At 61.7% G+C, this 56523-nt stretch carries 52 protein-coding genes, 1 tRNA gene and 1 pseudogene (2 of these 54 only partly in view); 32 read left to right on the top strand and 22 right to left on the bottom strand.

Annotated elements, in window-relative coordinates; all coding sequences use genetic code 11:
- The 4 genes in view from N5D20_RS05900 to N5D20_RS05885 are tightly spaced (at most 10 nt apart) and all read left to right on the top strand, a layout consistent with a single transcriptional unit that may run on beyond the window.
- Positions 1-307, top strand: partial view of an efflux transporter outer membrane subunit gene (locus N5D20_RS05900; RefSeq protein WP_197578864.1) — the 3' end only. The gene continues 1157 nt to the left of window position 1, outside the view; 307 of the gene's 1464 nt are visible here — the last part of the coding sequence; its start codon lies off the left edge, out of view; its stop codon occupies positions 305-307.
- Positions 304-1443 (top strand): ABC transporter permease, encoded by a 1140-nt coding sequence (locus N5D20_RS05895; RefSeq protein WP_197578865.1) that lies wholly within the window; start codon positions 304-306, stop codon positions 1441-1443. The genes N5D20_RS05900 and N5D20_RS05895 overlap by 4 nt, the downstream gene beginning before the upstream one ends.
- A 10-nt stretch (positions 1444-1453) precedes the next feature.
- Positions 1454-2182, top strand: coding sequence for an ABC transporter ATP-binding protein (locus N5D20_RS05890; RefSeq protein WP_197578866.1), 729 nt, complete (start codon positions 1454-1456; stop codon positions 2180-2182).
- Positions 2179-3099, top strand: a complete 921-nt coding sequence (locus N5D20_RS05885) for an HlyD family efflux transporter periplasmic adaptor subunit (protein ID WP_159359979.1) — start codon at positions 2179-2181, stop codon at positions 3097-3099. Before N5D20_RS05890 ends, N5D20_RS05885 begins: the two co-directional genes overlap by 4 nt.
- A 21-nt stretch (positions 3100-3120) precedes the next feature.
- Here the strand turns inward: N5D20_RS05885 and N5D20_RS05880 are convergent, their stop codons facing one another.
- A complete protein-coding gene (locus N5D20_RS05880; RefSeq protein ID WP_043402948.1) occupies positions 3121-3549 on the bottom strand; it encodes a hypothetical protein in 429 nt (142 codons plus the stop codon).
- On the bottom strand, positions 3542-3943 hold the full coding sequence (locus N5D20_RS05875) for a hypothetical protein (RefSeq protein WP_197578867.1): 402 nt from the start codon (positions 3941-3943) through the stop codon (positions 3542-3544). The genes N5D20_RS05880 and N5D20_RS05875 overlap by 8 nt, the downstream gene beginning before the upstream one ends.
- A 130-nt stretch (positions 3944-4073) precedes the next feature.
- Here N5D20_RS05875 and N5D20_RS05870 point away from each other — a divergent pair.
- Positions 4074-4149 (top strand) — tRNA-Gly (locus N5D20_RS05870).
- A 226-nt stretch (positions 4150-4375) separates the two neighbouring features.
- On the top strand, positions 4376-6319 hold the full coding sequence (locus tag N5D20_RS05865; protein ID WP_012614046.1) for an integrase arm-type DNA-binding domain-containing protein: 1944 nt from the start codon (positions 4376-4378) through the stop codon (positions 6317-6319).
- A 66-nt stretch (positions 6320-6385) separates the two neighbouring features.
- Here N5D20_RS05865 and N5D20_RS05860 read toward each other — a convergent pair whose 3' ends face one another.
- On the bottom strand, positions 6386-7027 hold the full coding sequence (locus N5D20_RS05860) for a LysR substrate-binding domain-containing protein (protein WP_012614047.1): 642 nt from the start codon (positions 7025-7027) through the stop codon (positions 6386-6388).
- A gap of 104 nt (positions 7028-7131) precedes the next feature.
- On the opposite strand from N5D20_RS05860, the gene N5D20_RS05855 reads away from it, so the two are divergent.
- Entirely contained in the window at positions 7132-7425 is a 294-nt protein-coding gene (locus N5D20_RS05855; protein WP_024082527.1) for a helix-turn-helix transcriptional regulator, read from the top strand.
- A 26-nt stretch (positions 7426-7451) separates the two neighbouring features.
- Here N5D20_RS05855 and N5D20_RS05850 read toward each other — a convergent pair whose 3' ends face one another.
- Together N5D20_RS05850 and N5D20_RS05845 are read right to left on the bottom strand one after the other, a co-directional pair.
- Positions 7452-8345 (bottom strand): LysR family transcriptional regulator, encoded by an 894-nt coding sequence (locus N5D20_RS05850; protein WP_012614048.1) that lies wholly within the window; start codon positions 8343-8345, stop codon positions 7452-7454.
- A gap of 320 nt (positions 8346-8665) precedes the next feature.
- Positions 8666-9262 carry a VOC family protein gene (locus N5D20_RS05845; RefSeq protein ID WP_017511445.1) on the bottom strand — a complete coding sequence of 199 codons (597 nt, stop codon included), beginning with the start codon at positions 9260-9262 and terminating at the stop codon, positions 8666-8668.
- Here N5D20_RS05845 and N5D20_RS05840 point away from each other — a divergent pair.
- The gene (locus N5D20_RS05840; RefSeq protein WP_017511446.1) at positions 9261-9479 is read left to right on the top strand and encodes an Lrp/AsnC ligand binding domain-containing protein; all 219 of its coding nucleotides are present in this window, start codon (positions 9261-9263) and stop codon (positions 9477-9479) included. The two genes, N5D20_RS05845 and N5D20_RS05840, sit on opposite strands and share 2 nt — an antisense overlap.
- A gap of 100 nt (positions 9480-9579) precedes the next feature.
- Positions 9580-9774 carry a heavy-metal-associated domain-containing protein gene (locus tag N5D20_RS05835; protein WP_012614049.1) on the top strand — a complete coding sequence of 65 codons (195 nt, stop codon included), beginning with the start codon at positions 9580-9582 and terminating at the stop codon, positions 9772-9774.
- Between the two features lie 74 nt (positions 9775-9848).
- On the opposite strand, the gene N5D20_RS05830 is transcribed toward N5D20_RS05835, so the two are convergent.
- From N5D20_RS05830 to N5D20_RS05810, 5 genes are all read right to left on the bottom strand, one after another.
- Complete coding sequence (locus tag N5D20_RS05830; protein ID WP_223656233.1) at positions 9849-10217, bottom strand: MauE/DoxX family redox-associated membrane protein; 369 nt, start codon at positions 10215-10217, stop codon at positions 9849-9851.
- A gap of 95 nt (positions 10218-10312) precedes the next feature.
- Complete coding sequence (locus N5D20_RS05825; RefSeq protein ID WP_012614050.1) at positions 10313-10585, bottom strand: glutaredoxin; 273 nt, start codon at positions 10583-10585, stop codon at positions 10313-10315.
- A 223-nt stretch (positions 10586-10808) separates the two neighbouring features.
- Positions 10809-11147: an ISC system 2Fe-2S type ferredoxin gene (gene fdx / locus N5D20_RS05820; protein WP_012614051.1), complete on the bottom strand. Its 339-nt coding sequence runs from the start codon at positions 11145-11147 to the stop codon at positions 10809-10811.
- A gap of 15 nt (positions 11148-11162) precedes the next feature.
- Positions 11163-11642 carry a Cu(I)-responsive transcriptional regulator gene (gene cueR, locus N5D20_RS05815; protein WP_012614052.1) on the bottom strand — a complete coding sequence of 160 codons (480 nt, stop codon included), beginning with the start codon at positions 11640-11642 and terminating at the stop codon, positions 11163-11165.
- 15 nt (positions 11643-11657) lie between these two features.
- On the bottom strand, positions 11658-14153 hold the full coding sequence (locus N5D20_RS05810) for a heavy metal translocating P-type ATPase (protein WP_017511447.1): 2496 nt from the start codon (positions 14151-14153) through the stop codon (positions 11658-11660).
- Positions 14154-14388: 235 nt separating this feature from the next.
- On the opposite strand from N5D20_RS05810, the gene N5D20_RS05805 reads away from it, so the two are divergent.
- The gene (locus N5D20_RS05805; RefSeq protein ID WP_015912826.1) at positions 14389-14745 is read left to right on the top strand and encodes a metalloregulator ArsR/SmtB family transcription factor; all 357 of its coding nucleotides are present in this window, start codon (positions 14389-14391) and stop codon (positions 14743-14745) included.
- 109 nt (positions 14746-14854) lie between these two features.
- Here N5D20_RS05805 and lpdA read toward each other — a convergent pair whose 3' ends face one another.
- The 6 genes from lpdA to N5D20_RS05775 all read right to left on the bottom strand — a co-directional run bounded on the left by lpdA (position 14855) and on the right by N5D20_RS05775 (position 22909).
- Positions 14855-16282 (bottom strand): dihydrolipoyl dehydrogenase, encoded by a 1428-nt coding sequence (lpdA, locus tag N5D20_RS05800; RefSeq protein WP_015912827.1) that lies wholly within the window; start codon positions 16280-16282, stop codon positions 14855-14857.
- Positions 16283-16387: 105 nt separating this feature from the next.
- Positions 16388-16786, bottom strand: coding sequence for a hypothetical protein (locus tag N5D20_RS05795; protein ID WP_015912828.1), 399 nt, complete (start codon positions 16784-16786; stop codon positions 16388-16390).
- A 53-nt stretch (positions 16787-16839) separates the two neighbouring features.
- Complete coding sequence (locus N5D20_RS05790) at positions 16840-19986, bottom strand: efflux RND transporter permease subunit (protein WP_012614056.1); 3147 nt, start codon at positions 19984-19986, stop codon at positions 16840-16842.
- Between the two features lie 13 nt (positions 19987-19999).
- Positions 20000-21115: an HlyD family efflux transporter periplasmic adaptor subunit gene (locus tag N5D20_RS05785; RefSeq protein ID WP_003821159.1), complete on the bottom strand. Its 1116-nt coding sequence runs from the start codon at positions 21113-21115 to the stop codon at positions 20000-20002.
- Positions 21112-21663: a hypothetical protein gene (locus N5D20_RS05780; protein ID WP_015912829.1), complete on the bottom strand. Its 552-nt coding sequence runs from the start codon at positions 21661-21663 to the stop codon at positions 21112-21114. Before N5D20_RS05780 ends, N5D20_RS05785 begins: the two co-directional genes overlap by 4 nt.
- 34 nt (positions 21664-21697) lie before the next feature.
- Positions 21698-22909 carry a TolC family protein gene (locus tag N5D20_RS05775; RefSeq protein WP_223656232.1) on the bottom strand — a complete coding sequence of 404 codons (1212 nt, stop codon included), beginning with the start codon at positions 22907-22909 and terminating at the stop codon, positions 21698-21700.
- A 399-nt stretch (positions 22910-23308) separates the two neighbouring features.
- On the opposite strand from N5D20_RS05775, the gene N5D20_RS05770 reads away from it, so the two are divergent.
- The 12 genes from N5D20_RS05770 to N5D20_RS05715 all read left to right on the top strand — a co-directional run bounded on the left by N5D20_RS05770 (position 23309) and on the right by N5D20_RS05715 (position 41362).
- A complete protein-coding gene (locus N5D20_RS05770; RefSeq protein ID WP_003821156.1) occupies positions 23309-23566 on the top strand; it encodes a metal-sensing transcriptional repressor in 258 nt (85 codons plus the stop codon).
- Positions 23567-23575: 9 nt separating this feature from the next.
- Entirely contained in the window at positions 23576-24886 is a 1311-nt protein-coding gene (locus tag N5D20_RS05765; protein ID WP_003821155.1) for an MFS transporter, read from the top strand.
- Between the two features lie 133 nt (positions 24887-25019).
- Positions 25020-26042 carry a cation diffusion facilitator family transporter gene (locus N5D20_RS05760; RefSeq protein WP_003821153.1) on the top strand — a complete coding sequence of 341 codons (1023 nt, stop codon included), beginning with the start codon at positions 25020-25022 and terminating at the stop codon, positions 26040-26042.
- Positions 26043-26085: 43 nt separating this feature from the next.
- Positions 26086-26463, top strand: coding sequence for a metalloregulator ArsR/SmtB family transcription factor (locus tag N5D20_RS05755; RefSeq protein ID WP_003821152.1), 378 nt, complete (start codon positions 26086-26088; stop codon positions 26461-26463).
- Positions 26464-26692: 229 nt separating this feature from the next.
- A complete protein-coding gene (locus N5D20_RS05750) occupies positions 26693-27262 on the top strand; it encodes a DUF4148 domain-containing protein (protein WP_034018378.1) in 570 nt (189 codons plus the stop codon).
- Positions 27263-27428: 166 nt separating this feature from the next.
- Positions 27429-30143, top strand: coding sequence for a heavy metal translocating P-type ATPase (locus tag N5D20_RS05745; protein ID WP_012614060.1), 2715 nt, complete (start codon positions 27429-27431; stop codon positions 30141-30143).
- A 111-nt stretch (positions 30144-30254) separates the two neighbouring features.
- Positions 30255-31562 (top strand): efflux RND transporter periplasmic adaptor subunit, encoded by a 1308-nt coding sequence (locus tag N5D20_RS05740; protein WP_003821145.1) that lies wholly within the window; start codon positions 30255-30257, stop codon positions 31560-31562.
- Positions 31559-34735 (top strand): efflux RND transporter permease subunit, encoded by a 3177-nt coding sequence (locus N5D20_RS05735; protein WP_279914232.1) that lies wholly within the window; start codon positions 31559-31561, stop codon positions 34733-34735. The genes N5D20_RS05740 and N5D20_RS05735 overlap by 4 nt, the downstream gene beginning before the upstream one ends.
- A 20-nt stretch (positions 34736-34755) precedes the next feature.
- Positions 34756-36261, top strand: coding sequence for an efflux transporter outer membrane subunit (locus N5D20_RS05730; protein WP_003821143.1), 1506 nt, complete (start codon positions 34756-34758; stop codon positions 36259-36261).
- A gap of 49 nt (positions 36262-36310) precedes the next feature.
- Positions 36311-36697, top strand: a complete 387-nt coding sequence (locus N5D20_RS05725) for a MerR family transcriptional regulator (protein WP_015912830.1) — start codon at positions 36311-36313, stop codon at positions 36695-36697.
- A gap of 79 nt (positions 36698-36776) precedes the next feature.
- Complete coding sequence (locus N5D20_RS05720) at positions 36777-37907, top strand: MFS transporter (protein ID WP_049285238.1); 1131 nt, start codon at positions 36777-36779, stop codon at positions 37905-37907.
- Between the two features lie 14 nt (positions 37908-37921).
- Complete coding sequence (locus N5D20_RS05715) at positions 37922-41362, top strand: molybdopterin-dependent oxidoreductase (protein ID WP_073661981.1); 3441 nt, start codon at positions 37922-37924, stop codon at positions 41360-41362.
- Positions 41363-41592: 230 nt separating this feature from the next.
- On the opposite strand, the gene N5D20_RS05710 is transcribed toward N5D20_RS05715, so the two are convergent.
- Positions 41593-42622 (bottom strand): IS630 family transposase gene (locus tag N5D20_RS05710; protein WP_161789755.1). Its coding sequence is split into 2 segments (ribosomal slippage): positions 41593-42169 and positions 42168-42622, totalling 1032 coding nucleotides; the frame shifts between segments, so codons are not numbered across the junction.
- Positions 42623-42741: 119 nt separating this feature from the next.
- Between N5D20_RS05710 and N5D20_RS05705 the strand changes: the two genes are divergently transcribed.
- The 4 genes and pseudogenes from N5D20_RS05705 to N5D20_RS05690 all read left to right on the top strand — a co-directional run bounded on the left by N5D20_RS05705 (position 42742) and on the right by N5D20_RS05690 (position 46505).
- Positions 42742-43410 carry an efflux RND transporter periplasmic adaptor subunit gene (locus N5D20_RS05705; RefSeq protein ID WP_279914231.1) on the top strand — a complete coding sequence of 223 codons (669 nt, stop codon included), beginning with the start codon at positions 42742-42744 and terminating at the stop codon, positions 43408-43410.
- Positions 43367-43975: an efflux RND transporter periplasmic adaptor subunit gene (locus N5D20_RS05700; RefSeq protein ID WP_253947671.1), complete on the top strand. Its 609-nt coding sequence runs from the start codon at positions 43367-43369 to the stop codon at positions 43973-43975. The genes N5D20_RS05705 and N5D20_RS05700 overlap by 44 nt, the downstream gene beginning before the upstream one ends.
- A pseudogene (locus tag N5D20_RS05695) lies at positions 43972-45708 on the top strand (efflux RND transporter permease subunit); the annotation flags it as partial. The gene N5D20_RS05700 and the pseudogene N5D20_RS05695, both read left to right, overlap by 4 nt.
- Before the next feature lie 101 nt (positions 45709-45809).
- Positions 45810-46505, top strand: coding sequence for a FadR/GntR family transcriptional regulator (locus tag N5D20_RS05690; RefSeq protein WP_003821135.1), 696 nt, complete (start codon positions 45810-45812; stop codon positions 46503-46505).
- Positions 46506-46660: 155 nt separating this feature from the next.
- Here the strand turns inward: N5D20_RS05690 and N5D20_RS05685 are convergent, their stop codons facing one another.
- Positions 46661-47071 (bottom strand): hypothetical protein, encoded by a 411-nt coding sequence (locus N5D20_RS05685; protein WP_012614065.1) that lies wholly within the window; start codon positions 47069-47071, stop codon positions 46661-46663.
- Positions 47072-47251: 180 nt separating this feature from the next.
- On the opposite strand from N5D20_RS05685, the gene N5D20_RS05680 reads away from it, so the two are divergent.
- From N5D20_RS05680 to kdsA, 3 genes are all read left to right on the top strand, one after another.
- Entirely contained in the window at positions 47252-47953 is a 702-nt protein-coding gene (locus tag N5D20_RS05680) for a DUF305 domain-containing protein (RefSeq protein WP_003821133.1), read from the top strand.
- Positions 47954-47963: 10 nt separating this feature from the next.
- A complete protein-coding gene (locus tag N5D20_RS05675) occupies positions 47964-48221 on the top strand; it encodes a glutaredoxin family protein (protein ID WP_003821132.1) in 258 nt (85 codons plus the stop codon).
- Between the two features lie 174 nt (positions 48222-48395).
- Positions 48396-49268: a 3-deoxy-8-phosphooctulonate synthase gene (gene kdsA, locus N5D20_RS05670; protein ID WP_003821131.1), complete on the top strand. Its 873-nt coding sequence runs from the start codon at positions 48396-48398 to the stop codon at positions 49266-49268.
- Positions 49269-49318: 50 nt separating this feature from the next.
- Here kdsA and mobH read toward each other — a convergent pair whose 3' ends face one another.
- Positions 49319-51190 carry a MobH family relaxase gene (mobH, locus tag N5D20_RS05665; RefSeq protein ID WP_003821130.1) on the bottom strand — a complete coding sequence of 624 codons (1872 nt, stop codon included), beginning with the start codon at positions 51188-51190 and terminating at the stop codon, positions 49319-49321.
- A gap of 316 nt (positions 51191-51506) precedes the next feature.
- Here mobH and N5D20_RS05660 point away from each other — a divergent pair, with 316 nt between their 5' ends.
- From N5D20_RS05660 to N5D20_RS05650, 3 genes are all read left to right on the top strand, one after another.
- A complete protein-coding gene (locus N5D20_RS05660; RefSeq protein ID WP_003821129.1) occupies positions 51507-52133 on the top strand; it encodes an integrase in 627 nt (208 codons plus the stop codon).
- A gap of 12 nt (positions 52134-52145) precedes the next feature.
- Positions 52146-52778, top strand: coding sequence for an RES family NAD+ phosphorylase (locus N5D20_RS05655; protein WP_012614066.1), 633 nt, complete (start codon positions 52146-52148; stop codon positions 52776-52778).
- A gap of 84 nt (positions 52779-52862) precedes the next feature.
- Positions 52863-53228, top strand: a complete 366-nt coding sequence (locus N5D20_RS05650; RefSeq protein ID WP_003821127.1) for a DUF3742 family protein — start codon at positions 52863-52865, stop codon at positions 53226-53228.
- Between the two features lie 11 nt (positions 53229-53239).
- Here the strand turns inward: N5D20_RS05650 and N5D20_RS05645 are convergent, their stop codons facing one another.
- The 3 genes in view from N5D20_RS05645 to N5D20_RS05635 are tightly spaced (at most 15 nt apart) and all read right to left on the bottom strand, a layout consistent with a single transcriptional unit that may run on beyond the window.
- Entirely contained in the window at positions 53240-54760 is a 1521-nt protein-coding gene (locus N5D20_RS05645) for a conjugal transfer protein TraG N-terminal domain-containing protein (protein ID WP_003821126.1), read from the bottom strand.
- A gap of 15 nt (positions 54761-54775) precedes the next feature.
- Entirely contained in the window at positions 54776-55147 is a 372-nt protein-coding gene (locus N5D20_RS05640) for a hypothetical protein (RefSeq protein WP_003821125.1), read from the bottom strand.
- A protein-coding gene (locus N5D20_RS05635; protein WP_003821123.1) for an integrating conjugative element protein crosses the window boundary here: on the bottom strand, positions 55144-56523 show its 3' portion. It continues 18 nt past the right edge of the window; only the last 1380 of its 1398 coding nucleotides appear in the window; its start codon lies beyond the right edge, outside the window; its stop codon occupies positions 55144-55146. The genes N5D20_RS05640 and N5D20_RS05635 overlap by 4 nt, the downstream gene beginning before the upstream one ends.

The raw sequence follows: 56523 nt of genomic DNA, 5'->3' as shown, positions 1-56523 counted from the left end.
CAAGGCGGTGCTGGAAGGCGTGAGCGAAGTGGAAGGTGCGCTGGGCAGCCTGGCGCGCCAGGACAGCAGCATCCAGTCGCTGCGTGTGGCCAATGATGCCGCTGGCCAGCAGGTCAAGCGCCAGGCGCGGCAGGTGCAGCTGGGCCTGTCCAGCGAGTTCGATGGGCTGGACACGCAACGTGCGGCGCTCGCCTCGCAGGCCGACCTGATCGGCGCGCAGGGTGCGCGCGTGCTGGCCTTCGCGTCGTTGTACCGTGCCCTCGGCGGAGCCCCGCTGCCGGCTGAGGGTGAGGGCGAACAGCAATGATCGCGCTGGCCCGCAAGACCCTGGCCTATGAATGGCGCCGGTTCCTGCCGGTGGTGCTGGCGATGTGCTTTGCCGGAGTGCTGCTGATCGTGCAGGCGGCACTGGTGCTGGGCATCTTCGGTACCGCCGCGATCTACGTGAAGGCGTCCTCGGCCGATATCTGGGCCGGGTTCCCTGGCACCCAGAGCGTCAACTACGGGCATGCGATCAGCGCGGATGTGGAAAGCCACCTGCGCATGGACCCGGATGTCACCCGCGTCGAACCCTACGAGTGGGTGGATGGCGAGTGGCGCTCCAGTGCGCAGGGCACCGGTAACGTGTCGGTGTACCTGTCCGGCATCTCCACCCGCGACGACGCGATGATGTTCGCGCGCATCCTGCCCGCCGACCTGCGCGCGCAGCTGCGCGAACCGGGTGCCGTGATCGTCGACAGCGCCGACCTGGATACGCTGGGCGTGGACCTGCAGAACAACCGCGCCTGGATCAACGGCAAGGCCGTGCGTGTGGTTGCCGCGCAGCCGGGACTGCGTGGCCTGGGTGGCGTCAACGTGCTGGCCTCGCTGGATACCGCGCGCGCCATCGCCGGTACTGATCCGCACGAGGGCAGCACCTATTTCGTGGCCGGCCTGCGCTCGCCGGAGCTGGCCGACCGCGTGCGTGACCGCCTTGCAGCGTCGATGGGCCAGGCCACACCGGTCGAGTTCTGGACCGCGTCGGAGTTCGCCAGCCGCTCGCAACAGTACTGGCTGTTCGATACCGGCGCGGGTATCGCGGTGTTGTTCATGGCGGTCATTGTCTGCTTCGTCGGCGCGGTGATCACCAACCAGTCGTTCGCCTCTGTGGTGGCCGGCTCGGTGCGCGAGTACGCCACGCTCAATGCACTCGGTGCCGGCCGCTATGCGCTGGCACGGGTGGTGTTCGAGCAGGCCTTGCTGATCGGCGGCGTGGGCATGTTGTTGGCGGCGGCGTTCAGCACCGTCGTTCTGTTGATCGCGCAGTCCCAGCGCGTGCCGGTACAGCTGACACCAATGGTGATCCTCGGCTGCGTGGCGCTGGTTGCGGTGATGGCCATGCTCTCCAGCATCATGGCGGTACGCAGTGTCGTCCGCTCCGATCCATCGTTGCTGCTGCGTTGAGGGCCGGTCGATGACTTCCTTACGCGCCGTCGCCCCGACTCTGCGGGCCGATGCACTTGAAAAGGGCTTCATGTCCGGCGACGTGCAGGTGCCGGTGCTGCGCGGCCTTTCGCTGGACATCTATCCCGGCGAGCTGACCCTGGTATCCGGCCCGTCCGGCTGCGGCAAGAGCACGCTGCTGTCGCTGCTGTCCGGCTTGTCCGCGCCCGATGGTGGCCGTGTGCACGCACTCGGCCAGGATGTGGGCCACATGAGCCGCAGCGAAGTGGAGCGTTTCCGCCTGCACCATGTCGGTTTCGTGTTCCAGGGCTTCAACCTGTTCCCGGCACTGACCGCGCTGGAGCAGGTGCAGCTGCCACTGGGCTACCGCGGCATGAGCAATCGTGAAAGTGAGCCCCTGGCCCGCAAGGCGCTGGAGGAGGTCGGCCTCAGCCATCGCAGCCACATGCGCCCGGCGCAGTTGTCCGGCGGTGAGAAGCAGCGTGTGGCCGTTGCCCGCGCGTTTGCCAAGTCGCCGACGCTGATCTTCGCCGATGAACCCACCAGCGCGCTGGATGCCGAGAACGGCCAGCGCGTGATCGACATCCTGCATCGCTACGCACGCGCGCATGGCGCCACCGTGCTGTGCGTGAGCCACGATCCGCGCCTGATCCGGCATGCCGATCGGGTGATCGCCATGGAAGACGGCATGGTCCGTGATGACCGCCGCCAGAACGAAACTGTAGAGTCCGCCCCATGACCAAGACGTCGCACCTGCTTCCCCTCAGCCTGGCCCTGTCCGCGGCATTGCTGCTCGGTGCCTGTTCCAAGGAAGCGCCCGCGGCTGCACCGGCGCCTTCGGGCAAGACTGATGCTGCCGCCGCCGGCAAGGTCGCGGTGGCGCGCGGCATCATCGACGTCGAAGGCGGGCTGATCGCACTGGCGCCGCCGGTGGATGGCTCGATCACCGCTGCGCCGGTGAAGGAAGGCGCCGTGGTGAAAAAGGGGCAGCTGTTGCTGTCGCTGGATGGCGCCCTGTTGCAGCAGGAAGTCGCAATGGCCACCGCCGACCTGGCGTTAGCCAATGACCGCCTGAAGGGCAGCCAGGCGCAGCTGCGCGAGCTGGAGCGCAACGCCACCCGCCTGTCCACCGGCGCCAGCGAAGGCGTGTCGTCCAACCAGCAGGCCGATGCGGCCAAGCAGCAGCTGGCCGGTGTGCGCGCCGATGTCGACGTGGCCGGTGCGCAGGTCGACATGGCCCAGCACAAGCTGGAACACGCCAGGCTTAAATTGCAGCAGATGTCGTTGAGCGCACCGGAAGCCGGCACCGTGGTCGGCCAGGTACCGGGCCTTGGCGCCTTCGTGCAGGCGGGCAAGCCGGCGATCTCGTTGTTGCCGGCGCGCCCGCTGCAGGTGCGTGCCGAACTCAGCGCCGCCTATGCCGATGCCGTGCAGGTGGGCATGCAGGCCACCGTGGTGCCGGACAGCGATGGCGCCGAGAACACCGGCACGCTGCCATCCGCGCGCGTGGTGCGCATCAGCCCGGTGTTCGCGCAGGCACGCCTGCCTGAAGATGCAGGGCGTGGCGTGGCCAAGGTGGTGGAGTGCGTGCTGGAGTTCGACGGGCAAGCCAAGGCGCGCTTCGGCCAGCACGTGCGGGTGGAGTTCCTGAAGTAGGCCTGGCGTTGGGGGGGGCATCTATGGGCCCTTTCGATGCCTGAGTGTCCGCCACGCGCTCACCGCCGACACCAGGCACAGTGCCAGCAGCAGTCCCACGTCCAGCAGCAGCAACCACAGCAGGTGCATGCCGTGTACGGGCGGCTGGTGCATCGCGGACAGCATCCACGGTACCGACCACGCCAGCAGCAGAACGAAGGCGATCAGCAGGCGCAGCCACAGCCGCTTCAGTTTCCAGGGGCGCACGATCAAGGCGGCCACGACCAGTTCAACCGTACCCAGCAACGCGAACACGATGACGGTGCTGGTCGGGTAGGGCAGCTCGGCGCCTTCCAGACGATGCAGCAGCCAGTAGTCCGGAGTGAAGCCGGCATTGACCAGTGCGGCGATCAGCGCCAGCCAAGTGAGCGCGACCAGCAACCAGAACAGGCGGATGTAGCGTCTAGGCATCGGCGATGTCCGGGGTGGCACGCAGGCGGCTGCGTGATGCGTACCATGCGGATGTGACGATCGCGGCCAGTGCCAGCAGGCCGGGCCCGATGGTGAAGTACAGCAGGCGCAGCGGGTGGTTGTGCATCAGCGTCCAGGTTGCGAACGCCAGGGGAATCGCCAGCACCAGCAGCTTGGCAAACAGCGGCCGCAGCACCGCGATCAGCGGCTGGGCGCCAATGAACATCCAGAACAGATAAAACTGGGCGATGCCCAGGCCGATGTCACGATGGGAAGTGAAGCCGAAATGGTCGCGATACCCGTTCATCCCCAGCGGAATCAGTACCCAATACAGCAACGCCACCAGCAGGTGCAGCAGCAGGGCGATCAACAGGGGCGTGCCGCGAAGGAACATGGGCGAACGGGGCCGGGCGGGGCAGCGTACCCCAGTGCGGACGCCCGTGACCGCACGATGTGAAGACTGTTGACGGCGTGAAGGAATTTGGACACAATAGCGCTCCTTCGACGCAGGTCGAACGGAATCTGCGGGAATAGCTCAGTTGGTAGAGCGCAACCTTGCCAAGGTTGAGGTCGCGAGTTCGAGTCTCGTTTCCCGCTCCAGATAGTGATCTACAGACTTCTACTGACGTCTGTAAGTCGTTGAAAAGAGGGGCTTTGGCCCCTTTTTTCATTCCAGCGAGCGCCACGGAAATCCACCCACAGCTACCGTTTTTGAGTGACCAATTGAGGCACAAGAATACGGTTGGGACGGCTACCGGATAGTTGCTGGGGCTGAGCGGGAACCATGACGAGCATTAGGCCTAAGTCATAACTTAGGAGCCTCGAAATGGCACTCTCTGATCTGACAGTCCGGCAGGCAAGAACCACCGGCAAGCGCTACACCCTCTCCGATAACGACTGCCTGGGCCTGATGGTCTCTGCCGCAGGCGGCAAGTCGTGGATCTTCCGATACTACTGGCTGGGCAAGCAAAAGCGCATGTCCCTGGGTGGCTATCCCGCCCTCAGTCTGCGCGAGGCCCGCGCCGAGCGGGACAAGGCTCAGGTTCTGCTCGCCAAGGGCATTGATCCCCAAATCGAACGCGACCAGCGCCGGCACGCGGCCAAGCTGGCGGGCGAATACACCTTCAAGAACGTCTTCGATGCTTGGGTCGAGCATCGCCGCAAGGAACTCAAGGAAGGCCGTCAGAGCACGCTTTCGCAGATCCTGCGCATCTTCAACAAGGACGTGCTGCCTACCCTGGGGAAGATGTCGATCTACGACATTCGACGGCCCCAGCTCGTGGGCGTCGTGGCGGCGATCGAGAAACGCAAGGCGTTCACCACCGCCGAGAAGGTCCGCACCTGGTTCAACCAGATGTTCCGCTATGCCCTGGTCATCGCCGAAGGGCTGGAAGTCAATCCGGCCGCGGACCTGGACGTGGTGGCCGAGCCCAAGCCCCCGGTGGCCCACAACCCCTATCTGCACCTGCCCGAGCTGCCCGAGTTCCTTCAGAAGCTCCGGCGCTACAACCCCCGGGGCTGGCAGACCCAGCTTGGCGTCCGGCTGCTGTTCCTGACGGGGGTGCGCACGGGCGAGTTGCGCCTGGCCGAGCCTGAGCAATTCGACCTCGACCGCGGCTTGTGGATCATCCCGCCGCAGGTCGTCAAGCAACTCCAGGACGAAATGCGCAAGGCCGGCAAGCGGCCGCAGGACGTGCCGCCCTACATCGTGCCCCTGTCCCTGCAGGCCATCGAGATCGTGCGCTATCTCCTGGGCGTGATGCGTCCAGCGCAGAAGTACCTGCTGTCGCATCGCAGCGAACTCAAGAAGCGCATCAGCGAGAACACCCTCAACAAGGCCGTGCAGCTCATGGGCTACGAGGGGCGCCTGACCGGCCACGGCATCCGCGGCACCATCTCGACCGCGCTCAACGAGATCGGATACCCGAAGATTTGGGTGGACGCTCAGCTTTCGCACTCCGACCCCAACAAGGTGAGTTCGGCCTACAACCACGCCAAGTACGTGGAGCCTCGGCGTCGCATGATGCAGGACTGGGCAGACCGTCTTGACCTGCTCGAACAGGGTGAAGTCGAAGCCGCGAGCGCGCATCTGACCATCCGTATCGACGGGGTGCCGGCAATGGCGGAAGTGGAGGAAGTGGTGGGCGCGGTCTCCACGACTGCTGAGCCTGTTGTCCCCGGCGTGCCGCCCGTGGTGGCCACGCCTATCGTCGTGACCCCCAACAGCGGCGGAATCATGTTCCAGCGGCTGTCGCAGGTGCCGCCGCCTCCGGTGCATGCCCCGGAGCCGGAAGTCTCCGCGATCCAGCGCGAGCGCGAGGAAATGCTGGCCATCTACGAGTCGCCGAACAATCTGCCGGTCCCGCTGTTCGGCAAGCTGGCCGGGAAGTCCAAGGACCAGATCAACCGCGAGCTGAAGGCGGGCAAGCTGCTGTCGATCAGCCTGGGCAACCGGGGGCAGCGGGTTCCCGACTGGCAACTGGTGCCGCTCAAGCACAAGCTGGCCCAAGTGCTCATGAACCAATGCCCGCACGCCGATTCGTGGGACCTGTACCGCATGCTGACCCAGCCTCACCCCGACCTGGGTGATCGTGCGGCCATTGATGCGGTCACGCCAACGAACGTGCCCGCAATCATCCGGGTTCTCATGGGCGACTACCAGCACCATGCGGATGTGCCCGAGGCCGTTGCCCCGCGGCCCATCCCCGAGGACGTGCGGCAGAGCGTCCGCCGACTGGTGGACAGCGCAGCGGTGCTTGAAGGGGTCTAGTCCGGTCTAGTCCCATGCTGCAACCTATGGCCGGGATGAGACGGCTCCGGCCTATAGGAGTGCCTGCTACAGGGCGCCTGCCTCGGCGATCTGCAGCGCCCTGCGCTCGAAACGCTTGGCAGCAGAATCTGCTTGCGCGTGGGGCCGTTGGAGGTACGTCACGATCTCATAGGGGCCATCGGCGAGCGGTCGCATGCTTACCCCCCATTGATGGGCACGCTCGATGCGCGATTGCGCGCATACGCCGATGCCGTAGCCGGCTGAAACCCACAGCGCCATCATCTCGAATGAAGTTGCAGGCAGGATGTTCTCTTGGTCCACTGGCATCAGGGAGGCCAACCTCTCGTCCAGCAAGGGACAAGCCTCCGCCTGCCAGCGATAGATTGGATAGTCCTGAAGATCGGAGATGGTGAGCTTCGCCTGATCAACCAAACGGAACCGCGGTGGTATCGCGACGGCCATGCTTTCGCACCACAGCCTCCGGCTACTCGTCAGGTGATCCCCCGCACTGCTAAGAGATAGCCCCGCGTCGTAGCGGCCCTCATGCAGGCCCGTTACCAGCTCTTGATCCGAAACTTCACGCACGGCGATCGCGACACCCGGCTCGTGCGCTCGCTGCAGTGCAAGCAGCGCCGACAGCCGTGAAGACGGCACACCTGGCGCTATGGCGAGTGTGAAATTCGGGGACGGTCTGATGGCGTTGTGCATGGATGCCCCCAAGAGGCAACGGGATCGAAAAGAGCAGCCGACATCATACTCAAGAGATATCTTTAACGTGGTTAAAGATCAGTGATTCCATGACGCTTCTGCGAATGCAGAAGCGCACTATTCGGCCTGGACGGCCCGCCGGAGTAACCACCTATGAGTCCGCACCGGCGTTGGCGTTCGGGCAAGCGGTGCGAGCCGCTCGCCTGGCTCAGGGGATTGCTCAGGATGAGTTCGCGGGCTTGGCGGGGATCGCGCGCTCGCACATGGGCAAGATTGAGCGCGGCGAGCACATGCCGACACTCGCTCTCATTCTAAAAATTTCCCTGGCTCTCAAGATCAGCTCGGCCGAACTGATGACGGCCACGGAGCGCAACCTCTACCTTCAGGGCGATGCGTGACGCCGGATGTGGCGCAGGCGTCGTAGCTAATCGCTCTTTGGCGAACGCAAACGCTCGATGAAGCGCTCTACGGGTGCGGATAGTCCGCTACCGCCTTCGGGCCGAAGCAGGTAGGTGATGATGACGGCCGAATCGAGCGCCAACGGCCGGATCACCACGTCGGGACGTTGACACGCCGCGATTCGGGTCGCCGTTGCGAAGCCGATGCCGTAACCAGCTCCGACCAATGTGAGCATCATGTCCAGCGACGAGACATGCTCAACGATGGTGGACTCGCGCTCCAGGGGATGTAGCAGCCGGGTCAATTCGCGGCAGTAGCCCTCGCAAAGCTGCGGATCGCACATCACCAGCGGGTAACTCACGAGTTCACGTAGCGACACTTCCTTGTGGGCCAGCAACGGGTGCCGGATCGGCACGGTCACCACCAGCGGGTCCTGCCAGATGGGCTCCGTCACCAGTCCGTCGCCGACGTCCGCGGTGTGTGCGAAACCGATCGCGAAGTCGCCGGATCGCAGTCCCCGCAACTGTTCCGCCAGGGTGACCTCGGAGAGCCGTATTTCGATCTCCGGCTCCTCCTGGCGGCACAGGGCAAGAAGTGCAGACAGCCGCGGGTCGATGGCGCCATCGGAGATGGCGATGCGCACGCTGCCTCTTAGGCCTGCGGCGATCGCCCTGACGTTTTCTCGTGCCTGCTCCAGGTTGGTGAACAGCCTGCGAATGTCCTGAAGGAAGGTGGTGCCCGCTGGCGTCAACCGCGTTCCCCGCCGATCGCGGTCAAAGAGCAGCACCCCCAGTTCGTCTTCCAATTCCTTGATCGTGCGGGACAGCGGCGGCTGCTCGATGTGCAAGCGCTCCGCAGCACGGGTGAAATGCAGCTCTTCGGCGAGAGCCACGAAGCAGCGCAAATGACGAAGTTCCATGGGCACGTCCTTCAGCAATCCTGGTCATTGGGTTGGCCACGGCGCATTGCTGCCGAAGTGCGCTTAGAGGGGGCGACGTAGTGCTGGGTCCCTCTTCAGGGCGAGGAAAAAGGCCATCGGTGTATCTGAATAAGAATACATATGTTCATGTATTAACTCAAGTCAAGGGCGGTAGCAACTGTTTCGGAACGTGACGCCGAAGCCAACCCGCTCAATGCTTGAGCGGCTAAGGCAGTACTGACGCCAAAGTAGCGCGAGCCCACAGAGGGGCTCGCGAGATGTAGGACTGAAGGCGCTCTGCCTTCATGGAAAGGCCCAAATCAGGCCGGGTTGATTTCCAACGAGCCACGGTTGATCTGGTCGCGTTCCATCGACTCGAACAAGGCACCGAAGTTTCCTTCGCCGAAGCCCTCGCGGTAGTTGCCCTTGCGCTCGATGAACTCGAAGAACACCGGGCCAAGCAGCGGCTCGGAGAATATCTGCAGCAGCAGGCGGGGCTGGCCGCCTTCGGTCGTGCCGTCGAGCAGAATGCCGCGCGCCTGCAACTCGGGTACGGGCTGGCCATGGCCGGGCAGGCGCTTTTCCAAGTTTGCGTAATAGATGTCGTTGGGGGCGGTCAGCAGCGGGATACCGGCCATCTGCACGCGGTCGAGCGCATCGAGTAGGTTGTCGCACAGCAGGGCGATGTGCTGGATGCCCTCGCCGCTGAACTGCATCAAGAATTCCTCAATCTGGCCGCCGCCCTGGCGTGCTTCCTCGTTCAGCGGGATGCGGATCAGGCCGTCCGGCGCGCTCATCGCCTTGGAGGCTAGGCCGGTGTACTCGCCGTTGATGTCGAAGTAGCGGATCTCTTGGAAGTTGAAGAACTTCGTGTAGAAGTCGGCCCAGTACTCCGACTCGCACAAGCGCAATCCCATGGACGTGTTCCGCGCGTCTGTCCAGAACTGGCCAGAGGTTGTGGAGTGCCATGCGCTGACCGGCGACATGGACTATCTGCTGCGGGTGGTCGTCATGGACATGGCTCACTACTCCCGCTTCGTGCTCGACACGCTGCTCAAGCACCCCAGCGTGCAGGACTGCAAGACCAGCTTCGTGCTGGATCGCGTAAAGAGCACCACGGCCTTGCCCCTATGAGCATTCGGCCGGTTGGTGTGGCGGGGATGCAAATAGCGATTGACCTTCCAACGGTGGCAAGGAGCACACTTCAAACACCCCAACCCGAAAGGAGTTTTCCATGCAATTCCATCTCGAAGACATGACCTGCGGCGGCTGCGCCCGCACTGTGACGAAAACGATCCAAATGATCGACCCCAACGCCAAGATCGTCACGGACCCGCCGACCCGCCGTGTCGAGGTCCAGACCTCGGCCTCGCAAGAGCAGATCGCCGCGGCCCTGAGCGAAGCTGGCTTCCCGCCGCGCGCGCAGTAACACCGCATCGTGGCCGGCATGCACACAGGACGGCCGATGCGAGCACGTGCGCTGCGCCGTACCTGGCGCGGCGCTCAGTGCATCCCAAGGTAGGCCGACCTTGGCCACAGGGCCATCGCCACCATCATCAGGTTCTCGGTCAGGGACACGAAGCCCAGCGGCACGTTGCTGTCCCCGCCCACGCAGGCGCACTTGAGTTCCCGGCGATCGACATAGACCGCCTTGAAAACCGACACGGCCCCGACGGTCCCGATGAACAGCGCCAACGGAATCGACACCCACATCCCCACGCCCGCGACCATCTGGACGCCTGCGATGGCCTCCGCGAACGGGTAGAAATAGGCATACCGAACCCAGCGCTTGGCCAGCAGGTCGTCGCGAAGCCGTCCACGTCCTTGAGCTTCTGCAGCGCCAGGAGGCACATGGCAAAGGCCACGAACCACTCTGCCGCCTGAATGCTCTAGACTTGGCCGAAGGCCGCCCAGCTCGCCGCCAGCGCCATTGCGGCCGCCGTGGCGAACAGCGCGATCACAGGGGTCTAGGTCACGGCGTTCTTGTCCTTCACGGACATGCCGAAGAATTTGCGTAGGTCGTCGTAGCCGCCCACGCGCCGCCCGTTTATGAAGACCTGGGGCGTGGTCTCGATGCCATGCTCCTTCTTGAACGCATCCGTCTGCTCGCGGCTTGCCAAGTGTTTGTCCTCGACCTCGTAGCCCTTGCGGTTGAGCAGATCGAGCGACTTCAGCCCGTAGGGGCAGGTATGGCCGGGCATGACCATTCGGTAGAGCGTGGCTAGCTTGGGCGCAGACATGCAGGACTTCTCCTGTGGGACTTTCCATGGGCCGGCCGTCACGGATTTAAGGACGTTGATGACCTTTCCAGCCTAACCGACGACCGTGCAAAGGGAGTGTAGACACCTGGCTCGCGGGTTGGTCTGGCCCACGGGTTGGTTATCTGGCGGCAATGCCGTCAGTCCTCCATCTGCCAGAGCAACCCTGCCGCAGGCCGGTGCGCCTGAGGCAGCACGCAGGCTCCTAGTGGTTCTCCTTGGCATGGTTGATCGTGTACTTGGGGATCTCGACGGTCAGGTCTTCGGTCGCAACGATGGCCTGGCAGCTCAGCCGCGACTGCGCCTCCAGTCCCCAGGCCCGGTCGAGCAGATCGTCCTCGCATTCCTCGACTTCGTTTAGAGAATCGAACCCCTTGCGCACGATGCAGTGACAGGTCGTGCAGGCACAGCTCATGTCGCAGGCATGCTCGATCTCGATGCCGTTGTCCAGCAGGGCCTCGCAGATCGAAGTGCCTGCTGGCACGTTCAGTTCGGCTCCCTCAGGCGCCAGTTCAGGATGGGGCAAGACGGTGATTTTGGGCATATCTCTCCTGGCTGCTCAGTGCGCACACGGCTTTTTTCCTGCTGCGTTGGCTCGCGCGCGGCGCGGCACTGCGCCAGTGCGCGCTTCGGGCTTGTTGTCACTGATATCGGGCTGCTCCAGCGTGTGCAGGATCGGGCAGTCGGGCCGTTCGTCGCCGGCGCAACACCGGATCAGCGCCTTGAGCGTCGCGGCCATCTCCAGCATGCTCTCGATGCGCCGGTCCAACTCGTCGATGTGTTGCTGGGCCAGACGCTTTACATCAGCACTCTGGCGCGACTTGTCATTCCACAGTCCCAGCAAGTCCGTGATCTCGGCCACCGAGAAGCCGAGGTCGCGCGAACGCCGGATGAAATGCAACCGGTGAACGTCGTCCTGGGTATAGGCGCGGTAGCCCGAATCGGTGCGGTCAGCCGGAGGGATCAGACCGATTTGCTCGTAGTAGCGGATCATTTTGGCCGAGACCTTCGAGGCCTTGGATGCTTCACCGATGTTCATGGTGTTCCTCCTTTCTCAATGAGCGGTATCCGCCGCCAGCGGCGGCTGGAAGCGGCGCAGGCGCAGCGCGTTGCCGAGCACGAACACGCTGGACAGCGCCATCGCGCCAGCCGCGAAGATCGGCGACAACAGCACACCGTATGCGGGGTACAGGACGCCAGCGGCCACCGGGATCAGGGCCGTGTTGTAGCCAAACGCCCAGAACAGGTTCTGGCGGATGTTGCCGATGGTCGCCTTGGACAGCGCGATGGCGTTGGGCACGCCCTGCAGGTTGCCCGACATCAGCACTACGTCGGCCGACTCCACCGCCACGTCGGTGCCGGTGCCGATGGCCAGGCCCACGTCGGCCTCGGCCAGCGCCGGGGCGTCGTTGATGCCGTCGCCCACGTAGGCGATCTGGCCGTGGCTGGCTTTCAGCCGGCGCACGGCTTCGACCTTGCCCTCGGGCAGCACTTCGGCCACCACCTCGTCGATGCCCAGTTGCTTGGCGATGGCCTGCGCGGTACGCGCGTTGTCGCCGGTGATCATCGCCACCTTCAGGCCGAGCTGGTGCAACGCGGCAATGGCCGCGGGCGTGCTGGACTTGATCGGATCGGCCACCGCGATGATGGCGGCCAGCCGGCCGTCGATCGCGGCGTACAGCGGTGACTTGCCCTCGTTGCCCAGGCGCTCGGCCGTGCGAGCGAAGCTGCCCACGTCCAACCCCAGCTCACGCATGAAGCGATCGGCACCGACCTCGACACGCGCGCCGTCCACGGTGGCGCGCACGCCCATGCCCGTGACCGAATCGAAGTCTGTCATCGTCGGCAGCGCGATGCCACCTTCCACGGCCGACTCGACGATGGCGCGTGCGATCGGATGCTCCGAGCGCGATTCGACAGCGGCGACCTTCGCCAGCACCTGGTTGCGGTCAAAGCCGTCGGCAATCTCCAGGTCGGTCAGGACCGGGCGGCCCTCGGTCAGCGTGCCGGTCTTGTCCACGGCCACCACCTTGGCGTCCTTGAGCAGTTGCAGGGCTTCACCCTTGCGGAACAGCACGCCCATCTCGGCGCCCCGGCCCGTGCCGACCATGATGGAGGTCGGCGTCGCCAAACCCATGGCGCAAGGGCAGGCAATGATCAGCACCGCCACGGCATTGACCAGCGCGAAGGACAGCGCGGGCGACGGGCCGAACACCAGCCAGACCAGGAAGGTCAGCACCGCGGCCAGCATGACGGCGGGCACGAACCACAGCGTCACCTTGTCCACCACGGCCTGGATCGGCAGCTTGGAACCTTGCGCCTGCTCGACCATGCGGATGATCTGCGCCAGCATGGTCTGACCGCCCACGGCGGTGGCACGCAGCGTCAGCGCACCCTTCTGGTTGACGGTGCCGCCGACCACGGTGCTGCCTTCCGCCTTTTCGACGGGAATCGGCTCGCCGGTGATCATCGACTCGTCCACGAAGCTGCGGCCCTCGGTCACTTCACCATCGACCGGCACGCGCTCGCCGGGGCGCACTTCCACGATGTCGCCCTGCGCCACGTCGTTGATCGGGATGTCCACGATGCGGCCGTCGCGCAGCACGTGCGCCTCCTTGGCCTGCAGGCCGATCAGGCGCTTGATGGCCTCGGAGGTGCGGCCCTTGGCCCGTGCCTCAAGAAAGCGGCCCAGCAGGATCAGCGCCACGATGACGGCTGCCGCCTCGTAGTACACGTTCACCGTGCCGGCCGGCAGCAGACTGGGCGCGAACGTGGCGACCATCGAATAACCGAAGGCCGCGGCCGTGCCGACCGCGACCAGCGAGTTCATGTCGGGACCCAGGCGGAACAGCGCCGGGAAGCCCTTCTCATAGAAGCGCCAGCCCGGAATGGCGAGCACCAGCAGGGTCAGCACGAACTGCAGATACCAGCTCTGCTGGATGCCAATGGTGGAAGCCACCCACTCGTGCATGCCGGGAATCATGTGCGAGCCCATTTCGAGCACGAACACAGGCAGCGCCAGCACGGCGGCCAGGGTCAGGTCGCGCTTGAGTTCGGCGCGCTCGGCGTCCTTTTTCTCGGCAGCTTCCTCGTCGGCCTGCATGCCTGTATCGACCGGGCTGGCCTCGTAGCCGACCTTATCGACAGCAGCAATCAGATCCTGCACGGATGCTACGCCACGCACGGTAGCGCGCTCGGTCGCCAGATTGACCACAGCCTCAGTGACGCCCGGCACCGCCTTGAGCGCCTTCTCGACGCGGCCCACGCACGAAGCGCAGGTCATGCCTCCGATCGCCAGCTCGATGGTGCCCTGAGGCACGTCGTACCCTACCTTCTCGATCGCCTGGATCAGCGCCATGCGATCGACAGGACGGTTCAGGCGAATGTCCGCTCGCTCGGTGGCGAGATTGACAGACACGCTTGCCACGCCCTCGACCTTGGCAAGGGCGGCCTCGACTCGGCCGACACAGCTTGCGCAGGTCATGCCCTCGATGGGCAGGCTGATTGCCGCTGCTTGGGCGCCAGCACTACTCGTTGTTGCCATGCTCATGGTGTGCTTCCCATAGTTGAAATTCGACATGGAGGGAGCTTAGGGTTTACCATCGTGGGAAGGTCAAGCGCTTTTTCGGATGCTGTCAGGTTTCAGAAATGACCCGGTGCACGGGGAACGGAGGCCTTGCCTGCCAGGCTCGCACTGGTTCTTTGCTGCGCGCGCCTAAGCGGCCGCTGCCTTGTTAATTCTGAAGGGCGAAAACAGCCATTCGAGGTTAGGAAATATTTTAAAAATGAATACAAGTAAGCCATTCAGTACCCCACCGAAGGGTCCCAGCGCCGATTTGGAATCGCTGTCACAGAATGACGTGACCATCTTGGCTGAGACATTCCGCCTCCTGGGTGACCCGTCCCGGCTGAGAATCATGCTGTGCTGCATGAAAGGCTCTTCCTCGGTCGGGGACATCGCTGAAACCCTCGAACTCTCGCAGTCGCTGGTGAGCCACCACCTGCGGCTGCTGCGCGGTGCTCGCCTGGTCAAGGGCGTGCGCCAAGCCAAACAGATCTTCTATGAGGTGGCGGACAAGCACGTGAACCAGGTGCTGCTGGATATGGCCACCCACATCGCGGAAGACCACAACGACGAGTAACTGTTGGGCATAGCATGCCGTTGCGGCGTGGCCTACGTTCCATGGCGATATGCGCCCCACCGCCCGCAGCTGCGTTCGGTGAGGTGGTTTGGATGCCGCTTCCGATCAATCAGAAGTTGAGCGCGCGCTTGTCCACGGCCAGCGAGGCCTCTTTGAACGTCTCGGAGAGGGTCGGATGGGCAAAGCAGATGCGGGCGATGTCTTCGCTGCTGGCCTTGAACGCCATGGCGATCACGGCCTCGGCCACCAGTTCACTGGCCTGCGGGCCGACCACATGCACGCCGAGTATCTCATCAGTGGCAGGATCGGCGATCACCTTGACGAGGCCCGGCGTGTCGCCCAGCGCACGCGCGCGGCCATTGGCCATGAACGGGAAGGAACCGATTCGATAGGCGGTGCCCTGCTCTTTGAGCTGCTGCTCGGTGCGGCCTACCCAGGCAATCTCTGGGCTGGTGTAGATGACGTTGGGGATCGTATTGAAATCGACGTGACCGTGCTGGCCGGCAATGCGCTCGGCCACTGCGACACCTTCCTCTTCCGCCTTGTGCGCCAACATCGGGCCACGCACCACGTCACCGATGGCCCAGATGCCGGGCACACTGGTGCGGCATTCATCGTCCACCAGCACGGCGCCGCGCTCATCCAGTTGGAGTCCCACGGCGGCCGGATTCAGGCCTTCGGTGTTGGGCACACGGCCGATAGCCACGATCACTTTGTCTGCCTGCAAGGACTGCGTCTGGCCCTGGCTGTCGGTGTAGTGAATAGTCACGCCAGCCTCGGTTGCATTGACTTCGCGAACCTTCGCACCTAGTTCGATCTTCAGGCCTTGCTTGTCGAACGCCTTCTTCGCCTCCTTGGCGATGGCTTGGTCGACGATTGGCAGGAAGCTGGGCAAGCCTTCGAGGATCGTGACATCCGCCCCCAGGCGGCGCCAAACGGAGCCCAGCTCCAGGCCGATCACGCCGGCACCGATGACGGCCAACCGATCGGGCACGGCCGCGATGTCCAGCGCGCCGTCGTTGGAGAGCACGACCCGCTCATCGAACGGTAGGTTGGGGAGTGGCCGCACGTTGGAGCCTGTGGCAACGATGATCTGCTTGCCCACCAAGGTAACAGCCTCATCGGCGGCGACGCTCACCTCGAAGCCACCATCGACAGTCCTGGTGAAAGACGCCAGGCCGTTGAAAAACTGGACCTTGTTTTTGCGGAACAGATAAAGGATGCCTTCGTTGCTGGACTTCACGACCTGATTCTTACGTTCCAACATCGTGGTCACATCCATGCGCAGATCACCCGTGGAGATGCCGTGCGTGCCAAAGTGGTGCTTGGCTTGTTCAAAGTTCTCTGACGACTGCAGTAGCGCTTTCGAAGGGATACAACCGATGTTGTTGCAGGTGCCGCCAGGTGCTGGCTTTCCGTCCTTGTTCTTCCAGGCATCTACACAAGCGACCTTCATGCCTAATTGGGCAGCGCGAATGGCCGCGATGTATCCGCCTGGGCCGGCACCGATAACAATGACGTCGAAATGCATTTCCATGATTTACATCTCCAAAGTTTTTGAGGAAATAGTGAGCGCCTATGTCGCGCCTTTTGTCAGGTGGTCGCCAGATTACAGCTCGTTCCCTGACGATCACGTTGAACACTACGGCAGAACGAACCGGGCGCTCGCGGTATTGCCCCCACGTTCGACTTGGACGACGGCCTTCGTGCCCTTGGCTGCGGCGAAGGTCCCGCTGCCTTCGAGGCGGCTTCCGTCCGCGGCAGGCGTGAGTTGCACCTCCTGCTTTTGTGAGCCGGTCAACAGTGTGAGCTTGGCTTTGGTGTTGCTTACATTGACCTGCTTGCCGTGGTCGCGCAGGTAGAGTTGCGCTGCTGCGGGCTGAACGACCAACTCGTAGTCCACGTCCCGGACTTCGGTCACGACGCCACCATGCAGCGGCTTGTGGTCATGCGCGTGGTCATGGTCGCCTGCGGCGAAGGCGGTGACGGATGCCAGGGCGAGGGCGGTGCCGGCCGTGAGGGAACGAAATCGAACAGACATGAAAGCTCCTATAGGGTTACGGTGGTTGAAATCGGGTGACAGAAGGCGTTGCATCAGAATGCCTCCGCGTCGCGGTCGTCCAGCAGGCGTTCGGCAGGCTTGCGGCCGAACAGCCAGAACATGGCGGGTGTAAGGAAGGTGTCTAGCAGCGTGGAGCTGACCAGCCCCGAGAAGATCACCACCGCGACGGGGTGCAGGATCTCAGTACCGGGTCGGGACGCCTCGAACAGCAGCGGGGCCAGCGCGAAGGCCGTGACCAGCGCGGTCATCAGAACCGGGGAAAGCCGTTCGAGCGAGCCACGCACGATCATCTTCTGGTCGAAGTCCTCGCCCTCCATGCGCATGAGGTTGAGGTAGTGGCTCACCTTCAGGATGCCGTTGCGCACAGAAATACCCGCGAGCGTGATGAAGCCGACCAGGGCGGCCACGGACAACGGCTGGCCAGACAGCCACAGCCCCAACACGGCGCCGACCAGGGCCAATGGAATGTTCACCATGATGAGCGCTGATAGGACGACCGACTTGTAGCGCGTGTACAACACCACGAACATGAGCGTCAGGGAGACGATGGACAGCAGGCCCACCAGTCGCGAGGCTTCCTCTTGTGCCTGGAACTGGCCGCCCAGCGTGATGAAGTAGCCTTCGGGCAAGCGCACTTCTTGGACGACGCTGCGTATGTCGGCCACTACTTCGGACAGCGGCCGTCCCTGAGCGTTGGCCGACAAAACTATGCGTCGACGGCCATCGTCGCGGCTGACCTGGTTGGGGCCGTCGCTGTCTTCGATGGTGGCAAGGCGCGACAACGGGACCCGACCCATGGGCGTGTCGATGAGGATGCGGCTCAAGCCCTCAATCGACCGCGCCTGCTCGGGCAGGCGAACCACCAGCGCGAAGCGGCGGTTGCCCTCGATGACCTCGGTGATCTTTTCGCCTTCGACCAGGCTTTGCAGCGTGGACAGAATTTGCGGTGCGGCCACGCCGTAGCGTCCCGCCGCCGCATAATCCACGCGGATTTTGATCTGCGGCGCTAGGACCTGCTTTTCGATCTCCAGGTCAGCAAGCCCCGGAATTCCGGCCAGCTTGGCGCGCAGCAGATCCGCCTGCCCGCGCAGGACGTCCAGGTCCTCGCCGAACACCTTGATGGCGATCTGCGAGCGCACCCCCGACAACATGTGGTCGATGCGGTGCGAGATCGGCTGGCCAATGCCGATGGAGCCGGGCAAGTGAGCCAGACGCGAACGGATGTCGGCGGTGATCTCCTCCATGGAGCGCTTTAGCTCCGAGGCGGGCAGCAGGCCCACGTCCAGCTCGCTGACATGCACGCCTTCGGCATGCTCGTCCAGCTCGGCCCGTCCGCTGCGCCGGCCCACGTGCTGCACCTCTGGCACCTGCGCGACCAGCAGCTCGGCTTGCTGGGCAAGCGCCGAAGATTCGGCCAGCGTCACACCGGGATTCAGGCGCAGGCCCACCAGCAACGTTCCTTCATTGAACGGGGGCAGGAACGTGGTCGGGAAGAATGGCACCGCGGCGACAGCCAGTGTGACAGCCACAGCGGCCATGCCAAGGGCGGCACGCGGCCGCTGCAAGACCCGCTGCAGGCCGCCCTGATAGCGCGTCTTCAACCAGGCTAGAAGCCGAGTGTCGCCATGGTCCAGCGTCCTCATCTTGGGCAGCAGGTAGTACGAAAGCACCGGAGTGACCGTCACAGAGACCAGCAGCGAGGCCAGCGTGGAGACGATGAAGGCGATGCCCAGCGGCACGAACAAGCGCCCCTCCATCCCCGGCAGCGCGAACAGGGGCAGGAACACCAGCACAATGATCATCGTGGCGTAGAGAATCGCCGAGCGAACCTCCATCGAGGCCCTGGCAACGATGACCAGGGGCGTCAGCCGGTTCTCAGGGTGGCGGGTGCGGTCCTCCTTGAGCCGCCGCATGATGTTCTCCACATCGACCACAGCATCGTCCACGAGACCGCCGATGGCGATCGCCAGCCCACCGAGCGTCATGGTGTTGATTGATAGGCCGAAATAGTGGAACACCAGCCCGGTCACGAAGATCGAGGCAGGAATCGCGGTCAACGCGATCACCAGGGGGCGCAAAGTGCCCAGGAAGAAGAACAGGATCACCGCCACGAAGACCGATGCGCCGATGAGCTTGCCTTGCAGCGTGCTGATGGACGCCTCGATGAAGTTGGCTTGTCGGAAGGTCACCTGTGGCTCGGCCATGCCAGCCGGCAGTGAGCCCTTCATGTCCGCCAACGCTGACTCGATCGAGCGGGTCAGTGCAATCGTATCGGCCGTGGGCTGCTTTTGGATGCCCAGGATCACGGCTGGCAGGCCCTCGAAGCCCGCATCGCCGCGCTTGATGGCTGGCGCAAACTGAACATCGGCGACCTGGTGGAGCAGGATGGGTTGGCCCGCACGCACCGCGAGAGGCAGGTTACGCAGGTCGTCGAGTCGGGACGTGCGGCCCAGGTTGCGGATCAGGTACTCGCGGCCATTGATCTCCAGGAAGCCGCCGGAAGTGTTCGCGGAGAAGCCCTTGAGAGCCGCATCCAGATCGGACGCAGTCACGCCCAGCTCTGACATTCGCGTGGTGTTGGGCTGGACCTGGAACTGACGGACCTCGCCTCCGATCGGGATGACTTGGGCAACACCAGGTATGGCCATCAGCCGGGGGCGTAGCACCCAGTCCGCGTACTCGCGAGTGTCCATGGCCGACAGCGGCGGGGCTGCGTTCTTCTGCCCTGAGGGCTTGGCACCGATGGGGATTGCAATCTGCATGATCTCGCCCATCACTGAGCTGATTGGCCCCATAGTGGGCGTCACGCCCGGGGCTAGCCCTTCCTCCATGGACGTCAGGCGTTCGGAGACCATCTGGCGCGCCCGGAAGATGTCGGTCTTCCAGTCAAATGTCACGTAGATGAAGGAAAGCCCGGCGCTGGAGACCGAGCGCACGCTTTCGACGCTGGGCAGGCCGTTCATGGCCGTTTCGAGCGGGAACGTGATGAGTTGCTCGACTTCTTCGGCAGCCATGCCGCCAGCCTCCGTCATGAGAGTGACGGTCGGCTTGTTGAGATCGGGAAAGACATCTACCGGCGTGCGCGTCAGGGTGAACGCGCCATACGCCATCAGCACCAGCGCCCCGATGATGACCAGGAGCCGGTTTCGTAAGCTATTTTCGAGAAGCCACTTGAACATGGAATGGTGCCCCTCAACGAACTTGATTGATCAGGGACGCGCCCTCGACAACCACGCGGTCGCCGTCCGCCAGGCCCGAAGTGACAGCGATGGATGCACCATCCAAAGGAGTGATGTTCACGACACGCGGCTCGAAGCGCTCGGCCTGGTCTTTGACCCAGACGATGTTCTGGTTGGCAGGGTTCTTCATCAGCGCACCGGAAGGCACGCGGTAGCCAGGTACCGTCGTCGCCTCTTGCACGAAGACCACCACCGGCATACCGACCGCCAAGCGCGAGAGGCTTTCGCTGGTGCCCTTGAACAGCATGGGCAGGGCCTGCTCGCGCAGGCTGCTGGCGGCACCGACGAAGCTCAGCGGCACCTTCTGACCGCCTACTGCGAGTGCAGCACCGGCCAGGTTCTGTGCCATTGCCGGATCGTAGGCAAGCGCCTCGATGCGCAGTTGGGTCGGATCGACCACCTCAAACACCAGTTCGCGCGCATCCACGACCTGCCCGGCAACTGCGGGGCTGGATGCGATGACGCCGCTGACTGGGGCCTTCAGTACGTCCCTGCCGGCGAGGCCCCCGCTCAAGGCGCGGGCGCGTTCGGTCAGGCTGTTCACTTCGCTTTCGGCTGCTTCGATCTCCTTGCGGGGCACGGTCTCCGACAGCTCGCGCAGCCGGGCCAAGCGCTTCTGCGCGAGCGCTTGGCCCGCACGCAGCTCGGCAACCTGGGCCATCTGGCCTGAGCGCTCCAGCACACCGCTGGCCGGTTCGATGTAAGCCAGCACCTGGCCCTTGCGCACGGATTGGCCGATCTGCGGCAGACCATCCGGCCCGGGCACCAGCCGGCCCATTACCATTGCCTGGACCTTGCCGCCTGTCGTCGGGTCCATGATTACTTTGCCAGCCAGTTCATGGCTGCGGGCCAAGGGCTCCTGCTTGATCAGCTGGGTGCGTACACCGATCTGACGTTGCGACGGTTTCGGAAGAAACACGCTGCCATCAGGCTGGCGCTGGGGGCCATTGGAAGACGCAGCCGGCGCTTCGTCGCCGTGGTCATGGCCGTCGTGAGCGAACGCGGGAGCAGCCAGAGCCAATGCAGCCGCCATGGCCGTCGTCATTAGGAAACGGAAGTTGCGCTTCATGCTGCACCTCGCAGTGCACCGTTGGTGCGTGTACGTCTGCGCAGCGCCCACGCTAGGACACCGACGCCGAGGACTGCGGCACCGCCACCTAGTACGACCACACGGCCGGATGCGACGGCATGCTCGTGTTCGGCGTCTTCGCTATGAACATCGAGAACGCCCGTCAACAGGTCCGATTGGCCCTGCGCAGTAATAGTGGCCATGATTGAGGTCTCGCCATCGGATAGCGGCTCAGTCAGATCGGCCTCGAACTCTCCAACCCCGTGTGAGCTGACCTTTACCTGTTGACCACCCAGCTCGAGGGTCAGCTCGCCATCGGTCACCGGCCGGTTGTCGGCAGCATGGTCGAGGTAGAGTGTGAGACGCTGGCCGTTCAGCACACCCACCAGTTCGAAGTCATCGGAAACTGCGGCAAAGCGCGGAAGCGCGGCCGCTGCGGGGGCAGGAGCGGCTTCGCCATGGTCATGGCCGTCGCCGGCCCACGTTGCGCTACTGCCAAGCAGGAGGCTGGACAAGGCAGCTGCACGCCAGAAAGAGGATTGCGACATTTCTAAGGTTCCAGGATGGTTGAGCGCGCGCCGATCAGCGCGTGCCGGAGATGTCAGTGAAAGTCTCGGTCGGCTGCGGCAGCGTGCCTTGTGCCTGCAACAGGGACGAGATGGCCGCGGCATGCTCCACCTTGGCGAGCAGCGCCGCGCGCTCGGCCTCGGTGGCCTCCTGCTCGATGCGAAGGCGTGTCGGCATGTCCGTCTCGCCCATCGCGAACGACTTTTGGTAGAAGGTGCGCGTTTGTTGGGCTAGTCGCTGGCGCTCCGAAGCGGCCTGCATCTGGGTGCTGGTTGCCAGTTCGCGCGATTGGGCAGTTCGAATTTCCGAGAGTAGCCGGGTGCGCTGGGCCGCGAGTGCCGACTCAGCCTCCAGTGCCTGCGCATTGGCGCTGGACAATTGCTCGGTATGACGGCTACCCGTACCGAAGGGAATGCGCACACCCACCGTGATCGTCTGGTTGTAGCGTTCGCCGTAGCCGCCCCGATCCCGCGTGGTCGCCAGGGTCAGTTCGGGGTTGGCGTACTTCTGATGGGACACCAGTTCCGCAGAGCGGCGGGCCGCCAGCGCCTTGTGCTGCAGTTCCAGCAGCGCAGGGTGGTTACCCAACAACGCGCCGGACGGCTGTGCCGATGCCGGTTGAACTCGGACACCTGACTGCTCCGGCTGCGCGGAATCGGCCTGCGACGGGATACTCTCGATGCCGGTCAGTGCCAACAACGCCTCGCGCTGCGTGATTTCTTCGGCCTGAGCAATGGCCAGGGCACTACGAGCCGACGCCAAGGCGCCATCGGCCTGGTTTCTGTCGGCTTGCGCCAGGTCGCCCGCGCGAACTCGGCGAGCCACATCTTGCGCCAACTCGTCCGCGCTGCGGGTGCGATCCTGCGCCGCCACCAATTCGGCCTGGGCACGCTGCCATGCCCACCATGCCTGGCGAACCTGTCCGGCCGTGCGTAGCTTGGCGGCCAGCATCCGGCTGGATAGCGCGAGGCTTTCCGCGTCCGCCCAGCGTGCCGACGAGGCGCGCTCACCAGGCATCCAAAGGGGAATAGCCACCCCGACTTCATATTCGCGCTGTCCGTTGCGGTTGTTGAACCGATCAGTTTTGGTGGAGGCTTCCAGCGCCATCGGACCTGCCACCCAACTGCCGGCCGTCTCTTGGCGTGCTTGGGCGGCCTGCTGCCAGGCGCCTTCTCCAGCGGCTTCTGGCTGCCGCTGCCAAGCTGACTCCCACAATTGGGCGACCATGTGGCTGTCTGGTCTGGATGGGACGTGAGGGGCGGCTACTGGCTGGGCTAGCACGGTGCCGGCCCAAAGCGTGGATACCGCCCATATCCATCCCTTGCGTATGTCTTTGCGAAGCATTCAATTCTCCATCGGTGTTGCATCAGTACTTACCCCCGGCTGGGTGTTCTCTTTCCGAGCAAGTGCTTGTCGTTGAAAAGCCACTGTTCACTGGCTTAGATATGAACAATTGTATATCTATTCATATGAATGGGAAAGAAAACCTTACATCCTTTGAGCACCAATCGCCTTAGAGAGGGCGTCGGGCGCAAGACATCGAGAGGCGAGGTGGGGCTAATCCACTGCGCAAACAGCTATGCAGACTCCTTGAGCATATCCCCCGGGGGGGGATATGATTGCTGCATGAAAGAGATGCACAAGCACACCAGCCACCCAGATCTCGTGAAACGGCTCAAGCGCGCCGAGGGTCATCTGCGACACGTCATCGGGATGATCGAAGGAGAAGAAACCTGCCTGGACATCGCTCGCCAGCTCGCTGCGGTGGAGAGCGCCGTCACAGCGGCCAAGCGCGTCCTGATCCATGACCACATCGACCACTGCCTATCTCATGATGAGGACTCCGTTCTAGCCGAAATGAAGGCGCTAACCAGACTGCTCTGAGGTCTCTCGATGCTCTCCGTCCTAAAGAACCGCACCTACCGCCACCTGTTCACCGCGCAGGTGATCGCACTCGTCGGCACAGGCCTGATGACGGTAGCGCTCGGCCTACTTGCCTACGAGCTGGCCGGGGCCGATGCAGGTGCGGTGCTCGGGTCGGCGCTGGCTATCAAGATGCTGGCCTATGTGGGAGTCGCTCCAGTCGCACAGGCCTTCGCCGACCAGTTCCCGCGACGGTCATTGCTCGTAGCGCTGGACCTGGTACGAGCGGTTGTCGCGATCTGTTTGCCCTTTGTCACCGAGGTCTGGCAGATCTATCTGCTGATCTTTGTCCTGCAAGCGGCATCCGCCGGCTTCACGCCGACTTTCCAAGCCACTATCCCGGACATCCTTCCCGATGAAGAGGACTACACGAAGGCGCTGTCGCTGTCCCGGCTGGCCTATGACCTGGAAAGCCTGATTTCCCCGATGCTGGCTGCTGCGCTGCTGACCGTCATCAGCTTTCACAACCTGTTCGCGGGAACAGTGCTCGGTTTCCTCGTTTCAGCCGCGCTCGTGGTCAGCGTGCGGTTGCCCACAACTATTCCCGGACCGCGCCGCGGCATTTGGGATCGCACGACCCGCGGCACACGCATCTATCTCGCTACGCCACGCCTGCGGGGCCTGCTGGCGATCAGCTTGGCCGTCTCGGCGGCGGGCGCCATGGTGATCGTGAACACGGTGGTTCTCGTGAAGGCGCGCTTTGGCCTAGGCGAGGTCGAAGTGGCGTCGGCACTGGCGGCATTCGGAGGCGGTTCGATGGTGGCAGCCTTCGTTCTGCCATCCTTACTGGAAAAGGTGGCCGACCGAACCGCGATGCTCACCGGCGCTACCGTACTGGTCGTGGGCACGGGGATCGGCGCACTGCTGCCGAGCTATGCATTGTTGCTGCCGCTGTGGTTGATCATCGGCTTTGGCTACAGCGTGGCGCAAACGCCATCCGGCCGTCTTCTGCGCCGCTCGGCCCATGCCGAGGACCGTCCTGCGATCTTCGCGGCACACTTCGCGCTGTCGCACGCCTGTTGGCTCATCTGCTACCCACTTGCCGGCCGCTTCGGCGCGGTCATGGGCTTGCCATCGACCTTCATTGTCATGTCCCTGGTCGGCTTGGCCGGCGTGGCGCTGACGCTCTGGCTGTGGCCGGCCAGCGACCCTTCTGACGTGGCGCATGACCACCCCAGCTTGCCGCCGGATCACCCTCATTTACGCACACACGCAGACCAAGGCAGGCACCATCACCAGCTGATTCTGGATGACCTGCACCGTATCTGGCCGAAAGGATAGGCACATTTTCTCGTTGCGGCATCACAACGCATGGCTTCGGAGGCTGAGAAGGGTGAGCGAAAATATATCACATGAACACATATTCATGTGTTATATTTCGCCATAGTCAAACACTCAACCAGCAGAGGCGCCCATGTCCCAATCCAATGCACATGACCATGGTCACGACCATGATCACGACCACACCCCCACAGTGACGAGCGCCAACGAGCGCAAGGTTCTGGTTTCCTTCTTCCTGATCTTCGGCTTCATGCTCGTGGAAGCTGTCGGCGGCGTGCTGTCGGGCTCGCTAGCCCTACTTGCCGATGCTGGCCACATGCTGACCGACGCCGTGGCACTTGCCCTGGCTTACGCTGCCTTCCGATTCGGTCGCCGCGCAGCCGACAGCAAACGCACATTCGGTTACCTGCGCTTCGAGGTCATCGCCGGCTTCCTGAACGCCGTGACCCTGTTCGCGATCGTCGCATGGATCGCCTACGAGGCGTGGGAGCGGCTGCAGGCGCCGCCCGTCATCCTCGCCGGCCCGATGATGATCGTCGCCGTGCTCGGCTTACTGATCAACGTCCTCGTGCTGTGGATCATGACCCGCGGCGAAACCGATCACGTCAATGTGAAAGGTGCCATCCTCCACGTGATGGGTGACCTGCTCGGCTCTGTCGGCGCCATCGTTGCAGCGATCGTCATCTACTTCACCGGCTGGACTCCGATCGACCCCATCCTGTCGGTTCTAGTAGCGGCGTTGATTCTGCGCAGCGCCTGGAAGCTCCTGGCCAAGTCGATCCATATCCTGTTGGAGGGTGCGCCAGAGGACGCTTCGCCGGAAAAGGTGGAACAAGGCCTGATGAGCACTGTGCCCGGCCTGGCGGCTGTCAGCCATGTTCACGTGTGGCAACTCACTTCCGGTCGCACGATGGCCACGCTACACGTTCGACCCAACGTGGACGAGGAGGCGCGAGCTGTGGTCAAGCGCGTCGAGGCGGTGCTGCGAGAGCAGTTCAGCATCGAACACGCCACAGTCGGAATCGACTGGAACTCGGAGGCTGACGAGAACATCTGCAGCCTGCAACCCACGACAGGCCGTCAGGACCACAGCGGCCACGACCACAGTGAGCACAATCATGACCATGACCACTCCGCTCCCGGTCACAAGCATTGAGGCCGTGCTAGACGGTTCGCAGTTCACTTGAGGGTTTGAATCCATGACATCCCGCAAAACCACCAGCGCCGCTATTGTGCAATGTTCGACCTCTAACCACGGCACGACCACTGATGTCCTCGCACTATCGCAAAGTGACGTCGCTGTTCTGGCAGAGACCTTCCGCCTGCTGGGCGACCAATCGCGATTGAAAATCCTGTTGCAGTGCATGCGCGGATCGGTCGCAGTGGGCGACATTGCTGGCTCGCTAGACCTGTCGCAGTCCTTGGTCAGCCATCACCTGCGCCTGTTGCGCGGCGCGCGCCTCGTGCGCGGCGAGCGCCAAGCCAAGCACATCTTCTACGGCATTGCCGACCAGCACGTCAGCCAGGTACTCCAGGACATGGCGGTTCACATTTCGGAGGACAGACACGACGATTGACTGAACATGTGAGTGCGCGCCGGCCTACGCCTTCAAGGGGTAGGCTTTTTTTGGCTATTAATCTAGAGAGACACCGGCGCGCCTTGCTGAATGCCTAGAAGACCCCAAGCAAAAAGCACTCTAAAAATAAACACTTGAACATATCTTCATGTGTGTTATTATTTGTCTACGGGGTATCCGAAAGGCGTAAGGACCACGCCATTATTTTTAACGTCAAGGAGTATTGACCATGTCCAAGAAAATTCGCTTTGCTGTTCTGCTTTCCGCACTTTTTGCTGCTGGAGTAAACGCTCAACCGTTCGCCGCAGATATGACACGGCAACAGGTCCAGGAGGATCTGGCTGCTTGGAGGCAATCTGGGTTGGAAGCGTTGTCTCGCGGCGAAAGCGGCCCGGATACGTTCAGCCCTCAATACCAGGCTGCCTTTCAGCGCTACTTGCAATTGACCCAAGGTGATATGTATCAGGCGCCCTCAGCAGGAAAGACTCGTGCTGAAGTGATGGCTGATTTGGAACTGTGGAAAATCTCCGGCATGCACGCGTTCACCTCGCGCGGAATCACCACCGCTTCGCACACCCAAGCCTACCAACAAGCCTACGAGAGCTATCTCCAGCTCAAGCTGGTTGCGGCTTACAAGGCTCCGGTGGCATTGACTCGTGCTCAAGTAAAGAGTGATTTGGCAGATTGGCAGGTTGCGGGAATGGCTGGATTCTGGGCTGGTGAGCAGACGCCTGATACCTATAGTGATGCCTACCGCACCGCATTTGAAACCTACCAGATGCTGCGCAACAAAAAATGACTTAATGGCAGCTGCATAAAGCAGCGGTCGGATGGTTCAGCCAGAAAGAGATTCTTTCTTTTTTTTGAATAAACATACAAACAAGTGTTCATTTGTTTGCATAACATTCCGATCGCTGATTTGTGCGTCCTGCCACGGCGATTACTCAGAGAACCAGGAGATTGATATGTCTTTGGAAACATTGGACGGCACAGGAGCGCAGGACGAACAACTGGGCTTTCGGGTCGAAGGTATGGATTGCGCCAGTTGCGTCGGCAAGATTGAAACAGCGCTTGGTCGAATTGATGGCGTATCAAATGTACAGGTTAATTTTACAAATGAGACGCTGACGTTGACGCGCAGCACAAGTAGCCGAAATACTGCACGCGACATTGCCAAGAAAATCCGGTCCCTGGGCTTCGACGTGCAGGCACTGCCCGCGTCCGAAATGTCCGCAGCACCTGCACCGTGCCATGCGGCCCACGCGCATGACCACGCCGGCTGCGGCGGCCACCATGACCATGGGCATGCCCACGACCACGGGCACGATCATTCGCACGGCAAAGCGTGCGGTGATGACCATGGGCATGGCCATGCTCACGGCCATGCCCATGCCCATGACCACGGTCACGATCACGGGGCCTGCAGCGGGCATGACCATGCGCCGGCCTCTGCCTCCCGTGGAGCACCCAGCACGCCCCCCAACGTGTCCATGCGCGTCGAGGGCATGGACTGCGCCAGTTGCGTCGGCAAGATCGAAACGGCGCTCGCTCGCATGGATGGCGTGTCCGATGCCCGCATAAACTTCACCGCAGAAACGCTGGAATTGACGCTCGCGTCTGGCGGCCCCACGCAGCTCGGCCACATCGAGAAGACCATCAAGAGCCTGGGCTTCGGCGTCTCCGACGTGCGCCGCCATGATGGCTCAGCACCCGCGGCCCCAGCAGCAGCATCGACGGCGCGCCATCAGCGCTGGTGGCAGACGAAGAAAGGCAAGCACGTGCTGGGCCTGGGCGGCCTGATGGGCTCGGCCTACGCGATCGCGCAGTTCGTTCCTGGCTACGCTGAATGGATCTTCGCCGCTGCGGTGATCGCGGGCGTGCTGCCGTTCGCTCGCAAAGCCTTCGCGCTGGCTGTGTCAGGCTCGCCGTTCTCTATCGAAACGCTGATGGTCGTCGCCTCGCTGGGCGCGCTCGTGATAGGCGAGGCCGAGGAAGCTGCTGCCGTGGTGTTCCTGTTCGCGATCGGCGAGCTGCTGGAAAGCGTGGCCGCCGGCCGCGCGCGCGCCGGCATCAAGGCGCTGGCCTCCCTGGTGCCTAAGACGGCGGTACTGCTCGATGCCGCGGGCGGGCAGCGCGAAGTGCCCGCCGCTTCCCTGCGCGTGAGCGACCGCGTGCTGGTGCGCCCTGGTGACCGGGTGCCTGCGGACGGCAAGATCCTCCGCGGTGAAAGCAGCCTGGACGAGTCGCCTATCACCGGCGAGTCCGTACCGCGTCAAAAGGCTATCGGTGCCGACGTGTTCGCCGGCTCCATCAACGTCGATGGCGTGCTCGAAGTACAAGTCGAGAAGACGGCATCGGACAACACCATTTCTCGCATCATCCAACTGGTGGAGCAGGCGCAGTCCTCCAAGGCGCCCACGGCTCGCTTCATCGAAAAGTTCAGCCGCTACTACACCCCTGCCGTCATGGCCATCGCGGCGTTGATCGTGGTGGTTCCGCCACTTGCCATGGGTGGCGACTGGGGTACCTGGCTGTACCGCGGCCTCGCACTGCTGTTGATTGCCTGCCCATGTGCGCTGGTGCTCTCCACACCGGCGGCCATCGCCTCGGGCCTTGCGGTGGCCACGCGACGGGGCCTGCTGATCAAGGGTGGCAACGCGTTGGAAACCATCGGCCGCGTGCGCGCCATTGCCTTCGACAAGACTGGCACGCTGACCGAGGGCAAGCCGCGCATCACCGAGGTCCTGCCCTTCGGGCTGTTCAAGCATCAACAGGTCCTTGCGCTTGCCGCCGCTGTCGAGTCCGGCTCAAACCATCCCTTGGCGAAGGCCATTGTCGCCCATGCCAAGAGCCTGGACGTGGCGATTCCCCAGGCCACGGGCGCATCGGCCATTGCCGGCAAGGCGGTGCGCGCCACCGTGAACGGCAGTGCGCTCGCTGTCGGATCGCCCGCCCATGCGGAACAGACGGCCACGCTGACAGCCGCGCACCGCAGGGAAATCGACAAGCTGGAGGATGGCGGCAAGACCGTGGTGGTCCTGTTCGACGAAGCCAGCAAGAACGTTCTGGGCCTGCTGGCCCTGCGCGACGAGCCCCGCCGCGACGCGCGCGAAGGCGTGGCCCAGCTCAACGCCATGGGCGTGCGCTCGGTCATGCTGACCGGCGACAACCGCCGCACCGCGCAGGCGATCGCCGGCAAGCTGGGCATCGAGTGGGAGGCCGAGCTGCTGCCGCAGGACAAGCTGCGCTTGGTCAACGAGATGAAGCGTGATGCCAAGGTGGCGATGGTCGGCGACGGCATCAACGACGCGCCGGCCCTGGCGACCGCCGACGTGGGTATCGCCATGGGCGGCGGCACGGACGTGGCGCTGGAAACCGCCGATGCCGCGCTGCTCAAGAGCCGCGTCACGGACGTGGCCCACCTGGTGGCCCTGTCGCGGGCGACGATGGCCAACATTCACCAAAACGTCGTATTCGCCATTGGCCTCAAGGGCTTGTTCCTGGTCACCACCGTGTTGGGTATCACCGGCTTGTGGGTTGCCGTGCTGGCCGACACCGGCGCCACGGCCCTGGTCACGCTGAACGCACTGCGCCTGCTGCGCTTCAAGGGCGCGCCGGAGGCCAACCACGGCGACGACGCCGGGCGTCCCACCACCTTGTCCGTGCCGTCTGCCCGCTGAGGCAACAAGAGGGCTTGACCTTGCCGTCGTTGTAACGCCTAGCCTCCACACAAATGTCTGCAGAGCGCTTCGGAAGGGCCGGAGTCCTGCATCCAAGAAAGGGTCACTTCCATGCGTAAAAAAATCAGAATCATTGTGGTGGCAGGCGTCATCGCAGCCGTCGGGGGGATAGCGATCGCTGCCCGCGACGCCAAGGACGAGGGCAAGGCCGCGGCGCCCCCGGCGGGCGCGCCGATGGCGCCGCAGGTGCCCGTGGCCGAGGTCATTACCCGCACGGTCGCGCCATCGGCCGAGTACACCGGCTTCCTGGCCGCGCCCAAGACCGTCGAGCTGCGCTCGCGGGTCGGCGGCGCCGTCGATGCGGTGAGCGTTCCCGAAGGTAGCCTCGTGCGCAAGGGCCAACTGCTGTTCCAGATCGACCCGAGGCCGTTCCAGGTTGCGCTCGACACGGCCGTGGCGCAACTGCGTCAGGCCGAGGTGCTGGCCAGCCAGGCCCAGGCCGACTTTGACCGCGCCGAGCGCCTGGTGGCGACCGGCGCCGTCGCGCGCAAGACCTATGACGATGCCGCCTCCGCACGCAACGCGCGCCAGGCTCAGGTGCAGGCGGCTAAGGCCGCCGTTGCTGCGGCTCAGCTGGACCTGTCCTACGCCCGCGTCACTGCGCCCATCGCCGGGCGCGTCGACCGCGTGCTCGTGACCGAGGGCAACTTGGTCAGCGGTGGCGGCGCCGGCGCGGCCACGCTGCTGACCACGATCGTATCCATCGACCCGTTGCACGTGTACTTCGACATTGATGAGGCCACCTATCTCAACGTCGTCAGCCGCTCGCGGCCCGCTGCGGGCGCCGGTAGCAAGGCTTCGCTGCCCGTGCAGGTCGGGCTGACCACGGACAAGGGTTTCCCGCACAGGGGCGCGCTCGACTTCGTGGGCAACACCATTGACCGAAGCACCGGCACGATCCGCGCGCGCGCCGTTGTGCCCAACCCGGATGGGCGCATGGCACCCGGCATGTTCGCCCGGGCCAAGCTGTCCACCGGCGCGGCGCGCGAGGCCGTCCTGATCGACGATCAGGCCGTGGGCACCGACCAAGGGCGCAACTACGTGCTGGTCGTGGGCGAGAACAACCAGGCCCAGTACCGGCCCATCGAACTGGGGCCGGTGGTGGACGGGCTGCGCGTCATCAACGGCGGCCTGCAGGCCGGTGAGAAGATCATCATCAAGGGCCTCGTGCGCCCCGGCATGGCGGTCACGCCGCGCATGGTGCCCATGCAGGCGCCCGCGGCACCGGCCGCCGGCGCGACCGGCGCGACCAAGGCTGCGGCAAACGCTCCGGCTCCCGCTGCGGCGCCTGCCAAGGCCGGTGGCGCGGACCCCGCCAAGGCTGACGGCGCGGCCGGCTCGGCGGAGGCCCGCAAATGAATTTCCCCCGCTTCTTCATCAACCGGCCGATCTTCGCCATCGTCCTGTCGGTGCTGATGCTGATCGCGGGCGCGATCAGCTATTTCCAGCTCCCCCTGAGCGAGTACCCCCAGGTCACGCCGCCGACGGTGCAGGTCACCGCCAGCTATCCCGGCGCCAACCCGCAGGTGATCGCCGACACCGTGGCATCGCCGCTGGAGCAGGCGGTCAACGGCGTGGAAGGCATGATGTACATGCAGTCCCAGATGTCCACGGACGGGCGGATGGTGCTGACCATCTCGTTCGAGCAGCACATCGACCCCGACGTCGCGCAGATCCAGGTGCAGAACCGCGTCTCACGCGCGCTGCCCCGGTTGCCGCCCGAGGTCCAGCGCATCGGCGTGGTCACCGACAAGACCGCGCCCGATATTCTCATGGTGGTGCATATGCTCTCGCCGGGGGACCGCTACGACCCGCTGTACGTGTCCAACTACGCGATGCTCAACGTGCGCGACGAACTGGCGCGCCTGCCGGGCATCGCCAACGTGATCATCGGCGGTGAAGGCGAGTACGCAATGCGCGTCTGGCTCGACCCCGAGAAGGTCGCATCGCGGGGCATGACCGCCAGCGATGTGGTCGCCGCCATCCGCGAGCAGAACGTGCAGGTCGCAGCCGGCTCGATCGGCCAGCAGCCGAATGCGTCGGCCGCCTTCCAGGTCAGCGTCAATGCGCTGGGGCGCCTGACCACCGAAGAGCAGTTCGGCGACATCGTGATCAAGGCCGGCGCCAACGGCCAGGTGACCCGCCTGCGCGACGTCGCACGCCTGGAACTGGGCTCGGACAACTACACCATGCGCGGCCAGCTCGACGGCGAGAACGCGGTCGGCCTGCAAATCCTGATGACGCCCGGCTCCAATGCCCTGGACACGTCCAGCGCGGTGCGCGCGACGATGGAGCGGCTGCAGGCCAAGTTCCCCGAAGGCATCGAGTACAAGATCGCCTACGACCCCACAGTCTTCGTGCGCGCCTCGCTCCAGTCCGTCGCCGTCACGCTGCTGGAGGCCATCCTCCTGGTGGTGATCGTGGTGGTGCTGTTCCTGCAATCTTGGCGCGCGTCGATCATTCCACTGATCGCCGTGCCGGTCTCGCTGGTCGGCACGTTCGCGGTGATGCACATGTTCGGCTTCTCGCTGAACACGCTGTCGCTGTTTGGCCTCGTGCTCTCCATCGGCATCGTGGTGGATGACGCCATCGTGGTGGTGGAGAACGTGGAGCGCCACATGGCGCTGGGCGAATCGCCCAAGGATGCGGCGCGCAAGGCGATGGATGAAGTGACTGGCCCGATCCTGGCCATCACCTCGGTGCTGGCAGCGGTCTTCATCCCCTCGGCGTTCCTGTCGGGGCTGCAGGGCGAGTTCTATCGCCAGTTCGCGCTGACCATCGCGTTCTCGACCATCCTGTCGGCGATCAACTCGCTTACGCTGTCGCCAGCGCTGGCCGCCATCCTGCTCAAGCCGCACCACGGCGCGGCCAAGCCCGATCGTCTCACGCGCATCATCGACGGCGTGTTCGGCGGCTTCTTCCGCCGCTTCAACCGCTTCTTCGATCGCGCCTCGAATTCCTACGTCGGGGGCGTGCGCCGCGCGGTGCGCGGCAGCGCCATCGTGCTGCTGCTCTACGTCGGCTTCCTGGGCCTGACCTGGCTGGGCTTCCACAAGGTGCCTGCGGGCTTCGTGCCGGCCCAGGACAAGTACTATCTCGTGGGCATCGCCCAGCTTCCGACCGGCGCCTCGCTGGATCGCACCGAGGCGGTCGTCAAGGAGATGACCAAGATCGCACTGGCTGAGCCGGGCGTCGAGAGCGTGGTGGCCTTCCCGGGCCTGTCGGTCAATGGACCGGTGAACCAGCCGAACACCGCGCTGATGTTCGCCATGCTCAAGCCCTTCGATGAGCGCAAGGACCCGTCGCTGTCGGCCTTCGCCATCCAGGGCAAGCTCATGGGCAAGTTCAGCCAGATCCCGGACGGCTTCGTTGGCATCTTCCCGCCGCCGCCGGTGCCGGGCCTGGGTTCGATGGGCGGCTTCAAGCTGCAGATCGAGGACCGGGCGGGCCTGGGTCCCGAGGCGCTTGCGCAGGCACAGGGCCAGATCATGGGCAAGGCCATGCAGGCGCCCGAGCTGGCGAACATGCTCGCCAGCTTCCAGACCATTGCGCCGCAGTTGCAGGTGGACATCGACCGGGTGAAGGCCAAGTCGCAGGGCGTATCGCTGACCGAGGTGTTCGACACCCTGCAGGTCAACCTTGGCTCGCTCTACGTCAACGACTTCAACCGCTTCGGTCGCACCTACCGGGTCATGGCCCAGGCCGATGCGCAGTTCCGCATGCAGGCTGAGGACATAGGCATGCTCAAGGTGCGCAATGCAGCGGGCGACATGATCCCGCTGAGCGCGATCGCGACCATCGAGCGCAGTTCCGGCCCCGACCGGGTGATGCATTACAACGGCTTTCCCTCGGCCGACATCAGCGGCGGGCCAGCGCCGGGCTACTCGTCCGGCCAGGCCACCGCCGCGATTGAGAAGATCGTGAGCGAATCGCTGCCGGACGGTATGACCTACGAATGGACGGACCTGACTTTCCAGGAAAAACGGGTTGGCAACACGGCGATCTACATCTTCGCGCTGGCGGTGCTGCTCGCCTTCCTGTTCCTGGCGGCCCAGTACAACAGTTGGTCGCTGCCGTTCGCTGTGCTGCTGATTGCACCCATGGCGCTGCTCTCGGCGATCGCCGGCGTCTGGCTCTCTGGGGGCGACAACAACATCTTCACGCAGATCGGTTTCGTGGTGCTGGTCGGCCTGGCTGCCAAGAACGCGATCCTGATCGTGGAGTTCGCCCGCGCGAAGGAAAGCGAAGGGGCCGATCCGCTGGCAGCCGTGCTCGAAGCCGCGCGCTTGCGGCTGCGCCCGATCTTGATGACGTCGTTCGCCTTCATCGCTGGCGTGGTGCCGCTGGTGCTGGCCAGCGGTGCGGGCGCCGAGATGCGCCACGCCATGGGCATCGCGGTGTTCGCCGGCATGCTGGGCGTGACGGTATTCGGCCTGGTGCTGACGCCGGTGTTCTACGTTGTGGTGCGCAAGCTGGCGCTGCGCCGCGAAGCGCGCCATGCCCGTGGCGGCATGACCGACCAGCACGCATGACGGCCAGGAGGACATACGACATGAAAACATCTTTCGCATTCACACGACCCGCCAGGACGCTGGCGCCGCTCGCCCTCGCGGCGGCGCTGGCTGGCTGCTCCATGGCACCGAAGTATGACCGGCCCGCAGCGCCGATCGACACGGCCTATCCCTCGGGCGCGGCCTATGTGGAACTGGCGGCCGCGACGCCCGACGACGCGATCACGGCCGAGATCGGTTGGCGGGACTTCTTCCGCGACCCGCTGCTGCAGCAGTTGATCGGCATTTCGCTGGAGAACAACCGCGACATGCACAAAGCCGCGCTCAACGTGGAGGCGGCTCAGGCGCTGTACCGTATCCAGCGTGCCGAGATGCTGCCGAACCTGGGCGTTTCCGCCCGCGGCGCGTCAGAGCGCGTACCGGCCGACCTCAGTACCACGGGGCAAAGCGACGTGCTCCGGCGCTACGACGTGGCCGGGGTGACGGCCGCCTGGGAGCTGGACCTGTGGGGCCGCATCCGCAGCCTCAACGACCGGGCGCTGGCGTCCTACCTGGCCCTCGACGAGACCCGCATCGCCACGCAGATGAGCCTGGTGTCCGAGGTGGCCAGCGCCTACCTCACGCTGCGCGCCGACCAGGAACTGCTGCGCCTGACGAGCGACACCCTCGCCACACAGAAGCGCTCCTATGACCTGACCACCCAACTGGTGGAAGCGGGAAATTCCACGCAGCTCGACCTGCGCCGCGCGGAGATCGCGCTGCGCACCGCCGAGGCCAACCGCGCCGCCTACACGCGGCAGGCGGCCAAGGACCGCAACGCGCTGGTGCTGCTGCTGGGCCAGCCGCTGACGCCGGAGCTGTCCCGGCAGCTTGACGAGGCCGTGGCGCTGCCGGACGACATCGTGCCGACCGACCTGCCGAGCGGCCTGCCGTCCGAACTGCTCGCGCGTCGGCCGGACATCCGCGCCGCCGAGCAGATGCTGATCGGCGCCAACGCCAACATCGGCGCGGCGCGGGCCGCGTTCTTCCCGACGATTAGCCTCACGGGCTCGGCGGGCACGGCCAGCGCTTCGCTGGACGGCCTGTTCGATTCGGGCTCGCGGGCCTGGAGCTTCCTGCCGCAGATCACGCTGCCCATCTTCCGCGGCGGCGCGTTGCGAGCCAATCTGGACGTGGCACAGGTACAAAAGAGGATCGAAATCGCCAACTACGAGAAGTCTATCCAGGCGGCCTTTGCTGAGGTGGCTGACGGCTTGGCGGGCAAGCGCACGCTTGATGAGCAGATCCGCTCGGAGCAGCTCCTGGTAGCGGCTAGCCAGAAAGCCTACCAACTAGCCGAGCAACGCTTCCAGGAAGGCGTGGACGACAACCTCACCTTGCTCGATGCGCAACGCACACAGTACGGTGCGCAGCAGACCCTGGTGCGCACGCGCCTGACGCGGCTGAACAACCTCATCCACCTCTACAAGGCGCTGGGTGGCGGCTGGACTGAGCACACGGTGCAATCGGGCGCCACCGGGCAACCATCCGCCCGGTCGCCGGGATAAGGGCTATGCGCAACGGCGGCGTTCCCCATCGTTGCGCACGGAGAACCGGATGAGGATCGGTGAACTTGCGCGCTTGACGGGCACCCCCCCGGAGAACATTCGGTTCTACGAGCGGGAGGGCCTGTTGCAAGCCCCGGAGCGGTCACGCAACAACTATCGGCGCTATGGCCCGGCCCATGTCGAACGGCTTCACCTGATTCGCAACTACCGTGCCTCGGGAATCGGCCTGGATGACGTGCGCCGCCTACTGGGTTGGGCACATGAGGGGTTCCTGGAACCTGAGCTGCTAAGGCAGGCTGTCCAAGGCCATCTCGCCTGTGTTGAGGAACGCATGGAGCAACTGATCCAGGTGAAAGAGCACCTGCTCGCATTGGCCCTGCACGGTGCTGCTTCCGCCGGGGCTTCCGAGGATGGACCGGCTCGCGATGGTTCGTGAGCATCGCATGTCCATATAACTGAATATATATTCATGCGTGTAATATTTCCGGCCAGACAAACGAATAAGAAAGACGCCCATGACCGACCAGAGCATCACGCGCCGAAACATCGGCGTTCTCACCGCCGCGCAGGCGCTCGGCGGCGCCAGCGCGCCCATCGTGATGTCGCTGGGTGGGCTGGTCGGCCAGCAGCTTGCCAAGAATTCGGCCTGGATCACCTTGCCCGTGAGTCTGTTCGGCCTGGGTCTTGCCATCGGCACCTTGCCTGCCGCCTTCATCATGCGGCACCATGGCCGCCGCAACGGATACGTGGTGGGGGTCGGCTTCGGCGTGGCCTCGGGCCTGATCGCCGCGTTGGGCATCATGCTGGCCTCGTTCTGGATCTTCTGCGCCGGCACCTTCCTGGCGGGCTTCTACGGCGCGTATGTGCAGAGCTACCGCTTCGCAGCCGCCGACACCGCCGAGGACGCGCTTAAGGCCAAGGCCATTTCCTGGGTCATGGTGGGCGGTCTCGCGGGCGCCATCATCGGGCCGCAGTTGGTGATCTTCACGCGCGATGCGGTAGCGGGCACGCCCTACGTTGGCAGCTTCCTCAGCCAGGCGCTGCTGCCGCTGATCGCCTTGCCGATCCTGCTGATGCTGCGCACGCCGAGCCAGACCCAGGCCGAAGCAGTCGCCGATAGCGGTCGGACGGTGCTGCAGCTCTTGGCGATGCCGCGCTATCTGCTGGCCGTGGCTGCGGGCGTGGTGTCCTATGGGGTGATGGCGTTCGTGATGACGGCCGCGCCGGTGGCGATGGTCAACCACGGGCATTCGGTGGACAACGCCGCCCTAGGAATACAGTGGCACCTGCTGGCGATGTTCGGGCCGAGCTTCTTCACCGGGCGACTGATGGTGCGCTACGGCAAGGAGCGCGTGACCGCCGTCGGCATGGTGCTGCTCGCCGCCTCCGGGGTGGTGGCCCTGGGCGGGCTCGGCCTGTCCCACTTCTGGGGCTCGCTGGCGCTGTTGGGCATCGGCTGGAATTTGAGTTTCATCGGCGCCACGGCGATGGTCACCGACTGCCACACCCCGGCCGAGCGGGGCAAGGCGCAGGGCATGAACGACTTCTTCGTCTTCGCCGCCACGGCGGCCGTGGTGGAAAATCGCATGTCGCGCGCAACGAAGCACAGGCCGTCGGCAATTTTAAAGAATATTAACTGTTTTTAGTAGTGAGGTTTCCAATGTCAGATATTATTCCCGGATATTGCACACTTTGCCGTTCGCGGTGTGGGACGCTGAGTGAAGTAGCAAATGACCACCTGATCAAGGTACGGGCTAACCCTGAACACCCTAATGGTAAGGCCATGTGTATGAAGGGGAAAGCGGCACCTGAGCTGGTGGACAGCGCAAATAGAATTCTGTACCCGATGAAGAGAACTCATCCTAAAGGTGCAGAGGATCCGGGCTGGCAACGTATAAGTTGGGAAGAGGCTATGTCAACGATAGCCGGACAACTGGAAAAATTTAAACGAGAGGATGGAGCTGAATCTGTCGCTTTCGGCTTTACGAGCCCAAGCGGTACCCCCCTCAGTGATGCAATTGAATGGTTAGAGCGATTTGTTCGTATCTATGGCAGCCCAAATACCAGCTATGGAACTGAGATATGTAACTGGCATAAAGACGTTGCACATCGATGGACCTTTGGCTGCGGCATTCCTGTTGCTGATTATTCCCATGCCGATCTTATTCTTCTTTGGGGGCATAACCCCGCGAATACTTGGCTTGCCCAGGCTAGTGCGATTGGTACTGGTCGAAATAACGGCGCAAAACTGATTGTCGTGGATCCTCGCCCGACACCCTTAGCGAAAGAAGCAAATGCCTGGCTTGATGTCAATCCTGGAACTGACGGTGCATTAGCTTTGGGGTTAAGCCATCTCCTGGTAGAACGAAACCTGTTTAATCATGAGTTTGTTCGAAACTGGACTAATGGTCCTTTGTTGGTTCGAAATGATAATGGTTATTTTCTTCGGGAAAAAGATATTAACCCACTTGCCATCAGTAATCGCTATACAGTTTGGGACGAACACAACCAGCAAGTCACATTTATCGATTCCGAGACTCGAACTGAAGAAACGCTGATGCCTACAGCTGCACTTGAGGGCAATGTTGAAGTCGCAATAGCTGATGGTGCAAAAATTTCCTGCCAAACGGCGTTTTCATCTTTTAAAGATATGTTGGCTAATTATGACCCAGAAAACGTAAGCCGTATCACCGGGGTATCTGTTGCGTCAATTGAAGCCGCTGCGAGTTTGATTGCCGGGGCCAAGAAAATCGCCTACCACAGTTGGTCTGGAGTGGCTCAACACACTAATGCCACCCAAACAGAACGTGCGATTGCGACACTGTATGCTTTAACCGGTTGTTTCGATCAGGAAGGATGTAATCGAATCTATGCCAGCCACCCGGTAAATGTGGTTAATTCACCGACATTGATGCCTAAATCACAATGGGATAAAGCATTAGGCCTTGAAGAAAGGCCTATCGGGCCGCCTTCACAAGGTTGGGTTCATTCTCAGGATATCTGGCATTCAGTATTAGAAGGTACACCCTATAAAATTCGCGGGTTAATTGGCTTTGGTGCCAACATATTACTTTCACAAAGTGATACTTCTCTCGGACAACAGGCGCTTGAGGCGCTTGAGTTTTATGCCCATGTAGATTTGTTTGAAACGCCTACATCAAAGTATGCTGATATCCTTCTGCCAGTTAACACTGCCTGGGAGCGCGAAGGCCTAAGAACCGGGTTTGAAAGTAGTGCTGCTGCTCAGGACCACATTCAGTTGAGAAAAAAAATGGTCTCTCCGCGCGGTGAAAGCCGTTCCGACCTTGAGATTGTTTTCGATCTTGCATGCCGGTTAGGAATGAATGAAGCGTTCTTCGACGGCAATATTGAGGCAGCCTGGAATTATCAACTAGAACCATTAGGTTTGACTGTTGAGATGCTCAGAAATAAGCCAGAAGGTTACGATATCCCGCTTGAGCATAAAGTCAGAAAATATGCTTTCAGAGACCCAAATAGTGGATATCTGGCAGGTTTCAATACAGAAACAAAACGTGCAGAGTTTTACTCTGAGATCCTTCATCACTATGGTTACAATCCTTTACCTGAGTATGTACAGCCGCAAGAATACCAGCGCAACGATCCTGATTATCCATTAATGCTGACATCCGTTAAAAGCGGATTCTTCTGTCATAGCCAACATCGAAGCCTGACTAGCCTACGAAAAAAAGCACCTTATCCAACGGTAGACATTTCGGCAACTCTGGCTGACGAAGAAGGTATCAAGACGGGGGATTGGGTAGAAATTGAAACGAGAGCAGGTCTTGCTCGATTTAGAGCAAAAGTGGAAGCCAAACTCTCTCATGAAACTGTAATTGCTGAGTTTGGGTGGTGGCAGGCTTGTCCTGATTTTGGCAAACCTTCATACCCGGTTAAAGGTGAGTACAGTAGCAATTACAATAGTTTAATCAGCGGTGATAGCTATGATCCAGTCAGCGGTGCTTTACCTTTGCGTTCATTCCGCTGCCGCATTCGCCGCTTGAATGATTTTGAGCTGATAAGGCGCCCCTGGGAAGGTCGTAAAACATTCAAAGTCATTGAACTGAAAAAAGAAGCAGATAATGTTACGACAATTACCTTCCAATCGAACAGTGAAGGCTACTTACCTGATTATGAACCGGGCCAGCATATCACTGTTAGCTGTTGTCCGATGAGCGATTCTGAAGAGATCGTTACCCGGGCGTATTCGCTGACAGGCCCTGCGTTTGTTCATGACCGTAAAACCTATTCCATTTCTGTCCGTCATCAGAAAGCGACTGATGAGAAAGGTGAGTATGTTGAAGGAATAATGTCATCCTACATAAACACGCATTTGCAGATAGGCAAGGATGTTGAACTTACCCCTCCTGGGGGGAATTTCATTGTCCCGCTCAATGCCGTCCAGCCTGTCGTAATCTTTGCTGGCGGTATTGGAATTACTCCATTCATTTCCTATCTGGAGTCTATTAACCCCCAAGCGGAAGGTCCGGAGATCTGGCTTTTCTATGCTAATCAAAATAGTAGGCTACATGCGTTTAAGAAAAGAATTGCGGAGCTAAATGCGTCTATTGACAGGCTTAAAGTAATTAATATCTACAATCAGCCCCTCGACTGTGATATTCCAGGATTGGATTATGATAGAGCTGGTTACGTTGGTGCGGGAGATGTCGAGGCATATCTTATTGAGAATAATGCTCGTTATTACATGTGTGGTCCGCAGCCTATGATGGATGCGATATCGCGAGGGCTTCAGGAGAGAGGTGTACCTGCATTTGCTATTTTCTACGAGATATTTCGTTCTCCAGCAAAAATAAATAATGATCCCTCATTACGTCATAAAGTCATTTTTGCAAAATCAGGAAGAACAGAGATTTGGACCACGGATAAAGGTACTCTACTTAATTTTGGGGAAAAGCTTGGGATTCAAATGCCTAGTGGTTGTCGTGTTGGACAATGTGAAAGCTGTTCAACTAGGGTGATTGCAGGGAACGTACAGCATCTGAATGGTGTGGAGCCCTCTGATGAGGGGGCATGTTTGACATGTCAGTGCATTCCTGCCGGTGATATCACGATTGATGCTTGAGGTAAGTACTAGCTATTAGCATCCTTTACATCAGGCCATTTCAGTGGCCTGATTTTTTCTATGAATAACATTATGTTTTAAACAATTTTCAATTTTTTGTACGAATTCACCTCAATAGCCGATTTAATCAATTTTATCAGTGCGATCTTTCTAAGTTTTTATCATCCTCCCCCTTGACCTTCCAGTTACTACAAGCTTTAGCCTGTAAGAAATTATACCAATTGCATTAATTAATTGACCAACTTTATCCACTCTCTCCAACAGAGATTTTTGACTCGTTCAACATCCGCAATGAATGTATTCCAAGCGCGAGAGACCTGTTCCACTATTTCTTCGTAACCTCGAAATACGCGGTTTGATAAGCAACGTTGCCGTAACCATTGCCATACTTGCTCCATCGGGTTCAGCTCCGGAGAATAAGGTGGGAGTTTTAACAGACTGACATTGGTAAATGGGCTGGCCGTATCGATCGTATGCCAGCCCGCGCCATCCATTACAACAACGGCATGACGCCCAGGCTCTGTCGCTTCACTTATTAATTTCAGATGCTGCTTCATCACCTCTTTATTCACAAGAGGGCTGATAAGCGCCTGAGTATTACCATTGCTCGGACACACCGCCCCAAAGACATAGCCATAATCGAATTGCTGTTGCTTTACTACTCTTGGCCTGCTGCCCTTGGCTGCCCATATTCTGGACGTCTGATTTTGCTGACCGAATCGTGCTTCGTCTTGAAACCAGACGTCAACGCGATCCAGAGGAAGATGACCGGGAGTGTGAAGGATCGTTTCCAGCAGGAAATTTTTTAAAAGTGTCCTGGGTTTGTTGTGATTGTTTAGGGTGTTTAGAGCGACTGGTTATCCAACTGAAACCGAGCGCATCCATGATGCGGTATACGTTTCGCAACTGATAATCGATTTGGAAGGTGTCGCTAATGTATTGTCGTACATCCTGTGCAATCAAACGCCCCCCCTCCTTTTTAACCGCATTTTCTTTGATAAAATGTGCGATCTGTTCTCGCTGGGAGACGGAGAGCTGACAGGGTCTACCCGGACTAGGTTTGGATTGCAGACCTTCAAGTCCGTGCGCCAGATAGTTGGATACCCAGGTATTAACACTGCCTCTGGCAACCCCAAGGTAAGTTGCTATCTGGGTTCGTGTTTCCCCATTCTTGAAATGATACAAAGCTAGATAGCGGGTTCGCAGTTGCCCGTTGGAGGTTTGCTTTGCTAATTGTTTAAAGTCGTCGGCTGTATGCATATCAAAATCACTCGAATATGAATACCACTATTAGATCAAACTTTTAAGACAATTGGTATTACTACAGACGCCAACTTCGGACTGGCCGAAGAGTTTTGGTGAATGAAAGGATCGTTATGATGAAAATGAAAGTTGGGATATTGCTGATGGCAGTTGCAGTGACAGCCAATACAGAAGTGGTACTTGCAAATGATGATGCAAGCGAAACGCAAAAAAAAACTGCAAATGCGCCTGCAGGTCCACAGGTACCCGTGGCTGTTGCCGTATCACGGAATATTATACCTTCTGCTGAATTTACCGGTTCTTTAGCGGCTATTAAAACAGTGGAGCTACGCCCCAGGGTAGGAGGGGCAATCGAATCTGTTACGGTGCCGGAGGGAAGTCTGGTTCAGAAAGGACAGATGTTATTTCAAATCGATCCGCGGCCCTACCAGGTTGTGCTTGATAGTGCACAAGCGCAATTACGACAGGCAGAAGCTCAGGCGTTCCAGGCAAGCCGCAATTACGAGCGTATTAGCCGTCTGGTAAACGGAGGTGCTGTTTCGCGTAAAGACTATGATGATGCATCTTCTGAGAAAAATGCCCGCGTTGCACAGGTTCAGGTATCGAAGGCTGCAGTCGAAGCAGCAAAGCTGGATTTGTCATACTCGCGTGTGACTGCGCCAATTGATGGCCGTATCGATCGGATTTTAGTAACTGAAGGTAACTTGGTTAGCAGCAGCCAGGGGGGGGGCCGCGACTCTATTGACAACAATCGTTTCGTCCGACCCTTTATATGTTTATTTTGATATTGATGAAGCGACATATCTCAATACTGTCAGTAAGGCTCGGCCTGATGTTGTCGGACGTAGCAACGAAAAATTACCCGTACATATAGGTCTGGCAAATGAGAAGGGGTATCCGCACGGGGGGGCGCTTGATTTTGTTGGCAACCAAATTGATCGTAATACCGGCACTGTTCGTGTCCGGGCTATTATCCCGAATGCTGATGGTCTTCTTACTCCTGGAGCATTTGCCAGAGTTCAGTTAGGCACTGGTAGTGAGCAAAAAGTAATTTTGGTAAACGATCAAGCCGTAGGCACAGATCAGGGCAATAAGTATGTCCTTGTTGTTGATGCCAATAATAAGGCGCAGTATCGCCCGATAGTGTTGGGGCCAATGGTCGATGGATTACGTGTTATCAGCGACGGTCTGAAGGCCGGGGAAAAAATTATCATAAAAGGGCTCGTACGACCGGGGATGGCCGTTACGCCAGACATCGTATCGATGCAAACGCTGTTGAGCGTACCTGAGAGGCAGCCTGAAGGTGCATCTAAAAAATCGAATGGCAAAAATGAGGGAGGTAGTAAATGAAATTTCCTCATTTCTTCATCCAGCGCCCCATATTTGCAATTGTCTTATCAGTTTTTATGCTGATAGCGGGTTCTTTAGCGTTTTTTCAACTTCCTCTCAGTGAATATCCGTCCGTAACACCGCCAACCGTTCAGGTAACGGCAAGCTACCCCGGAGCAAACCCCAATGTAATAGCAGATACTGTTGCCGCCCCGCTTGAGCAAGCCATCAATGGGGTTGAAGGCATGCTTTACATGAGTTCTCAAACTGCTTCTGACGGCCGAATGATTTTAACCATCTCTTTCAGACAGGGAACTGACCCCGATATTGCGCAAATTCAGGTTCAGAATCGGGTATCACGGGCTTTGCCTCGGCTACCAACGGAAGTCCAGCAAATAGGGGTTGTGACTGAAAAAACCTCGCCGGATATTCTTATGGTGGTGCATTTGTTCTCTCCTGATGAGCGTTATGATCCACTTTATGTTTCTAACTATGCAATGTTAAACGTACGTGATGAGCTTTCACGCTTACCAGGTGTCGCAAGCATAGCGCTGGGAGGTGAAGGGGAATATGCCATGCGAGTATGGTTAGATCCTAATAAAGTGGCTTCCAGAGGGTTAACATCAAGTGATGTCACTGCTGCGATTAAAGAACAAAACGTTCAGGTAGCGGCTGGCTCTGTCGGACAGCAACCTAATGCATCGTCATCATTCCAGGTCACTGTGAATGCCTTAGGGCGCCTAACTACTGAGGAACAGTTCGGCGATATAGTTATTAAAACCGGAGATGACGGACAAATTACGCGCTTGCGTGATGTGGCTCGTCTTGAACTCGGTTCAGATAACTACTCCATGAGGAGTTTACTAAATAATAAAAATGCAGTGGGTATGCAGATTGTTATGACCCCGGGCGCCAATGCACTTGAGGTGTCTGCATCGGTAAGGTCAACAATGGAACGCCTGAAAGTAAGGTTTCCGGAAGGTATTCAGTACAGTATCGCTTATGATCCGACCGTGTTTGTTAGTGCTTCCCTGAAATCTGTCACGACGACTTTATTAGAGGCCACAATATTAGTTGTGCTGGTCGTGATGCTATTTTTGCAAACATGGAGAGCATCAATCATCCCATTGATCGCAGTGCCTATTTCATTAGTGGGTACGTTTGCATTAATGGATGTATTTGGGTTCTCACTCAATACGCTATCTTTATTTGGTCTGGTTCTTTCAATTGGTATTGTTGTTGATGATGCAATCGTTGTGGTTGAGAACGTTGAGCGCCATATTGCAAAAGGACTCTCACCAAAAGACGCCGCAAGAAAAGCAATGGACGAGGTAACGGGGCCAATTCTGGCTATTACCTCAGTACTGGCAGCTGTGTTTATTCCATCAGCATTCCTCTCGGGGCTTCAGGGCGAATTCTATCGTCAATTTGCATTGACGATTGCTATCTCAACGATTTTATCGGCTATCAACTCCTTAACATTGTCTCCGGCATTAGCTTCCGTACTACTGAAACCACATCAAGGTATAGAGAAGCAAGATTTGTTGACTCGTGTAATGGATCGTTTTTTCGGATCTTTTTTCCGTCGTTTTAACCGTTTCTTTGATAGCCTGTCGAATTCCTATGTTGGGACGATTCGACGTATCGTTCGCGGAAGTACAATTGTACTCATTCTGTATGCTGGTTTTCTGGCACTGACCTTCCTGGGCTTCAAACAGGTTCCTGGTGGTTTTGTGCCTGCTCAGGATAAATATTGCTCTTTTGTCAAATACATAGAATCATCCTATGTATAAGGCCTGAGTTGCTACAATCGAGGTCCGATGGGCTCCCGTCTCTACGTCATTTGAGAACCGCGATGAATAACCGCTTCACACTCCCACAGGCGCCGCGGCGTTCGCTCGTCGATTCGACGATTGAGCTGATCCGCGGCCAGATCGAGGGAGGCGCCTGGAAGGTCGGCGAGCGCATCCCCAGGGAGCAGGAACTGGCCGAGATGCTGGAGGTTGGCCGCAACACGGTGCGGGAAGCCATTCGCGTGCTCTCGCACGGCCAGGTCCTGGAAGTCCGCCAGGGTGATGGCACCTACGTGCGAACCAATATCGATCCGGCCGAGGTCATGCGCCGTGTCGGGCGTTCCGGCTTGCGAGAGCACTTCGCGTTGCGCTGCATGCTGGAAACCGAGGCGGCCAGGTTGGCCGCGGTGCATCGGTCCAAGGCGGACGTTGGGCTGCTGCGCCGACTGTTGAAGGCCCGCGGCGAGCAGGAGCAACACGCATCGAGCGCGGCCTTTGCCGAGGCCGATACGGCTTTCCACTGCGCGATCGCCGGGATGTGCGGCAACGGCGCGCTGGCTGAGCTGTACCGCTACTTCGCGAACTCGGTCCGCATGAACACGCTGACTGCGCTGAAGGACAAGGAACTGCCCGAGCCGGGTCTCGCGACCCATGAGGCGATCGTGGATGCTATCGAGCGCCAGGATGGAGAAGCAGCTGCGGCGGCTGTGCGGAACGTGGTCGCTCCGCTGATTGCGGCACTTGAGAAATCGGGTTGATCCGAGCGCGACTCCCGCGCTGGCAATGCCGCTTTCCATCGAGCAGCCGGTCGCCGGCCCCGTTGATCGGAACGCGGGTTGTTTCCCGGAGAGCACGCGGTAGCCGGTCCTCATGGATAGGCCCTTGGTGCGCTACAGCGACCGGACGGTGCTGTTCATATCGAATCTTCGACGCGACCACCCGCCAGGACATACCGGGCCAGCGCCTCGGCATCGGCGTGGGTGGCCCGGGTGGACTGCGGTGTACCGAAAGCCTGGACGAGCTTTGGCAGCATGGCCTCCAACTGGGCTCGCTTATCCGAATCCGGTTCGACGTGGATGAGCGCGAGCAATGTGCCGCCAAGCGTCTCCTTGTGAGTCTTCAGCCAGACGCCGCGCTGAGCGCGATCGTCGAGAGTCTCTTCTGGCCCTCCCGCGACGTAGATAAGCACGAAGGGCTTTCCGCAGGCGACGAGTTCATCCATTTCCGCGCACCAGGCGCTGCTGTATCCGTTGTAGATGCTTGCGCCGTCGAAGCGGACGATGGGGAAATCGCTGGTGTCGTGAACTTTCGGTTGCTGGGACATGATCCTGGACTCTCGCTATTAACGTCCTAACATCCTACCTTTGTTGAGAATTACTTGCAACTGAAATGGGCATGGGCACACCGCCGTGCAGCGCCAAGTGACGGGCGAAATAAGGGCTTGACCTTCCAACAATGGGAGGCCCTACAGTGAACCCATCAACCTCATTCAAGGAGTTTTTTCATGAAGGTCAACAAGTTCAGCCTCTTGTTCATTGCGGGCGCCGTCGTGGTCGCCGCCGGCCTGATGGCCGTCCAGAAGAAGGTGGTCGTCCCGTCGGGTGAAGCGATGCAGGCCAGTGCGGGCGGAGGTCACCAAGGGCACGCGATGCCCTCCAGCGCCTCGGCCAATGACAGTCCTTCCACGACCGCGTATCGCGCCGTGAACGACCAGATGCACGCCGGGATGGGAGCGCAGTTCACTGGCAACGCCGACGTCGATTTCATGCGTGGCATGATCCCGCACCACCAGGGCGCGATCGACATGGCCAAGGTGGCGCTGCAGTACGGCAAGGACCCGGAGGTTCACAAGCTGGCCCAGGAGGTCATCACCGTGCAGGAAGGCGAGATCGCCATGATGAACAAGTGGCTGGGCGACAACGGCCAGCAGGCGGCGGCCGGCAGCTCGGGCGATGCCTCGACGGCCGCCTACCGTGCCGGCAACGACCGCATGCATGCGGACATGATGATCGACTTCAGCGGCGACGCCGATGTGGACTTCATGCGCGGCATGATCCCGCACCACCAGGGTGCGATCGACATGGCCAAGGTGGCGCTGCAGTACGGCAAGAACCCGGAGGTCCGCAAGTTGGCTCAGGAGGTCATCTCCGCGCAGGAAGGCGAGATCGCCATGATGAAGAGTTGGCTTGTCGCTCGGGGCAAGTGAAGGCACGACCATGAACCAAGCCAACACCCCGCGCATCCTCATCTATAGCACTCCAACTTGCCCGGACTGCCGGGCACTAAAGGAGTGGTTGTCCCAGCAGGGCATCGCGTTTGAAGAGCGCGACCTGACCGACCCGAAGATTTCCGCGGAGGCCAAGTCACGAACCGGCGTGCGCGTGGCCCCGATCACGATCGTCGGCGACGAGGTCTTCTATGGCACCTTCGCGAGCCAGAAGCCGAGGCTGATGAAGGCGCTCGGTCTTCAGTGAGCCGCTGAAGGAAGACCGTGGTCACGGGCGGAGTCGCCGGTGCGGACCCCGGTCGGACCCTGTAAGCGCTGTTGTGGACGCGTCTGCACGCAAAGCTCAAGACCGTGAGGCATTCTTCGCCGACGACGCTCGGCGCTTTCGCCTGCGGTCGTTGACATCACGAGAGGAATTTTTATGCGATCGACATCATCAGCCACCTCCCTGCACGTCGCCATTTCCGAGGGCATCACAGTCGCCAACGACCTGCCGTTCGTGCTGTTCGGCGGCATCAACGTCATCGAGGATCTCGATACGACCCTGGCTGCGGCTGAGCACTTCGCGGAGGTGACGCGCAAGCTGGGGATACCCTTCGTTTTCAAGGCGTCGTTCGACAAGGCCAATCGCTCGTCGATCCATTCTTTCCGAGGTGTCGGCCTGGAGGAAGGGCTGCGGGTCCTCGATGCGGTCAAGTCGCGGTTCGGATGCCCAGTCTTGACCGACGTGCATGAGGTTGAGCAGGCCATGCAGGTCGCTGCCGTTGCCGACGTACTGCAAGTTCCGGCCTTCCTGGCCCGGCAGACCGATCTGGTGGCCGCCATTGCCCGCACCGGTCGGGTAGTGAATGTCAAGAAGCCGCAGTTCCTCAGCCCGGGCCAGATCAGGCATGTCGTCCACAAACTGCACGAGGCTGGCAACCCGCGCGTCCTGCTGTGCGAGCGTGGCACGCAGTTCGGCTACGACAATCTCGTCGTGGACATGTTGGGCTTCCGCGAAATGAGCGTTGCCAGCAGTGGCCTGCCACTGGTGTTCGACGTAACCCATAGCCTGCAGCGGCGAGAAGCGGATGCGTTGGCTTCGGGTGGGCGTCGCCAACAGTTGCCCGAACTCGCGCGGGCCGGCATGGCGGTCGGCATTGGCGGTTTGTTCCTCGAAGCACACGCCGACCCGGCGCATGCACGTTGTGACGGACCCAGCGCTCTGCCACTGGACACGCTCGAACCGCTGCTGCGGCAGGTCAAGGCGGTGGACCAACTCGTCAAGTCGTTCGAGCCTCTTCGGATCGACTGAAGCTTGCCACCCGTTCAAACAGAACGTGTGGCACTTCCCCTCTTAGTCGGCTATTTGAGCGACAGATAAGGATTGTTCGGTGGAACGGCATCGAATATGTGCGATGGGTCTTCGAGCAAATAGCCATGCACCTGGCGCGTTTTGCGCGGTCCCATGACCTCGCACGTCCTGATGTTCAGACCCGATGGCTGTTTCCTGTGGAGTCCGAGTTTTTCAAAGCGCTTCTGCACCCACTGCCAGTCCTGCAGGGCCGCGTCCTTCGCAAGCGGCCCAATGGTTGGATGCTCTTGTGCGTAGCGCTGGAAAACACCAGGGCTGATCAGGTAAACCGTGTCGGACACGGTATGTACCAGGGCCTTGGCGTCATTGATGATGAGCTTGCGGGTCTGGACGGCCTGTTTCAGCCAGGCCATGAAATGCTCGCCCGATGGCCGCCCGGTAAATGAGGCGAAATCGTGCGGCGCAGGCGCGGCGGTCGGCGCCGAAGGACCTGGGGCCGATGCGGGAGGGTCGAGCGGCACCGCTGCATCGTCGGCACCCTCTGGCGGGGCTTCGACGGACTGCTCCGGCTCAGGCGTTGTCTCGAACATCGCCAGCATGCTTTCCAGTGGGTCGGCCGGATTGCGCTGCGTGCTGGGAGGTATGGCGTGACTTCCGCCCGACTGATCTGGACGGCTGCTTGCTGCGGGCTCCTTCTCCGTTGCCACCGCTGCTCCAGGTAGCAATGCAGCGTCGGGTGCGGACGGGCGCGGCCCGTCCTCGGCCTCGCCGGCGTTGTCCACGGTCACGGTTCCCGCAAATGGGCTGGGTCGCTCCGAGGGCTCCCAGATCAGCGCCGGGGCCAGGCGCAGGAGCGTGAAGGCATGGGACCAGCCACTCTCACTGGTAATAGTTGCGCGCCAGATGGCCTTGCCGGAGGCGGTGGGCTGCAACATGGCATGATCCTGTAGCACGTTGAACACGGCCGTGTTGTTCGCGGGGATGCCATCGACCCCCTGGGACAGCAGGTGCGCGCGCAGCTTGTCCGAGACTGTCTTGCTCACCAGCCACAGCGCGTCCTCGGTGAGCCAGCCATCGGAGGCCTCCGGCTGGTTCAGTTTCAGCTCTTCCTTGAGCAGGTAGCGCAGCCCGTTGACCAGCTTGCGTTGGAGCGAGTGCTTGGGCGCGGCCATGGCGCGCGCGGGATCGCCGCCCAGCTCCTGGGCGACGGAGGCGCGGTCGGCCTGCACGACAAGCTCGCCCAGAACCCCGGCGTGCTCGTACTGCCCAGCCAAGACGTAGAGCAGCGGCGCCCACAAGGATGGATAGCCACTGAGCCAGTCCAGCAGATCGCGATTGAGCAATTGCTGGTACAGCAAGCCTGTCGCGGCGCTATGAAGCCGGTACTCGCGGTCGTCGCGGTAGCGGAAGCGGTACGGTTGGCGCAGCGGGCCGTGCCATGGGTGCCAGGTGCTGCCGTCGGCCAGCTCGACGTGCAGATCGACGGCCACCTTGCCGATGTCATGGAGCAGTGCGGCATAGGCGACGGCCGCAGTCCAGGCTTCGGCCTGCGCCGCCTGGTCTTCGGGGCTGGCCCCGATGGGCAGCAGATGGGACTGCCGCAGCTTTAGGCTGTAGGCGACGATTTCGAGGCCATGGTCGAGCATGCCGCCCGGGTAGGCATGGTGATGCGCTTCGGAAGCCGGGAAGGCCTGGACCAGCTCGGCGTAGCGCTCCAGCGGCGCGCGGTACAGGGAGGCGAACTGCTTGCGCGAAAGCGAGGTGCGCTGCCAGATGTGTTCCAGCAGCTTCTGCCGGCGCGGGGTGGCGAGCAACGATGCGGCCGACTCCGGCCGCATCAACCCTTTCGGGAGGTCGGTGGCGGGTGCTGGCGACGGCGCGGCAGCGACCGGGGGCCGTTTTCGCTGGAACAGGGAGAGCATGTCGGTGTCCTGATGGCGGGCCGGGCGGGAGGCCTTTTGGCCTTTTCAAGGTAGGGCCTTTCCCCTTGCACCCCATTCCCTTGCCGTTTCGACCCTTTGGCCTTTAACCGTTTCGGTATAGCGGGGCCTGGGCTGCGGCTCCAGCGTCAATGCGGAACCCGCACGAATGGATTAGACGGCGACCTGGCGCTGGGCCCCGGCCTATGCTGCCGGGGCGCTACACCGCCAGGTAGGCTCCCACCCGGGCGACTAAGTTGACAAATGCGACAAAGGAGACTAGAGTGAATCCTGTCTCAAACCTACCTGGGAGCTGACCATGCCCACTGCGATCGAATTCATTGCCGACCGGCTGCCGCGAGTCACGGTGGAGGATGTGCGACGCTTCGCCGATACCGTCGAAATCCGGGATGCACCGGCGTTCGCGGCTGAGTTGCAGGCGTTCATCCACGAGCGCGTGGAGGCGGTGACGCTGCCCGCCAACCTGGAAGGTGAAACGGTGGCGCAGGCCTTGCAGCGCAAGGCGGCCGCGTTGCGCTCCGACACGCGCTGGACACCGGCTGAAACCGATGTCCAGCGAGGCCGCGCCTTGCTGCTGGAAGCCTTCAACCAGCCGGACAACCTGCCGCCTGCCGAGTTCGCCAAGCTGGCGGACAAGTCGCGCCAGCAAATCTACAAGGACATCCTCGCCCGTCGGCTGCTGGCGCTGAACGTGGGGCCGCGCGGCCAGAAGCTGCCCGACTGGCAGCTCGACCCGGTGAAGCAGCAGTTGACCCAAACCGTGCTCCAGGAGGTCGAGGGCATCGACCACTGGACGATCTACCGCGCGCTGTCCGAACCCCTCGAAGGCCTGGGTGGTCGCTCGCCCGTGGATGCGGTGACGCATGGCACGATCGATGACGTGGCCGAGGCCGTGTTCAACGTGCTGGGCGTCCAGGTGCATTGAAGCGAGACCGCCATGAGCCACGAGCTGCCTTCGTTCCTGATCGATGCCGGTGAACTGCTCCAGCATGTGAGCCGCGTCGTCTATCGGGGCAGCCCGCTGTACTATGGCCGCAGCAGCACGAATCGCTACGATGACCCAGCGGGGGCCTACGGCGTGCTCTACCTGGGGCGCGACCTGCCCACGGCGCTGATGGAGTCGGTGTTTCACAAGCACCAGTGGCTTGCGGACACGCAACGCTCGATCGCGCTGAAAGAAGTCCAAGCCCGGATGGTGCGCGCAGTAGGCGTGATGGACGACGTGTTTCTGGCCGATCTCACGGCGCAGGGCGTCATGGCGGGCTACTTCGGCCTGAACCTGGAGCAGTTGGCCAGCCGCGACTACACGCACACGCAGCGGGTGTCCGCCCAGGTGCATGCGATGCTCGGAGATGATGGCCAGGCGCTGTTCGACGGGGTGCTCTATCCGTCGCGCAACAACTATCCCGCCAAGAGCATCGCCCTGTTCGAGCGTGCGGGAGCGAAGGTTGGCGTCATCGAGGACATCGACCTGGTGGACCATGTGGACTGGCCGCGTTTCGTTGTTACCTACCGCATCGGCGTTGAACCCGACCCCGGCCCGGTGGGGCCGGATGACGAAGCGTCCTGAAGCAGCAAGAAAACACATTGAAGCCGCAAACCGAATGAAGTGGAGCAAACTGGAATAGGCATTCCTCAACAGCAGGAGACGACCATGAACACGACGACCCGCACCAGCACCGCAGAACGCCTCGGCCGCGCCTTTGGCCGCGGATGGCGTGCCTATGCGCGACGCGAACGGCGGGCGTCGAACTGGTTGGTGTCCAAGGGCATGCCGCGAGCTGGCGCTACCGCGCTCGTGTGGGTAGCCAAGCTGGCTGTACTGGGGGTGCTGCTCTACGTTGCGTTTTGGTTTGCACTCGTGATGCTGGGCGTTGCGGCGGCGGGATGGGCTGCTGCTGCAAATACTTCGGATGAGGACGAGTGGCCTTTCACCGACCTCACCGAGCTGCGCAAGACGCCGGGCTACGATCCCAACCTGTACAACGACACGTCGCACGAGTTGTACACCGACGACTGACCGGCCTCGCGCTATTTCAGTTTTCCTCCGGTGAGCGCCCCGGCACCCTTGCCGCCAGCTTGGCCGGCGCTCTTGCTGCCATCGGAAAGTCCCTGGATGACGTGCCCGGCCCGAATCCCAACCCAGGTAAGGCTCGCCAGCCAGAATCCCGGCAGAACCAGGAACATCGTGCCCATGACGAACATCAGGAGCATGTCGCCGAAGGCGTTGTTCAACCCTACCAGCGGGTCAAAGTTGGTGTGCGGCCGGTTCCAGCCAAAGCCCCAGCCATAAAGCGCGTCCAGAATCGTTGAATCGATCCAGCGTGCGAGCTGGAACCAGAAGTCCGTGAAGAACAGCGCGAACTGCACGACGCTGACGGTGACGACCGTCTTCAGGTCGTAGGTGCCCACAACCAGCACGAGCGGGATGCAGATGACCAGCGCCATCTTCAGTAAGGCGAGGATCATGGGCAGGGATTGGCGCACGACATCCATGGCAGGAAACGCGGCAATCGCGCCGACTGCCATCCCCACGTCGCCCGTGGCGCGCGTCACGATGTTCGGCAGGGTCTTGTCGATCTGGCCGCCGTAGTCCGTATAGACGCTGCCCTGGTTCAGTTTCTGCTGCCGCGGTGACGCGATGGCGCGGATCACCGAATCGTCCACCTCGGCCCGGCTGAGGAACCCGGCCCAGCCCGCCAGGCGATTCAGCAGGGTCGGGTCCACTTGCCCCAGCAGCCGCGCGCGCAGGCCGTTGCTGCCGTCTGACCACCACTGCCTGCAGGTCGGGTAGCCGCCACCATTGGCAACCTGCGCGAGGCCTGCATCGCGGGTGTCGTCATAGGGCCATGCCTCGCGCGCCGTGCTGGAGCGGTAGCTGTCGTAGTAGCCACCCGTGTCCGTGAAAAAGCGCGAGCCGATCCAGGTTACGTCGTGCATCTGCTGCTCATCGAGATCCGGGCGCTGCATGAACAATTTGGCCCGCGCAGGCCCATAGCAATCCCGCGAGAAGTCCGCGACCTCCTGAGCCAGTACCGGGTCGTCAATGCGGGTCGCGTCGATCTCCATCCTCATCTGCCGCAGGTCCGTACCGCACGGGATCGCCGCTACCGAGGCGCTCGTGACGGCGCGCGAGAGCGCGTGCATGAAAGCCCACCAGACCGGCACCTTCGCCGACTGGTTGTTGATGGTGCTGAAGGACTGCGACCAGCCGGTTTCCGTGGGCTGCGGCACGCTGACCTGGCACTGCGCCGAGCGCGAGCTGTCGTACTGGATGGTGCTGAGGTCCACGTCGATGAACGGAATGCCCGCGAACATCACCACCACGATCGCGACGAACACCCGGTTCTCGATACGGGCGGCACTCAGAACGCCTTTGTTGCCCTCGTCAGCGCCTTCCGCGCGGGCCTTCAGCCACTCCTGCACGACGATGGCGACGAAAGGCAGCGCGAACACCCCGCTGGACACCAGCACGGCCCAGATACCGTTGTTGACGATCCAGGACACGAGGGTGAGGTAGTACTCCAGATAGTCGGTCGTGAAGAGCGTCATGGCCCCGATCTCCCCTCAAGCGGCCTGCATCAACAGGCTGGCTTCCAGCGCGACGATGGCGACGACGCCGGCGACCTCGGTACGGATCAGCCGGCGCCGCGCCTGCCCATCTGTCCCGCTTTGGTCTTCGCGGGCCAGCACCCGGCGGCGCATCCAGAACCATCCATAGGCCGTTGCCGCGTACACGCACAGCCGCCAGATGAAGAAATACCCTGCGGAGGCCGCCAGCCACCGTTCCCAGCCTGCAACGCTGCCGACCAGGTTGATGCCCGCGACGTTCGCCCCCACTGCGGCGGCAACGATAAGCACCAGCCACAGCAGCGTCTTCGCCGCGCGCCGGCTGAACAACCAGCGCAGCGGCCGCCAGGCCATGCGCGCCGGGCTCATGGCCGACTCCCCGGATTGCCCTTCTGGAGCTGGTCGAGACGGTCCGGCACAGGATCGCCCTCGTAGATGCCGCGCGAACCGGCCGCGCGCGCGCCGTGGCGCTGGATGATCGCCATGGGCGAGTTGTTCGCCAGTTCGCGCCGCAGCTCCAGTTCGGTCTTGAGGTTGCGAATCTCACGGTCGAGCGTGTCGCTCTCGTGGTTCACCGCCTCCACGGCAAGTTCGTTCGCCGCGACGTTGGGCTCCTTCTTGCCCGTGAGCAGCGTGCGCTGCAGCAGCAGCGCTTTCTCCAGCACGGATGCCAGCGCGACCTCGGACGCGAGGCGCTGCGACAGCAGGTGCTGGTCGGGCTCGTCGCGCAGCGCCTCGATCACGCCGCGCGTGATCGGCAGCGACGCACTGCCAGCTTCGCGCAGGTTCTCCGGCGTCGTGTTCTTGGCCTTGGTTACCAGGTCCTGGAGCGCCTGCAGCTTGGCGTCGTACTCCTCCTGGATCAGCGGCGTGAGCCCGACGCCCGGCGTCGTCTCGGTCTTGGTGCAGGCATCGCACGTGCGCTGCTCCTTCTCGCCGAGCACGCGCGTGGCCCACTCGACGGCAGCCTGCGGCGAGGTCCAGGTCTGGCACGAGAGACTGCTGCAACTGGCCGGCGCAATGGACGAGGTGTCGGTCACGCCGCGGCCGTTGACCAGGTTGTAGCCAGCGCGGGTGACATCGCCGACGACCTTGATCGCGGGCTGGCCGGAGCCGCCCGCGTTGCTGCCCCCGACCCACGGCACGCCGTCATTGCCGCGGCGCGTCTCGGCCTGCTCGATGGCCGAGACCGCATCCGTGCTCGACACGGCATCGCGCAGCGCCAGCCCTTCGGCCATCTGGCTCCAGCCGAGTTGGCCGCCCGCCGTTTCGGCCATCTTCTCGGCCATGGCACGGCACGTCAGCTTGCTGCGGTCGAAATCCAGCCGCGCCTGCAGCACGCCATTGGTGAGCAGGTTGTACAGACCGGGATCGGCCCGCTGGATGATCAGTGCGGGCAACGATGCCACCGCACTGGTGGCACTCTGGATCACCGACGACATGATTTGCTGGAAGCCGTTGGTAATGCCGTTAAGTTGGTTCTTCAACGTGGTCTGGATGCTCATGTCGCCGCAGATCAAGTTGCTGTTCCAACCCACGCCGACACCGATGGAGCGCATGCCGGCTGCACGTCCCATCGACACGGCGTTGCCGCCACCGATCGAGTACATGACGTCATCGCCGATGACGCTGCCGCTGGTCTGGTATCCCAGTTGACCCCAGGCCACGCCGCTGCCCAGCGCGAGCGCGCCGGCCAGTGCCAGGACGATCTCCGTGCGACGTACCCGGCGGGAGAACGGATTGAA

The organism is Stenotrophomonas sp. GD03877 (assembly GCF_029840555.1).
GTDB lineage: Bacteria > Pseudomonadota > Gammaproteobacteria > Xanthomonadales > Xanthomonadaceae > Stenotrophomonas > Stenotrophomonas geniculata.
This window is presented reverse-complemented; position numbering and strand designations above follow the sequence as displayed.

Bases quoted from the DNA above. Each gene is read 5' to 3' on its own strand.
- N5D20_RS05640 (WP_003821125.1), bottom strand. From the start codon at position 55,147: ATGAGCCCGGCGCGCATGGCCTGGCGGCCGCTGCGCTGGTTGTTCAGC.
- N5D20_RS05855 (WP_024082527.1), top strand. From the start codon at position 7,132: ATGCAGAAGCGCACTATTCGGCCTGGACGGCCCGCCGGAGTAACCACC.
- fdx (WP_012614051.1), bottom strand. From the start codon at position 11,147: ATGCCCAAAATCACCGTCTTGCCCCATCCTGAACTGGCGCCTGAGGGA.
- cueR (WP_012614052.1), bottom strand. From the start codon at position 11,642: ATGAACATCGGTGAAGCATCCAAGGCCTCGAAGGTCTCGGCCAAAATG.
- lpdA (WP_015912827.1), bottom strand. From the start codon at position 16,282: ATGGAAATGCATTTCGACGTCATTGTTATCGGTGCCGGCCCAGGCGGA.
- N5D20_RS05785 (WP_003821159.1), bottom strand. From the start codon at position 21,115: ATGAAGCGCAACTTCCGTTTCCTAATGACGACGGCCATGGCGGCTGCA.
- N5D20_RS05685 (WP_012614065.1), bottom strand. From the start codon at position 47,071: ATGTCCCAGCAACCGAAAGTTCACGACACCAGCGATTTCCCCATCGTC.
- N5D20_RS05675 (WP_003821132.1), top strand. From the start codon at position 47,964: ATGAACCAAGCCAACACCCCGCGCATCCTCATCTATAGCACTCCAACT.
- N5D20_RS05825 (WP_012614050.1), bottom strand. From the start codon at position 10,585: ATGTCTGCGCCCAAGCTAGCCACGCTCTACCGAATGGTCATGCCCGGC.
- N5D20_RS05725 (WP_015912830.1), top strand. From the start codon at position 36,311: ATGAGGATCGGTGAACTTGCGCGCTTGACGGGCACCCCCCCGGAGAAC.
- N5D20_RS05780 (WP_015912829.1), bottom strand. From the start codon at position 21,663: ATGTCGCAATCCTCTTTCTGGCGTGCAGCTGCCTTGTCCAGCCTCCTG.
- mobH (WP_003821130.1), bottom strand. From the start codon at position 51,190: ATGCTCTCCCTGTTCCAGCGAAAACGGCCCCCGGTCGCTGCCGCGCCG.
- N5D20_RS05835 (WP_012614049.1), top strand. From the start codon at position 9,580: ATGCAATTCCATCTCGAAGACATGACCTGCGGCGGCTGCGCCCGCACT.
- N5D20_RS05735 (WP_279914232.1), top strand. From the start codon at position 31,559: ATGAATTTCCCCCGCTTCTTCATCAACCGGCCGATCTTCGCCATCGTC.
- N5D20_RS05895 (WP_197578865.1), top strand. From the start codon at position 304: ATGATCGCGCTGGCCCGCAAGACCCTGGCCTATGAATGGCGCCGGTTC.
- N5D20_RS05750 (WP_034018378.1), top strand. From the start codon at position 26,693: ATGTCCAAGAAAATTCGCTTTGCTGTTCTGCTTTCCGCACTTTTTGCT.
- N5D20_RS05845 (WP_017511445.1), bottom strand. From the start codon at position 9,262: ATGGGATTGCGCTTGTGCGAGTCGGAGTACTGGGCCGACTTCTACACG.
- N5D20_RS05790 (WP_012614056.1), bottom strand. From the start codon at position 19,986: ATGTTCAAGTGGCTTCTCGAAAATAGCTTACGAAACCGGCTCCTGGTC.
- N5D20_RS05850 (WP_012614048.1), bottom strand. From the start codon at position 8,345: ATGGAACTTCGTCATTTGCGCTGCTTCGTGGCTCTCGCCGAAGAGCTG.
- N5D20_RS05765 (WP_003821155.1), top strand. From the start codon at position 23,576: ATGCTCTCCGTCCTAAAGAACCGCACCTACCGCCACCTGTTCACCGCG.
- N5D20_RS05775 (WP_223656232.1), bottom strand. From the start codon at position 22,909: ATGGTCGCCCAATTGTGGGAGTCAGCTTGGCAGCGGCAGCCAGAAGCC.
- N5D20_RS05885 (WP_159359979.1), top strand. From the start codon at position 2,179: ATGACCAAGACGTCGCACCTGCTTCCCCTCAGCCTGGCCCTGTCCGCG.
- N5D20_RS05645 (WP_003821126.1), bottom strand. From the start codon at position 54,760: ATGACGCTCTTCACGACCGACTATCTGGAGTACTACCTCACCCTCGTG.
- N5D20_RS05680 (WP_003821133.1), top strand. From the start codon at position 47,252: ATGAAGGTCAACAAGTTCAGCCTCTTGTTCATTGCGGGCGCCGTCGTG.
- N5D20_RS05690 (WP_003821135.1), top strand. From the start codon at position 45,810: ATGAATAACCGCTTCACACTCCCACAGGCGCCGCGGCGTTCGCTCGTC.
- N5D20_RS05770 (WP_003821156.1), top strand. From the start codon at position 23,309: ATGAAAGAGATGCACAAGCACACCAGCCACCCAGATCTCGTGAAACGG.
- N5D20_RS05720 (WP_049285238.1), top strand. From the start codon at position 36,777: ATGACCGACCAGAGCATCACGCGCCGAAACATCGGCGTTCTCACCGCC.
- N5D20_RS05810 (WP_017511447.1), bottom strand. From the start codon at position 14,153: ATGAGCATGGCAACAACGAGTAGTGCTGGCGCCCAAGCAGCGGCAATC.
- N5D20_RS05745 (WP_012614060.1), top strand. From the start codon at position 27,429: ATGTCTTTGGAAACATTGGACGGCACAGGAGCGCAGGACGAACAACTG.
- N5D20_RS05795 (WP_015912828.1), bottom strand. From the start codon at position 16,786: ATGTCTGTTCGATTTCGTTCCCTCACGGCCGGCACCGCCCTCGCCCTG.
- N5D20_RS05755 (WP_003821152.1), top strand. From the start codon at position 26,086: ATGACATCCCGCAAAACCACCAGCGCCGCTATTGTGCAATGTTCGACC.
- N5D20_RS05865 (WP_012614046.1), top strand. From the start codon at position 4,376: ATGGCACTCTCTGATCTGACAGTCCGGCAGGCAAGAACCACCGGCAAG.
- N5D20_RS05840 (WP_017511446.1), top strand. From the start codon at position 9,261: ATGGACGTGTTCCGCGCGTCTGTCCAGAACTGGCCAGAGGTTGTGGAG.
- N5D20_RS05860 (WP_012614047.1), bottom strand. From the start codon at position 7,027: ATGCACAACGCCATCAGACCGTCCCCGAATTTCACACTCGCCATAGCG.
- N5D20_RS05740 (WP_003821145.1), top strand. From the start codon at position 30,255: ATGCGTAAAAAAATCAGAATCATTGTGGTGGCAGGCGTCATCGCAGCC.
- N5D20_RS05760 (WP_003821153.1), top strand. From the start codon at position 25,020: ATGTCCCAATCCAATGCACATGACCATGGTCACGACCATGATCACGAC.
- N5D20_RS05875 (WP_197578867.1), bottom strand. From the start codon at position 3,943: ATGTTCCTTCGCGGCACGCCCCTGTTGATCGCCCTGCTGCTGCACCTG.
- kdsA (WP_003821131.1), top strand. From the start codon at position 48,396: ATGCGATCGACATCATCAGCCACCTCCCTGCACGTCGCCATTTCCGAG.
- N5D20_RS05655 (WP_012614066.1), top strand. From the start codon at position 52,146: ATGAGCCACGAGCTGCCTTCGTTCCTGATCGATGCCGGTGAACTGCTC.
- N5D20_RS05880 (WP_043402948.1), bottom strand. From the start codon at position 3,549: ATGCCTAGACGCTACATCCGCCTGTTCTGGTTGCTGGTCGCGCTCACT.
- N5D20_RS05730 (WP_003821143.1), top strand. From the start codon at position 34,756: ATGAAAACATCTTTCGCATTCACACGACCCGCCAGGACGCTGGCGCCG.
- N5D20_RS05890 (WP_197578866.1), top strand. From the start codon at position 1,454: ATGACTTCCTTACGCGCCGTCGCCCCGACTCTGCGGGCCGATGCACTT.
- N5D20_RS05805 (WP_015912826.1), top strand. From the start codon at position 14,389: ATGAATACAAGTAAGCCATTCAGTACCCCACCGAAGGGTCCCAGCGCC.
- N5D20_RS05715 (WP_073661981.1), top strand. From the start codon at position 37,922: ATGTCAGATATTATTCCCGGATATTGCACACTTTGCCGTTCGCGGTGT.
- N5D20_RS05705 (WP_279914231.1), top strand. From the start codon at position 42,742: ATGAAAATGAAAGTTGGGATATTGCTGATGGCAGTTGCAGTGACAGCC.
- N5D20_RS05660 (WP_003821129.1), top strand. From the start codon at position 51,507: ATGCCCACTGCGATCGAATTCATTGCCGACCGGCTGCCGCGAGTCACG.
- N5D20_RS05650 (WP_003821127.1), top strand. From the start codon at position 52,863: ATGAACACGACGACCCGCACCAGCACCGCAGAACGCCTCGGCCGCGCC.